This window comes from Variovorax nivicola (assembly GCF_051216475.1).
Taxonomy (GTDB): domain Bacteria; phylum Pseudomonadota; class Gammaproteobacteria; order Burkholderiales; family Burkholderiaceae_C; genus Variovorax.
In genome coordinates, this window is the sequence record NZ_JBPJZK010000003.1 from 279,566 (window position 1) to 334,958 (window position 55,393).

Consider the following 55,393-nt stretch of genomic DNA (forward strand, 5'->3'; position numbering starts at 1 on the left):
TTTTTATTAAAGCCGACCTTCGATCATCAGTCTCTATGCCCGACTGCAACGGGGCGCAGCACGGCCTAAATCGAAAAGGACTTACAAAATGAGCTGTCTCGGTGTTCATTTCGCTCTTACCCAAGACGATGCGATGGCCCTGGAGGCCATCGAAAACGACGATGATCGTCTCGCACATGTGACAGAACAGATAGAGGAGCGCTACTTCAAAGAAGCCGAGGCCTACGTTGCAGAGTCCGACAAGTCGTGGGATGCAATGCATCGGGCCCTCTCGGATGGAATGCTGTCATGGTCGGGCGGAGCCTATCCGCTCAACCACGTCGTCTTGGGCGGCAGATGCCTCTACTCCAAAGACGACTACATCATGAGCTTGAAGACGCCAGCTCAAGTCCAAGATATTGCGGCAGCCCTGGTGCTTGTTGGCGAGACCGAATTCAGGCAGCTCTATAACAATATCAATGCCAAAGATTACGACGGCGACATTTCCGACGAAGACTTCGAGTACACGTGGACTTGGTTCGTTGGTGTAAAGGATCTGTACGCCAAGGCGTCCGCTGAAGGTCGTTTCGTGCTTTTCACTGCTGACCAGTGAAGCCGAATTCGGCCAGGACCAGTCATTCGCGACAACGAGCCAAAGTCGACGAGCAACCAAACATTTTCAACATTCGGAAGCAACCAATGAAGCGGCTTCATGAACAAGAGATTTCCGCGGTGCTCAAGACCGATGCTCCTACCCGCTACGCGCACTTCGTCGGCCAGGTGGCCGATTGGGAGGTTGTATGGGGTCTTCGCGGCCCTGATGGATGGGTTTCAGTTGCCGATACGGAGGGCCCCATGTTTCCGGTGTGGCCGCATGAGCCATATGCACGCATGCTGGCCGTGGACTTGTGGGCGAATGCAACTCCGACGCCGATCGAAGTTCACGAGTGGATCGAGAAGTGGCTGCCCGGTTTTGCCCAAGACCGCATGAAGATTGCTGTCTTCCCCACTCCCGAGGGCAAGATAGTCATCGTTGATCCGCTTCGGTTGCGAAGTGATATTGAGGCGGAGCTTGATCGCATCGAATGACTACGTGCAGCCGCTTCGGGCTCATTTGAGCCATTTAGGGAATGGCCAGGATGCCGTGCCAAACTAAATGTTCATCACCAAACCTCAGAGGAAAGGGTAATTCAATGCACCCTGTGATCCGTCTTCTCGCAACCCTCATCGTGTTATTGAGCAGCGTGGCACACGCAGGACAGGGGCGCGAGTACGTCAACTCCTATTTCGAACTCTGGCTCAAGGCCCACAACTTCACGAAATTCGAGAAGAAGCCGAATGGGCTTTTCTTCCCCGCGCAAGGGGTACTTCTCGACGGTGAGATCCATGAGGCAAAGGAGTTTGCCTCCAGCAAGTTGTACTCGGTCGAATCCCGGGTTTCCATCACGTTCAAGGATGGGCGCCGGCTCGACGATTTTGTCGTGGGCATTGGGAGCACCGCCGAGGAGGCGTTCAAAGACTCGCTGCAGAACTTCTGTCTTACGACATTGCACCCGATCTACGCGGAGCTCTTCGATCATGCCGACTCCCATGTCAGAAAGGATGCATGGGAGATCAATGGCACTCGGCGCCGGATTTTCTTGTCCGAGTGGGGGCAGCGGGGCGTGTCGATCAATGAGGCCACCCAGAAGCAGATTGAGCAGTTGATCGCTGCGGAGTTGCGGAACAGCTCCCCGACAAAGGAACTGCAATGGGCGAAGCTGGTTGTCCTGATCGTCAAGGGGAAGGTGGAGCAGGTGGTGTTCACGGTCAACGGCATGCAGGACGAGCGCATTACGCGACGGCTCTCCGCCTTCAAGTGGCCAGCCTCCGGCGAATTTACGATGGCGAAATTGTTCTTTGTGATCGGCGGGGCTTAACTACCAGAGTAGCGGTCAAAGGCCGGCACCGATGAAGCATTGACGACAGCGCAGCGCCACGCTTATAGTCGCCCCCGCAGTTGCCTCCACGGCACTGTCGTAGGCGTTACCGTCATCCAACGCGTCCTTTGTCGAGAGGATCCCAGCAGGGAGTGTCTCGACGCACTAAAGGAGCCTTTGGCATGACATCACTTCCCTCATCCTGACCCCTTTGCCACGCTTGTCGCACTGATCCTCGGTCGACTGGCGCTGGACTCGTTCATCTTTTCCTTTCACAAGCCGCATCGCCGATCCTTTCGAGGACGAGGCGAATGCACTGTCACGTCACCTGCGTACGACCCCAACGCACCAAGGAGTAGCGAATCATGAAAATGACCGGCAACACAATTCTCATCACCGGCGGAACCAGCGGCATCGGCCGTGCGCTCGCCGAAGCTTTTTACGACCGCGGCAATCGCGTCATCGTCTCGGGGCGACGGCAGGCCCTGCTCGATGAAATCACGGCAAGCCGGCCGGGCATGGTCGGGATGCCGCTCGACCTTGATGACCCGGCCTCGTTGCCTCGTCTTGCCGAAGACGTTCGTGCGCGCTTTCCCGAACTCAATGTGCTTGTCGCCAACGCCGGCATCTCGCGAGCGGAGAACATGGCCGCGGACGGCTGGGATGTTTCTGCCGCCCAGGCAATCGTGGAGACGAACATCATGGGCGTGCTGCGCGTGACGGCGGCATTCTTGCCCGTGCTGAAAAGGAAGCCAGACGCGGCAATCATGGCGACCAGCTCCAACCTTGCCTTCGTGCCCCGGGCCGATTTTCCGACCTATTGCGCCAGCAAGGCATTCGTGCACTCCTGGCTTCAATCGGTGCGCCATCAGCTGCGCAATGTTCCGGTCGAAGTGCTTGAACTGGCACCGCCCTATGTGCAGACGGAACTCACAGGTGACAGCCAAGCATCCGACCCGCGCGCCATGCCGCTTGCCGCGTACGTGGCGGAGGTCATGCAGCTGCTGGAGTCGCAAGACCACCCCCGGGGCGAGGTGCTGGTCGAGCGCGACAGAGCCAGGCGCTGGGCCGAGCGGGATGGCCGCTACGACGCTACCTTTGCCGCCATGAACCCGACTGCGGCCTAGTTGGAAGGGGAGGCCGCGCCAGTGGCGCGGCTTCGCCTCAAAAGCGCGCGCTCTCCTGAAACAACGCCGCTGCCTCTCGCGCCAACTCCGCCGCGAGCCAGAGCACGTTGTTCAGATGCTCCGAGTCTTCCTGCTCGCCCCATCGGCCGTCCCCATGCAGGCACCACAGCAGCGATCGCAACTGCTCCAGCTTGTTTTCCAGAAGATCCGACGGGCCCGGTCCAGTCGCGGTAGTAGCGGTTGCGTCGGGAGATGCCGGCGTGTGAGGCCGGGCCATAATTCGTTTAGCCATTTGGTGTGCGTCCTTCCAAGGTTGTGCACGTCACTTGGTTAGACGGCTGGGGTGTTTCCGCACCCTGGCCGTCGCCTTTTGTGCCTCACGTTTGCATCGATGCGCGGGTGCGTCGATGGCCCGCCGTGAGGCGATGCGGTTTGCTTATGTGGCTTGCTGTTGGTGCTGTCTTCCTTGCCCGCATAGCGGGGTGTTTGGTTGCGAGGGCATTTACTTTAGAGAAGAGCGGCGCGGTGCGGAAAAGCAAATGCGCTAGGAAGTCTCGATTTGCGGGAATAACTTTTCTTCAGCCCACAATGGCAGCTTGAGTACAACGAAGTCGTGGCGTCGGGCTTCTTTTCCACTGAACGAGCAAGGGAGCTTCTATGGATTTCGAATCGCTGCTGGGGCGGCAGCTGAAGGATGACGAGGTTGTCGAAGTGTTGGAGGTGCAGGACATGCAAGTCGTCTACGACTTCGACCGGACACACGAGAATCTTGAGGATGTTTATTGGGCTGCAGCACAAGCGTCCGGTTTTCAGTTCCGCTTCGACCAAGACCAGAAGCTGGACGTTGTGTTTCTCTATATCGCGGCCAGCGAGGGTTTCAGGCCTATCGCGCGTGACGAAGTGGGCATCCCCTTGTATGAGAGCTTCGATGAGGCGAAGCAGGGCTTCATGCGGGAGGGAATTTCTTTCAGAGAAAGCTCTGGGGAGAAATGGTGGATCAAAGGCGATTTTGGGTCCAACACACGGCACTACGAGTTTCAGGACGACGCGCTGTTTCGTGTCACGCTGAGCATGAAAGCGGCATAGGCTGTGCCGACGGCAATGTCTCGATTGGCGTCCGTCAGGGCGCGCATCGCAACTACCGTTTCCGGCCACAAGCCGGTATCGATGTCGATTGCTTCACTAACTTTCTTCGTATCTATCCGATCGGTGTCCGTCTACTGTCCGCGCCACCATTCTTCAAATAGACGTGACTTCGCTAGAGCGACAGGATGCCCAGGCAAGCCAGATTCATACTTTGTTATGAACGCAGGCAAGAACTCTCGCAGCCTCTCCTGGCCATTCACCGCACCAGACTAGTACTTCAGTCAGCTCGATCACGCATCGCTTTTGCGCAAAACCAACCGCCAGGACTGCATGTCGGCCCGAGCCCGTAACAACGCTTGAAATTGTCATCGGTTCGGGCCCACACTCCGAACGCCTGTCACTCTGGATAGATCGCGATGTCCTTTTCGTTCGGTGCCGTTGTCGTCACTTATTTCCCCACCGACGGGCAACTGACGAACCTCCATTCGCTTGCAGAGGCGTGCCCGCGCCTTTGCGTGGTCGACAACACGCCAGAAGTGGGCGACTGGCATCGCACGCTTGTCGACGCGGGGATCGCCGTGCTGCACAACGGCAACCGTGGCGGCATCGCGGGTGCCTTCAACTGCGGCATCGTCGAGCTCGAAGCGCGGGGCGTTGAACTCTTCTTTCTGCTCGATCAGGATTCGGAGCTGCCGGCCGGCTACTTCGATGCCATGTGCCAGGCCGCGGTAGCGGCGCAGGGCAGGAAACACGATCGCGACACGGGCGATGACGGCGTGAGTGAAGAAGACGCTGCCTTCCTGATCGGCCCGCTCGTCCACGACACGAACCTGGACGCACTGATTCCGCAATTCGGCCTGGAGGGCAAGCGTGTCTATCAATTCGACCTGCGAAAGCCCTTCACCGAGCCGCTGGTTCGCTGCGCCTTCCTGATCTCTTCTGGCTCTTTGATTTCGCGCGCGGCCTGGGCCAGGATCGGTCGCTTCGACGAGCGCTACGTGATCGACCACGTCGACACCGACTATTGCATGCGCGCACTGCACCGCGACGTACCGATTTATCTGAATCCGCACGTCGTGCTTCGGCACCAGATCGGCGATATCCAGACCAGGTCGCTGTTCGGTTGGAAGATCTACGTCATCAACTATTCGGCCGTGCGGCGCTATTACCAGACGCGCAATGCCCTCGACCTCTCGCGGGCGCATGTGCGCGCCTTTCCCGCGATTTTGTTCATCAACGTCTACACGCTGAAGCAGATCCTGCCCATGTTGATGTTCGAGCGCGATCGTTTGAGAAAGTGCATTGCACTGATAGTCGGCTTCTTCGATGGCTTGCTTGGTCGGCTTGGTGGCATCCGCGAGGCGCGTCCCCGGATGAGCAAGTACCTGAGTCGCAGCGGTTGAACTCACGATGACCTCGACCCTTCAAGCGCCGCGCGCCCGCCGTGCCGCGCTCGCTTTTATATTCGTGACCGTGCTGATCGACTTCCTGGCGTTCGGGTTGATTCTTCCTGGTCTGCCGCATCTGGTGGAGCGCCTGGCTGGTGGCAGTACCGCAACAGCGGCGTACTGGATCGCGGTGTTCGGTACGGCGTTTGCAGCTATCCAGTTCATCTGCTCGCCGATTCAGGGCGCATTGTCCGATCGCTTCGGGCGGCGACCGGTGATTCTTCTGTCGTGCCTGGGGTTGGCCGTGGACTTTGTGTTCATGGCCCTGGCCAGCAGCTTGCCGTGGCTGTTCATCGGCCGGGTGGTGTCTGGTGTGTTCTCGGCCAGCCTTACTGCAGCCAACGCTTACATCGCCGATGTGACGCCGCCAGAGGAGCGCGCCAAGAGCTACGGCATAGTGGGCGCGGCGTTCGGCGTGGGCCTGGTGCTCGGGCCGGTGCTCGGTGGGCAACTGAGCCACATCGATTCACGCTTGCCGTTCTGGTTCGCGGCCGGCCTGACCATGCTCAACTTCTGCTACGGATGGTTCGTGTTGCCGGAGTCGCTGCCTTCGGAACGGCGCAGCCGGAAGTTTGACTGGTCGCATGCCAATCCGATCGGATCGCTGGTGCTGCTGAAGCGCTACCCGCAGGTGTTCGGGCTGGCGGCGGTGATTTTCCTTGTGAACCTCGCGCAGTATGTTTATCCCAGCGTGTTCGTGTTGTTCGCCGACTACCAATACCGCTGGAAGGAAGACGCCGTCGGTTGGGTGCTCGGACTGGTGGGCGTGCTCAGCGTGTTGGTCAACGTGCTGTTGATCGGGCCGGGCGTGAAGCGCTTCGGCGAGCACCGCACCCTGTTGTTCGGGCTGGGGTGCGGCGTGCTCGGCTTCGTCATCTACGGCTTCGCCGATGTCGGCTGGGTCCTTGTGGCTGCGCTGCCGTTCGGCACGTTGTTGACGGTCGCCGGACCGGCGGCACAGACGCTGCTCACCAAACAGGTCGATGCTAGTGAGCAGGGTCGCGTGCAGGGCGCGTTGACGAGCCTGGTGTCGGTGGCAGGCATCGTCGGACCAGCGACGTTCGCCGGCAGCTTCGGCTATTTCATCGGTGCGGACGCACCGGTGCATTTGCCAGGCGCACCGTTTTTCATTGCCGCGGTGTTCCTGGGTATCGGCGCGCTGATCGCGTGGCGTTACGCACGGCCGACGGTGGCGGTGGACGCAACAGCAGCGGCGGTAGTCGAGCCGACCTAGCACGGCCTTCTCGACCATGCCTCGGCAAGGTCATGGGCAACGGAAGCTATATTGTTCATTCAGCAACAAGAGAGAAGTCACCATGGCAAAAGCCTATTGGGTCAGTGCGTACCGTGCCGTCAAGGACGCCGACAAACTTGCAGCCTATGCGAAGCTGGCCGGCCCGGCGATCACCGCCGGCGGTGGGCGCTTTCTGGCGCGTGGCCTGCCCGCCAAGGTCTACGAGTTCGGTTTGTCCGAACGCACTGTGTTGATCGAGTTCGACAGCATCGAGCAAGCTACATCCGCGCATGACAGTCCCGATTACCAAGCCGCGCTTGCTGCGTTGGGCGACGGCGCTGAACGGGATCTACGGATCATCGAAGGGGTCTGAGCAACCGCGGGCCAGGGCCCGGCGCCGACTCAAGCAGCCGAATCCCTCGCAGGCAGCAACGCCTCCAAGACGAAACGTGTCGGGCCGCTGGCGCCCCGGTCGCTGACCGCGAGACCCAGCTGCCGCCATAGAGCCGGGCTGAGCGGGCGGACGGCGATGCGAGGATCACGCGCGGGCTCGTGCGATTCCTCCGGCAGCAAGGCCGCTCCGTAGCCGGCGGCGACCAGCGTCCTGATCGCATCGTTGTAGTTGAGCTCGATGCGCGGCCGGCAATGGACGCCAGCCGCAGAGAACCATTCCGCTGTCAGCCGGTAAAGACGTGTGGACGAGTCGTTCATGATCAGCGGTCGCTGGGCGAGCCACTGCGGGGTAAGCCGCTTGGGTGCTTTCCAGTCCGCCGGCAGAAAGGCGACGACAGACTCGCGCCGCAGAGGCGTGACATGCACACCGCGCACAGGCGCCTGCGGCAGCGCCACTACCGCCAAGTCAAGGCTGCCTGCGGCGAGCCGGGCCATGCTGTCGTTGGAGGTCAGCACCTGCACGTTCACGTCGATGCCGGGATGGTTCCGGGCAAGGCGTTCGAGTGCGGGCGGCAGCAGGTGCGCAATGGCGCCTGTCGAGGCTCCCACCCGTACGCGGCCCGTTTGGCCGGCGAGCTGACGTCGAACGTCCTCCACTGCGTCGTCCGCGTCCGCCAGCAGCCTGCGGGCACGCGCGATGAAGCGCTCACCCAAGGCGGTTGCTTGCGCGGGCCCCCGCCCGCGAACGAGCAACTGGCCACCCAGGCGCGACTCCAGTTCCGCGATCTGAACGGTGACGGTGGGTGCCGCTAGGTGAAGGGCGCGCGCAGCATTGGCCAGGGACCCGAGGTCGGCGATGGCGACAAGGGTGCGCAGATGGTCAAGGCTCAGTTCCCGCATATCGCTAATTTAACTTTTCTTAATCTGGGGTTCCGTATATTTAGCTGGAGCCATCGAGGTCGTATCCCTACGATTGCGCCCTATGGACCTCAATATTTTCATCGACGGCGACCAGGGCACTACTGGACTTGACCTGCAGAACCGCCTGCGGGGTGGGGAATTTCGCATCCGCACACTGCCGACAAGCCTGCGCAAGGATGCGGCTGCCCGACGGGCCGCTCTCAACGAGAGCGACATCGCAATCCTTTGCCTGCCCGATGCAGCGGCGCGCGACGCGGTGGCGATGATCGATAACCCTGCCGTGCGTGTCATCGACGCCAGCTCTGCGCACCGCACCAGCCCGGGTTGGGTCTACGGCCTGCCGGAACTCGATGCTCGGCAAGGCGAACGTATCGCCTCGGCACTGCGGGTCACGAATCCGGGCTGCTATCCCACCGCCGCGGTCGCCCTGCTGCGACCACTGACCGATGCGGGCCTGTTGCCCGCCGACTATCCGCTTGTCATCCACGCCGTCTCAGGCTATTCGGGTCAGGGCAGGGCGGGGGCGGAAGCGCATGAGGCCGGAGCTGGGGGTGCAGGAGCGCATTCGCTGAAGGTCTATGGTCTTGCACTCGAGCACAAGCACGTGGCGGAAATCGAGGCCTATGGCGGCTTGGCGGAGCGGCCCATCTTCGTGCCGGCCTATGGCAGCTACCGGCAGGGCATCGTGCTCACCATCGGACTGCACGCGCGAATGCTTCCCTCTGATGTTTCGGGCGTGCGCATCCACGAATGCCTTGCGGAGCGATATCGCGATGCGGCGCACGTGCGCGTAATGCCGATGTCGTATGCCGTGCCGATGACCGAACTGGACCCGCAAGTCCACAACGGCTCGAACGACATGAGCCTGGCCGTGGCATTCAATGAACGCACAGGTCAGATCGTCTTGAGCGCGGTTCTCGACAATCTGGGTAAAGGTGCCGCAGGCGCGGCCGTGCAGAACCTGCGCCTGATGACGAGGGCCTCGCAGCCCTCGTTGTGAAGCCACATTGCAGGAGCCGGTCTGCGTCAATCAATGGGACGACACCCATGCTTGCTCTCGCGGCAATGGCGGCATTGCGAAGCTCGACTTCAGGCGAACAATCTCATCGCTCGGACTGAGTCCGAAAAAGCGCTTGAACTCGCGACTGAACTGCGACGCGCTTTCATATCCCACCTCGATGCTCGCGGCGGACGCCGTCTTCTCGTTTCGCAGCATCAGCAGGCGTGCTTGATGAAGGCGTACCGACTTGAGGTACTGCATCGGGGAACTTTGGGTGACGGTACGAAAGTGCGCGTGAAACGTAGGGATGCTCATGCCCGCCTCGTGGGCCAGGTGGTCGACGGTAAGGCGATCGCTGTACGTGCTGTGGATGCGCCGCACAGCCTTGGCGATCTTTCCGAACTGGCCCCGACCAGCGAGCGCCGCGCGCATCGATGCTCCTTGCTCTCCGATGAGCACCCTGAAATAGATCTCGCGCACGATTGCCGGCCCGAGCAATACAGCTTCCACCGGTGAACTCATCGCTTCGAGAAATCGAAGGACGGTCTGCGCCAACGCGTCGTCCATCGGTGTCGAGAACATGCCTACTGGTGCGGTCCTTGAACTCCCGGTGAGTTCGTCGACCTGCAACGCAAGGCCGGCGAGGACGGCGAGATCGAGGCTGAAGTAGATCGCAAGCAAAGGCTCGTCGGCGGTGGCGTCGGTCTCCATGGTGAACGGGACCGGCACGGACACCGCGAGGTAGTGCTGGGCGTCGTAGAGGTAGACCTGATTTGCCCAGAGGCCACGCTTGCGACCCTGGCAGACGATGACGATCCCGGGTTCATAGAGCACGGGAGTCGATGCCAGCGGGCGATCGGAGCGAAGAAAACGCACGTCCGGCAGCGCCGTCAGTGTGTAGCCCTCTCGAGGCGCGAGCCGCTTCAAGAGCGCCACCATGCTGGCCTGGCGCGCCTCGTGGGTGCCGGGAGCGTGATCGGTGGACGGTGCGCGTGACTTACTCATTCAGCGTACTGTGCATCAATTCAGGCAAAAGGCGGCCAGAAGGCATGCATCCTTCATAGGAATAGGCAAGCCAAACATAGCATCGGGACTGGCTCGCGGCGCCCCCAATTCCGAGAATCGATGCATGAAAAACACCAGGACATTCTTCATCACAGGCGTCAGCAGCGGCTTCGGTCGCGCCATCGCCAACGCCGCGCTACAGGCCGGCCATCGCGTCGTCGGGACCGTTCGAACCAAGCAGGCGGCAGCGGAATTCAGAGCGCAAGTTCGCGCAGAGGCGCATGTGAAGCTGCTCGACGTGACGCAGTTCGACGCTGTCGCACCACTGGCGGCCGCCGTCGAAGCGGAGCTTGGGCCGGTGGACGTCGTGATCAACAACGCCGGGTATGGCCATGAGGGCATCCTGGAGGAGTCGTCGCTCGACGAGATGCGCCGCCAATTCGACGTCAACGTCTTTGGCGCGGTTGCCGTCATCAAGGCGTTCCTGCCGTTCATGCGCCAGCGCCGGCGCGGCCACATCGTCAACATCACGTCGATGGGCGGCTACATCACGATGCCCGGCATCAGCTACTACTGCGGCAGCAAGTTCGCCCTCGAAGGGATTTCCGAGACGCTGGCAAAAGAGGTGAAGGGCCTCGGCATCGCAGTCACGGCTGTCGCCCCAGGCTCCTTCAGGACAGACTGGGCCGGCCGCTCGATGGTTCGCAGTGCGCGTTCCATCAATGACTACGACACCTTGTTCGACCCGATCCGGCAATCGCGCGTGGACAAGAGCGGCAAGCAACTGGGCGATCCGGCCAAGGCTGCTGCGGCGATCCTCACTTTGGTGGACATGCCGGAGCCGCCGGAGCACTTGCTGATCGGCAGCGACGCGCTGGGGTTGGTGCGAGCAAAGCTCGACGCCATGCAGGCGAGCCTGACGAGCCATGAAGCGCTGACTCGCTCGACCGACATTGCTTGATGTTGCGTCTTCCGCTGATGGTGGTCGCTGTCGAAGTCCACTACCATCCGCACCACATTCGTCAAGCAGCGGCCGCCTTGCACAAGCCAATCCTCAGAACCTCCAACCCCAAGCACGGAGATCCGAATGAGAAAGCTCAAGATCATGGAGCACATATCGCTGGACGGCGTGATCCAGACCTCCAGCGATGACGATTTCCCCTACGCTGACTGGACCGTGCCCTATCGAACTCCCGCGGGCCGGGATGAAGTCTTCGCCGCGCACGGCGGGCGCTTCGATCTGCTGCTTGGCCGTCGCACCTACGATTTGTGGTCAGGCTTCTGGCCGAAGGCACCGAGCAGCCCGATGTCGGATGCCTTGAATGCGGCTACCAAATATGTCGTTACCCATCGCCCGGAAAGTCTTGAGTGGGGCCCGTTCGAAGGCCTTGGACTAGATGTCGTCGAGGGCATTCGCCGCGTCAAGTCGCAGGCTGGGCCGGACCTGGTCCTCTGGGGTAGCTCCACGCTGACATCGACGCTGTTCGAACATGGGCTTGCAGATGAGGCCATGCTGATCGTCTATCCGGTCCTGCTGGGCACCGGGAAGCGCCTCTTTGCGGAGGGAACGCCGCCACGCTCTTTCGAGCTCGCCAGTACGAAGGCAATGCCGTCCGGCATCATCCTCACTGCCTACAAGTTCGCGGGGCCTTTGAAGACCGGATAGCTGAACGGCGTGGCATTCCCGCTGCGGCTGAAATATCTGCAAACTCCACCCGAGGATGAACTATGAAACGGCGCCGGTTTGCCTCATTTCTTGGCGGGGCTGCGCTTGCATCGCTCCCTGGGTTGCCAGCGTTCGCGGATGCGTCCGATGCCTGTGGCGCTCCAACAGCGCGAGGCGATGGGTGGGCGATCTCCGCCAACAGTGACGACAAGCTCATCGATCGCGGCCCCCTATGCAGGATGGCCGATCAGCTCGCGGCCTCGTCCAACATACATTCCGTGCTGGTCGCCCGCAGCGGAAAGCTGGTGTTCGAGCGGTACTTCAGTGGCTCCGACCAGGTACCCGGCCTCTTCTTTGGCAGTCGGGTGAAAGATGTCACCTTTCACGCCGATACCCTGCATGACGTGAAGTCGGTTTCAAAAAGCGTCGCGTCGCTTGCAGTGGGAATCGCCATTGATCAGGGGCTGATCCGCAGCGTCAACGAACCGATCTTCAGCTTCTTTCCCGAATTGGCGGATTTGCGTTCCCCTGAAAAGGATCGCATCCAGCTGGTACATGCGCTCACCATGTCGATGGGTCTGAAGTGGGTGGAGGCGACCCCCGCCACCGGGGAGGACAACGACGAGTCGCGCATGCACAGGGCTGCCGAGCCGTCTCGCTACGTTCTGGGACTGGAGTCGACTGCGCCACCGGGCCAGGAGTTCTTCTACAACACCGGCGCGCTCACCCTCGTCTCCGCCATTGTCCGCAAGGCTACCGGACGCCCCCTGGACGAATTTGCCCGGACAGAGTTGTTCAAACCTCTGGGCATTACCGACTTCGAGTGGAGTCGAGTGAAGGGGGATACGGATGCGGGAGGGGGATTGCGCATGCGGCCGCGCGACATGGCGAAGATCGGCCAGCTTGTCCTCTCTGGCGGTCGCTGGAACGACCGCCAGATCGTTTCCAGGGATTGGATCGAGACCTCGACAACATCGAAGCTCAAGGCGACGGACGATCAGTTCTACGGGTATCTCTGGTGGCTCGGCCGCGCCCGAGCCAATGCGCGCGTCGTCAACTGGATTGGCGCACTGGGTCGGGGCGGCCAGTCGATTCGCATCGTTCCGGAGCGCGATCTCGTTGTCGTGGTGACCGCAGGTTATTACCAGGACTACAACCCGCCAGCGTTCAAGCTGCAGTTCAGCGTTTTCAGGGACGTCCTCCAAGCGATTCCGCCAATGGGCTGAATTGCGCATGCGGACGACGGCCCCGCGTAGACTCCGCGGCTTTTTCTTTCTGCAGAGGAGCGACCCACGATGGCTATCTTGGACGCCGACCCCTACTTCCACGGCACGCGGGCGGACCTTCAGGTGGGCGATCTGCTCACGGCCGGCTTTCGGTCAAACTACGACGGCCGCGTCGTCATGAACCACATCTACTTCACCGCTTGGCCCAAGGGCGCCGGGCTGGCTGCCGAAATGGCGAGGGGCGACGGCCGTGGCCGCGTCTACATCGTCGAACCCACGGGCGCCTACGAGGACGATCCCAACGTCACCGACAAGAAGTTCCCGGGCAATCCCACACGCTCGTACCGAAGCCGACAGCCTCTGCGAATCGTCGGCGAACTGGAGACCTGGGAGCCCTTCGATCCGGAGTACATCCGGCAGCTCAGGGAGCGCGTACGCGTTGGCATGGGAGAGATCATCAACTGAATCCCGCGTGCCGCGAGTCGATACGGTTCGCTCAGCTGGATTGTTGTGGGCACTTCTTTCCACACCTCTCACCACGCATACCCCGCCTGCACCCGAGCCGCCACCCTGCTATTGTTCCCACTGCTCGTAGCAGTCGAAACCCCCACCCCCAGATTCAGGTTGTCATTGACCTGATAGCCAAACGCGAAGCCCACAGCCGACGCACCCGCATAGTTGCCCACGGCCGCACCCATCCATTTCTTGCCCACCGGCAGCGTAGGCATCGACGGCATGGCCAGCGCAGCAGCCACGCCCTGCGCAGCAAATGCATTGGCCTGGCTGGTTGCGTTGCTCACCGCCTGCTGCAGCTGATTGACGTTGACTGCATCGGTGCCCAGCACCCCCGGCGCGACATTCGTGATGCCGCGCAACTGACCGGTGGCGGCGTTACCCACCGACACGGTGTTGTCGCGCTCCGCCACGGAGCCCTGGCCCAGTGCAACCGCGTTGCTGCCCGAGGCCAATGTGTTGGCGCCCAGCGCGACGGCGTTGTTGCCGGTGGCGATGGCGTTGTTGCCAACTGCGGTGGTGGGGTCGGCCAGCGCCTTGGCGCCGGCGCCGATGGCGACCGAGCCCGTGTTGCTGGCTTGCGCCCCGTTGCCGATGGCCACGGTGTTCTCGCCATTGGCCTGCGCGTTGGTGCCCATCGAGGTGCTGCCCGCACCGCTGGAACTGGCGCCGGGGCCACAGGCCACGGCACCGCCCGCGCCCACCGCGCACACGCCGCTGGCCAGGGCCTGGTTCATCAATGTCTGCAGCGCCGTCACCTGCTGCACGGTGAAGTTGTTGGCCGTGGTGATGGCAGTCTGTTGCGCCTGCTGCACCTGGCCGACGTTGGCTGCATCGGTGGTCGCCTGGCCCGCGCTCACGTTGCTGATCGTGGTGCCGGCGCCGCCGTTGGCGTTGAGCTGCAGCGATGTGCCGCCCGCGCCGTACTGCGCCGAGTTCTGCGCGAGAGACTGCGCAGTCGAGGCGGTCTGCTGCACGGTGTAGAGCTGGCTGCCGTTGACGGCATCGGTGCTCGTGGCATTCACTGCACCGGCACTGACGTTGACCAGTGCGCGTGTCTGGCCGGCGGACCCGAAGGAGACTGTGTTGGCCGCGGTGGCGACCGAGTTCGCGCCGATGGCGACGCTGTTGGTCGCGCCGCTCGATACCTGGCTGCCGGAACCGAGGGCCACGCTGCCCGTGGCCAATGCCGCCGCTCCAGAAGACCCGCCGTTCGCGCCGCCGATCGCGGTGCTGCCGTTGCCCGACGCCACGGCGCCCTGGCTTGTGCCCGAGGCGCTGCCGATGGCGATCGCGGAATTGCCCGAAGCCTGCGCGCCGCTGCCGCCTGTCGGGGCGGGGTTGCCGCAACAACCGTCGCCGCCCATGCCTCCCGCGCCGAGCGCGATTGCACCGCCCGCCGAGGCCTGGGCGCCGCTTCCTCCTGCGCCGCCCGTTCCTCCCGCTTCGCCCAGCGCCCCGGTACCACCGCCGCCGATGGCGGTCGCGCCGCTTGCGGTTGCGCTGGCGCCCGACCCACCCGTGCCGCCGGTTCCGCCAGAGGCTCCTGTGCCGCCATCACCGCCTGCACCGATCGAGGTGGCCCCGTCTCCCGAGACCACGGCCGCGCCGCCTCCGGCGCCTCCCGATCCGCCGGACTGCCCGGCGCCTCCGTTGCCCACGCCGCCGGCAACATAGCCTGCCGCATGCGCGCTTCCCACGGCAAGCAAGGCGACCGCCGGCAAATACCGAAGCGCGTGTTGGAGTCGAGTGAGCATGATGATTCTTCCCTTGTGAAAACCAGATAAGACAAACGCGGGCGAGTGTGTCTTTTCGTTTTCAGAAGGGCCATACCCGAGAACTGGTAAATCCGGCCCTGGCAGCGCCTGGCATCGAGGCCGGTTCAGCGCTTCGCTTTGCCCAGAAAGGTGCGGGTTGGCGGCTCGCGTGCCCAATTCATGGGAGGTGAAAAGTATTCATTCGATGGGAAACTCGTCGCCTCCCGGTTTTCAAGGTGCCGCGCATGCCCAGGCTGTCCGACTACGTCCGTCAGAACTTTCCCATCGAGCTGCAGTTGGGCAAGGTTCGCCATGCCATCCAGTTTGCAGACGGCCTCGGCCCCAGATTGATGAATCAGGAGCTGACGGTCGAAAGATGCCGGGAAATCGTCGACCAGGTGGTGCTGAAGCCCGCTGCCGGCAATCACCGCCATGTGCGCTTCGTCGGATTCGACCAGGCACGGGTCGACGAACTGGGGACTTGCCTCGACACCGCACTCCTGATGCTCCAGGAAGCCAGGCGCCATGTCGGCCTGTACACATGGCCGGGCAAGACGAGCTACGAAACCATATTCGGTTCGCGGGCGTGGCACGGCAGCAGCGCGACCCGCAAGGCAGGCATTGCCGGCGGCAACGCAAGCGCCGAGTCCGGGTTCGCGTCGCGCGCGAGCTATGTGCGAACCAAGATAGACCAGATGGTGGTCGACCTGCGCGATCCACGCTGGATGGTGTACGACAGCAAGGAAAAAGGCGACGCCGCCTTGTTGAAGGGCGGCAGGGGCGGCTACCTCATGGCGATCGGGCCGGCATTTCCCAAGGGGGCGGTCGGGCACTTCCATGCCGGTGTGCTGATCCACGAAGTGGGGCACAACCTCGGACTCGCCGACATCTGCGGAGTGTGTCAGGAGCATCATGACCTGCTCAATGCCGCGCACTACGCGCCCCGTGCGGATGCCAATATCCCGCAATGCAAAGGCAACAACGCTCATGGAGAGCTGGCAGCTTCGGGAGGGGGCCACTTCATCGGGTCGAAGCAGGTGAAGCGCCTTGCGGATGGACACAAGAACGCCACCATCTACAACACCGACTCCTACCGCTGGTACTGCTACGCCTTCTTCAAGAATGAGGTGGACGCGGGCATTGCGAAGCACAAGGCGTTGTCGCGGGCGGCGCCGACGGTCTGACGGTCAGGCTCGCGTCATACTCTCGGCCGGATCATCCCCACGCGGGATGTTGCGCCAACCGAGCCGGGAGTAGAAGAAATGATGACTGCATGCTGGCGTGCGCCGCTTGCCGCACTGGCGCTTGCCTTCTCGCTGCTGATGAGCGCGTGCTCCAGCCTGCCGCCCCGTGTGCCGGACCAGCCCGTCAGCGCCATCGCCGATTTCTCGGCCACGCCATTGAGCGCGATCACGCAGAAGGTTTTGCCCACGGACGCCCGCTCGGGCTTTCAGTTGCTGCCCTATGGCCCCACATCCTTCGCCACCCGCATGGCAATGGCGAAGCTCGCCACGCGCAGCCTCGATGTGCAGTACTACCTGCTGGCCGCAGACAACACCGGCCGCGCCCTGATGCGCGAACTGCGCGACGCCGCGCTGCGCGGTGTGCGCGTGCGGCTACTGGTCGATGACCTCTACACCACCGGCGAAGACGATCTGCTGCTGGCGCTCGCCAGCTACCCGAACGTGCAGGTACGCCTGTTCAATCCGTTTCCTGGCGGACGCGGCAGCGACGTGACGCGCTTCATCAGTTCCGGGCTTGAATTCGGCCGCATCAACCGGCGCATGCACAACAAGCTGTTCGTGGCCGACAACGCTGCGGCGGTGGCGGGCGGGCGCAACATGGCAGACGAATACGTGATGAATGCCGCGGGCAGCAACTTCGTCGACATGGACGTCTTCGCGGCAGGCCCGGTGGTGCGCGAACTGTCGAACGAGTTCGACCACTACTGGAACAGCGAAGTCGTCTACCCCGTGGGCCAGATCGCCCGCAGCACGCTGACACCCGCGCAACTGCAGCAGAACTTCGAAGCGCTCACAGCCACGGCAAAGCCGCCCGAGGCATTCCGAATCCCGCTGGACGGCAAGATCCTCAACGCCAGCGCAAACGAGCCTTCCGTCGTGCCGCTCGACATGGTGCCGATGCTGAACCTGCCTTTCGAGCTGGCCGAGCACCAGTTGAGCCCGCTGCTGTGGGCCAATGCGCGCGTGCTGTTCGATCCGCTCACCAAGACCGAGGGCCTGAACGAGCGCGAGAACTCCATCAAGGGCACGGTGACCGAAGGCGTGATTAAGTGGTTCGAGACTTCGCGCTCCAGCATCAAGATGGTGTCGCCGTATTTCGTTCCGTCCGATGCGGCCGTGGCCAACCTGGCGCGAGCGCAGGCCGAGGGCATCAGCGTGTCGCTGGTCACCAACTCGCTTGCGTCCACCGACGAGCCATGGGTGTACGTGGGCTACTGGCCGCACATCCACGAACTGCTCAAGTCCGGCGTGACCATCTACGAGCTGAGCCCCACGCTGAGCGTGAAGCGCGGCAAATACGGCATCTTCGGCCACCGCACGGGCGCGTTGCACATGAAGAACGGCATCGTCGACCAGAAGCAGGTGTTCCTCGGCTCGATGAACCTCGACCCCCGCTCGGCCCGGCTCAACACCGAACTGGGCGTGATCATTGACAGCCCGGAGATGGCGCGACAGCTGCTGAGCTTCGCGGATGCGGGCAGCTCCTATCGCTTGCGGCTCGACGCCACTGGCCGGAACGTCGAGTGGGTAGAAGAAGACGAGGACGGCAAGGAGACGGCCTACGACGTGCCGCCCGAAACCTCGGCGTGGCAGCGCTTCAAGCTGCGGTTGATCGCGCCGTTCATTCCGCAGAGCCAGCTGTAGCGGCTCCGCGTTCGCCGGCTCGCGCTCACACGTTGCTGGTGGCGCGCACTTCCTCGATGGTGGTGTGCCCGGCCAGCACCTTCTCGATGCCGTCCTGCCGCAGCGTGCGCATGCCTTCCTGCAGGGCCGCCTGCTGAAGCTCTTCCGCGCGCGAGCCGGTCTGCACCAGGCGACGCAGCGTCTTCGACATCGTCATCAGTTCGTGGATGCCCACGCGTCCCTTGAAGCCGGTGTCGCCGCAATGCTTGCAGCCAGTGCTGGTGTAGGTGTGCAGGTGCCCGTCGCGGCCGTAGCGCTGCACCCAGTCGTTGCGCACTGCCTGGCGCTGGGCCGCATCGTGCTGCTGCGCGCCGAAGGCGTGCATGTAGTCGTCCAGCAGTTCGTCGACGGTCTCGGGGCTTGCGGGCTTGCTGCTGGTGCATTGCCTGCACAGGCGGCGCACCAGTCGCTGCGCCAGCACGGCCAGCAGCGAGTCCGCGAAGTTGAAAGGGTCCATGCCCATGTCGAGCAGGCGCGTCACGGTTTCGGGCGCGCTGTTGGTGTGCAGGGTCGACAGCACGAGGTGGCCGGTCAGCGAGGCCTCGATGGCGGTCTTCGCGGTTTCCTCGTCGCGGATTTCGCCGACCATGATCACATCCGGGTCGGCGCGCACGAAGGCGCGCAGCGCCTTGGCAAAGGTCCAGTCGATGCGCGGATTGATCTGCACCTGCCGCAGCCCGGTCTGCGTGATTTCGACCGGGTCTTCCGCCGTCCAGATCTTGCGTTCGGGCGTGTTGATGTGCATCAGCGCCGAGTGCAGCGTCGTCGTCTTGCCTGAGCCCGTGGGGCCCACGCACAGCACCATGCCGTAGGGGCGCTCGACGGCCTTCGTCAGCTGCACAAGGTTGTTCGGCGACAGGCCCAGCGCGCTCATGGGAATGGGCTTGGCCGATGCCAGGATGCGCATCACCACGTCTTCGAGGCCGTTGTTGGTGGGAATGGTCGCCACGCGCAGTTCGATGCGGTGCTGCGGCGAGTACTTCGCGAAGTTGATCTTTCCGTCCTGCGGGTTGCGCTTTTCGCTGATGTCCAGGTCGCACATGATCTTCACGCGCGCGACGATGGCGTTGCGATAGCTCGGCGGCAGCTCCAGGTAGGTGTAGAGCAGGCCGTCGCGGCGAAAGCGGATGCGGGTCTTTTCCTGGCCGGGGTAGCTCTCGATGTGGATGTCCGACGCGCCCTCGCGATGCGCCTCGAGGATCATGCTGTTGATCATGCGCACAAGGGAGTTGTCCGACTGCTCGATAGGCGCGTCGGAAGTGGGTGCGGCGGGGCCTTCTTTCTCGAGCGTCTGCAGCAGCTCGCTGGTGCCGGCCATGTCGAAATCGAGAGGCCGGCTGGGATCGAGGTTGGACGAAAAAGCGTTGGGCGCGGCGGCCGTCGGCTCGCCGATCTTTTCATATGCCGTGTGCAGCACACCGTCGAGGTCGAGGCATTGCCCGACGACCGGCGTGACCTTGATCTGCGCGATGAACTCCACTTCGTCGAGGGCCGAATGCCGGCTGGTCGGGTCGTCGATCGCCACGACGAGCCGCCCCTCGTGCAGCATCAGCGGCATGACCTGCAGGCGCCGCGACACGGAATAGGGAAGCTTGCGCAGTGCGTCCGCAGCTGCCGGGAACACATGCAGGTTGACGAGGGGGTAGCCCATCTTGCGCACCAGCGCGGTCTGCAGCTGGCTCCGACTGACCACACCCATGCGCACCAGCGTCTCGCCCAGCGGCACGGTGGGCTCCAGCTGTTGCTGCGCGAGCCCCGCGCGAAGCTGCTCGTCGGTGATCATGCCCAGTGAAGTCAGCGCTTCGCCGATGCGTGCGATCGGCGTGCGGCTCTGGGCTTCGAGCGCGCTTTGCAACTGCTCGGGCATGACGACTTCGGTGGGGGGCATGGGGCGATCTCCTGTCTGGGTTTCGAACGTCGAATCGTAGAGCGTGATTCACACACTTTCCATTAATTCGACCCTTGAGTACGCAAGTTCTCTTTCTCCAGCCGGCGCAGTCGCACGGTCAGTTCCTTCACGAGCTGAAGCTCACCGCGCCGCTGCGCTACTTCCAGCCCTTTGGCAAACGCAGACTGCGCCTGTGCAGCATCGCCGAGGGTCAGCGCGATGAGTCCCTGCAAGCGATGGGCCGCGGTGAAATCGGGATCGAAGGCCAGCGCCTTCGCCACATGCATCAGCGCGGTCTGCTGATCGTCGCGCCGGTGGTATGCGAGCGCCAGGCTCATGCGCAACAGCGCGCCGTCGCGGCCGGCGGCCAGCATGCGCTCCAGTGCTTCGGGTGATGGGCCGGGAACAGGCGCGGTCGGAGTGTTCATGGATGCGTACCTCGGTGGCTCTTGGCTGTTGTCAAAGCATAGTCTTTGACATTTGCGGTTGCAGTCCGCGCCCGGAATCTCCTTTCGTCCTACGTGGGCCGCACACCATCTGCCTAAACATGGCCGCGATGCGTCAATTGATTCTTGCAACGACCCTGGGGCTGAGCGCGCTCGGCACCGCAGTGCGCGCCGAGCCCATCAAGGTGCCCGTCGACAGCGACGAGAAGGGCTCCATGTACGTCGCGCCCAACGTCAACCCGACCGAGACATCGGCCACCGTCAAGGGCGGCACGGTCGGCGTGCTGCGGCCCGATGGCAGCGGCACCTACATCGGCACCGACACCTCCATGCCGCGGCCTACTTACTCGCTGGGCGGAAGCACCGGCGGCAATCTGTCGCTCTCGGGCGGTGTGCAGTCGGACGGCAAGAACAACAACGGTGTGAAGGCCGGCGTCACCATCAAATATTGAGGGCATATCGAGCGTGCCGGCCGGCCATGACCTGGCAGGTCATGGCCGGCCGATGCGGTCCGACGTAGAAACGCGGCATGCGTTATCTCGTATCTGCCAGCCTCGTCATTGCGGGCCTCATTCACCTGTTGCCACTTGCTGGCGTCTTGAGCGCGGCCCGGCTGTCGGCCCTGTACGGCATCACCGTGACCGAGCCGAACCTGGAAATTCTGATGCGCCACCGCGCGGTGCTCTTCGGGCTGCTCGGCCTGTTCCTCTGTTACGCGGCATTCCGTCCGCCATACCAGGTCGTGGCGCTGGCGGCCGGCCTTTGCAGTGTCGTGTCGTTCCTGCTGCTGGCGTGGGCGGTGGGCGGGTACAACGCGCAGTTGTCGAAGGTCTTCGCGGTCGACGTGGCGGCACTGCTGGTGCTTGTCGTTGGAGCAGGCGCACTTTTGCGTAGCAGGTTGGCTGATTGAACCCGCGTGAGCCACGCAGCACCGCGTGTGATGGGCCTCAGACCAGCGTGCCGTAGACGATGAACCCGTCGTGCGTCGCGACCTTGTCGTAGAGCGTGCGGCCGGCCGTGTTGGTCACGTGCGTCTGCCAGTACACGCGATGCACACCCGCATCCTTCGCGCGCTCGTACACGCCCTGGATGAGCTGGCGGCCAACGCCACGCCCGCGTTCCGATGGCAGCGTGAACAGGTCCTGCAGATAGCAATTCGGCTCCAGGCGCGTGGTGCTGCGGTGAAAGAGGTAGTGGGTGAGCCCGACCAACTGGCCGTCGCGTTCGGCGACCAGCGCGTGCACCGGCTCGTAGGCATCGAAGAAGCGCTGCCAGGTGGCCTGCGTGATCTCGTCGGCGAGGGCGGTCGCGCCCTCGCGGCCGTAGAAGGCGTTGTAGCCGTCCCAGAGCGGCTTCCATGCCGCGTAGTCTTGCGGCGTCGGCGGGCGAATCAGGAGGGAGGAGGAGGTCATGGCGTCGATGGTCTGCACGTTGAAAGACATGCGATTGCAACATGACCGGACTCAGGGCGCGAAGAACTCCTTCAGCGCTTCTTCGGGCAACTGTCCATGCAGGCCGATGGCGACAACGCCAGGGCGCGTGTCATCGGCGGGTAGCGCGGCCTTGCGCAAGCTGCCATGGCGGCCGGCGAACTGCACTTCTGACCATTCACCGTCGCCAGTGCGCAGCAAGCCCTTGAGCCGCAGCACACCCGGCGGCACATCGCGCAGCCAGGCGCGCAGCGTGGCGGCATGAATCACGGCGCCAGGCTGCGCGCTCCACGTCTGAAACAACGATCCGTGGTCGGGGTTGCCATGGCCGTGGTGATCGTGACAGTCATGGCCGCAGACATGCGAGGCCGCATCCCCATGCGGCAACCCCGACAGCAGCGCCAGCGGCACCGCCGATTCAGTTGTCTCGATGCACGGCGTTCCCGGTGCTGTCGCACCGACCCACGCTCTTGCCGCAGCGAGCGCCTCGGCGGATGCAAGGTCGGCCTTGTTCACCACCACGAGGTCGGCCGACTTCAGCTGCCGCACCAGCGTGTCTGCCAGCAGCGGGTCGGCCGACTGCTGCGCCACCGCACTCGCGTCCACCAGCACGATCACGCCTTCGAGACTCAGCTCCGGCGCGGCCATGCCGATCTGCGCGATGCGCCAGGGGTCCGACACGCCGCTGGCCTCGATCACCACCGCGTCGAACGGCGTCTTTGCCTCGATCACGTCCACCAGCGCCCGCCCCAGGTCGTCGCCGATCTGGCAGCACACGCAGCCGTTGGTCAGCGCGGTGGTGTCGCCGTGCGTGGCGGCGATCAGTGCGGCGTCGATGTTGAGGGCGCCGAAGTCGTTCACCAGCACCGCCATGCGCAGGCCGTTCGCCTCGCGCAGCCAGCGGTTGAGCAGCGTGGTCTTGCCCGCGCCCAGGAAGCCGCCGATGACGGTGAGCGGCAGGCGCTTCTTCTTCGGCGTCATGTGGCCTTCAGCCTCTTTGCGCCTCGAACACGCGGCCCGACAGCACCGTGCCCCACACGCGCGCGTCTTTCAGCGCCATCGGGTCCATCTCCAGCGGATCGTCTTCCAGCACGCAGAAGTCGGCGCGCTTGCCGCATTCGATGCTGCCGATCTCGCCGTCGAGCTTCAGCGTCCACGCTGCGCCAAGCGTGATGGCGCGCAATGCCTGCGGCACGCTGATGCGCTCGGCCTCACCCAGCAGCCGGCCCTTGGGCGTGATGCGGTTCACGGCGCACCATGCGGTGAAGAGCGGCCCGAGCGGCGTGACGGGCGCATCGGAGTGAATGGCCAGCGGCACGCCAGCCGCCAGCGCGCTGCCGCAGGCGTCGAGCCGGTTCGCGCGGTCGGGGCCCATGGTCATTTCGTAGTGCTGGTCGCCCCAGTACCAGATGTGGTTGGCGAAGAGGTTGGCGCACAGGCCCAGTGATGCCATGCGGCGGAACAATGGCGCATCGATCATCTGGCCGTGCTGCAGCGTGTGGCGGTGGTCGGGGCGTGGGGCTCGCGCGAGCACGCGGCCGATGGCGTCGATGGCCACTTCGCTGGCCTCGTCGCCGTTGGTGTGCGTGTGGATGGTGAGCTCGGCTCGGTGGTAGGTCTCGAAGTCGGCCTCGTACTGCGCGGGCGCGGTCACCCAGATGCCATTGGGCGCGCCGTTGAAATGCCCCGGCCAGCGCAGCCGCGCCGAGAAGCCCTGGATGGAGCCGTCGAGCATCATCTTCACCAGGCCGTAGCGCAGGCGGTCGGTGTTGCGCGGCATCAGGCTCTTCACGTGTTCTGCGCCCTGCGCAGCGCCATGCGTGCCGTGGAAGGCCTGGAACGCGGGAAGGATGCGCACGCCGAAGCCGTCGTCCTGCGTCACCGCCTCCAGTACGCCGCAGTCTTCGGGCGTGAGCTTGTTGACGAGGTCGGTCGCGGTGGTCACGCCCTGCAGGCAGGCCAGCCGAGCGAAAGAGCGCACGCCGGCTTCGGTCATCGGCGCGAGCAGGCCGGCGTTGCCGATCTTGCGCAGCACAAGGAACATGGCGGCCGGTTCCTGCAGCTCGCCGGTGGGCTCGCCTTCGCTGGCGCCGTCCGCGAACTTGACCACGCCTTCGACCTCGTTGTCGCGCGTGATCTCGGCGATGTTCAACATCGCGCTGTTGACGTTCATCAGGTGGCCGTTGGCGTGGCCGATGACGATGGGGCGCGTGCTGCTCGCGCGGTCAACGTGCTGCACCGTCATGCGCTCGCCGCCGAAGTAGATGGGGTCGAACCCCCAGGCGATGAGCGGCTCGGTGTCGGGCACGCCGTCGGCCGTCATCTTCGCGGCCACTTCGGTCAGGCGAGCGACCACCTCGTCCATCGAGCGCAGGCCGCTCCACACTTTGCCTTCCGGGTCGCGGCGGTCGAACCAGCCGAGGTACGTCCAGTCCCACATGCTGCCTTCCTTCAGGTGGCAGTGGCCTTCGACGAGGCCGGGCATCAGCACCTTGCTGGCAAAGCGCTCGTCGAGCGTGAAGGGGCCCCAGCCCTGAATGTCCGCCAGCGCGCCGACGGCCAGCACGCGGCCGTCGCGCACCGCCACGTGGGTGGCGTGCGGCTGCATGGGGTTCATGGTGATGATCTTGCGGGCGGGGTAGACGGTTGTTGTTGCTTGGCTCATGGCGCTCATGGCGATATGGGAATCGAAAGAGGAGGGCGCGGCAAGCCGTCGACGACATCGACGCGCCTGCAGCGTACCCAATGATCGGGCGCGACTTCGCGCAGCGGCGGCAGCTCGGCCGCGCAGGCCGGCTCCGCCACGGGGCAGCGGCCGGCAAAGCGGCAGCCCTGAGGCGGGTTGATGGGGCTCGGCGGATCGCCGCTGAGCTTGATGCGGTTCGCTGCCCGCCGCCGCCCGCCGCTTACCGTGGGCACGGCCGACATCAGCGCCACGCTGTACGGATGCAGCGGTCGCGCGAAGAAACCGCGGCGCGGCGCACGCTCGACGATCTGGCCGAGGTACATCACCGCGATGTCGTCGCAGATGTGCTCCACCACCGCCATGTCGTGCGAGATGAAGAGATAGGTCAGGCCCAGCTCGCGCTGCAGACGGGCCAGCAGGTTCAGTATCTGCGCGCGAATGGCAATGTCGAGTGCCGAAACTGGCTCGTCGCACACCACCAGCTCCGGGTTGGTGGCCAGCGCCCGCGCGATGTTGATGCGCTGGCGCTGCCCGCCCGAGAACTGGTGCGGAAACAGGTGCTGCTGCTCGGGCCGAAGCCCCACCGCCTCGAACAGTTCTGCCACACGGCGCGTGCGTTCTTCCGGTGTTCCGACCCGCATCAGGTCAAGCGGCGCGCGAACCGCGGCGCCAGCCCGCTCGCGCGGATTGAGCGAGGAGAACGGGTCCTGAAAAATGATCTGCATGCGCGTGCGCGCCTGCCGCAATGCTTCGCCCTGCAGCGCGCCCAGGTCGGTGTCGCCGAGCCGCATGCGGCCCGAGGTAACGGGCGACAGCCGCATCACCGCCAGCGCGGTCGTGGTCTTGCCCGAGCCCGATTCGCCGACAACCGCGAGCGTGCTGCCGCGCCGCACCTCGAAGGAGACGCCGTCCACCGCCTTCACCACCTCGGGCGTGCGGCCCCAGCCGGTCTTGCCGCGTGGAAAGTGCACCTTCAGGTCGTCGACCGAAAGCAGCGTGTCGGTCTTGCCGATGAATGTCATGCGGCCTCTCTTTCGCGTTGGTCGAGTGCTTCGGCATGCAGCCAGCAGGCGGCGCCGTGCGGCACGCCTGCGGCCACATTGCCATGCAGCGCGAACATCGGCGGCACTTCGGCGGCGCAGCGCGCCATCGCGCGCGGGCAGCGTTCGCGAAAGGCGCAGCCGGTGCCCAGCTCCCAGATCGAAGGCACCACGCCCGCGATTTCGGCCAGGTCTTCACGCGCATCGTCGTCGTACGCCGCGCTGCTGCCGAGCTCGGGCAGGCAATCGATCAGCCCACGCGTGTAGGGGTGGCCGGGCTCCGACAGCACCTGCTCGGTCGTGCCCTGTTCGATGACGCGGCCCGCGTACATCACCATCACGCGGTCGGCCATCTCGGCGACTGCACCCATGTCGTGCGTGATGAGCATGATGGCCGTGCCCTTCTCGCGTTGCAGCTCGCGCAGCAGGTCGAAGATTTGCGCCTGCACCGTCACGTCGAGCGCGGTGGTGGGTTCGTCGGCAATGAGGATGTCGGGGCGGCAGGCCAGCGCCATCGCGATCATCACGCGCTGGCGCATGCCGCCCGAGAGCTGGTGCGGATATTCGTCCACGCGCCGTTCGGGTGCCGGAATACCCACCTGCTGCAGCATCTCGATGGCGCGCTGCCTCGCTGCGCGTGCGTTCATGCCCGCATGCAGCTGCAGCGATTCGCCGATCTGGTCGCCCACGGTGAACACCGGGTTCAGCGATGTCATCGGCTCCTGGAAGATCATCGAGATGCGGTTGCCGCGCACCTCGCGCATGCGTGCATCGGTGGCCTGCACCAGGTCTTCGCCCTGGAACAGCACCCGGCCGTCGCGGATGCGGCCCGGCGGCGAGGGTATGAGCCGCAGCAGCGCCAGCGCGGTCATGCTCTTGCCGCAGCCCGATTCGCCGACCACGCACAGCGTTTCGCCGGCGCGGATCTCGAAGTCGACCCCGTTGAGCACCAGCGCCTGGCCTCGCCTTGTCTTGAACTCGACGTGCAGGTCTTGCACGCGCAGCAGTGCGTCGTCGTTCGTCATCAGCGCTCCCTCAGCTTGGGGTTGAGGGCGTCGTTCAGGCCGTCGCCGATCAGGCTCACGGCAAGCACGGTGATGAAGATCGCAACACCGGGAAAGGCCACGGCCCACCAGCACGAGAGCACGTACTGCCGGCTGGAGCCGATCATCAGCCCCCAGCTCATCTGGTTCGGGTCGCCCAGTCCGAGAAAGGACAGACCCGCCTCGAACAGAATCGCCGCGCCGATGGCCAGCGTGGCCGACACCACCAGCGGCGGCAGTGCGTTGGGAAGAATCACCTTCCAGATGATGCGTGCGTCGCGTGCGCCAATGGCGCGCTCTGCCCGCACGAACTCAAGCCCGCGAAATTTCATGAACTCGGCGCGCGTGAGCCGCGCGGTGCCGGTCCAGCTCACGATGCCGATGGCCAGCGTCACCGTTACCAGCGTGGGTGAGAACAGCGTTACCACCACCATCGCGAACAGCAGCGCGGGCAGCACCTGGAAGAACTCGGTCAGCTTCATCAGCGCGGCATCGATCTTGCCGCCGTAGTAGCCCGCGAAGGCGCCGAGCGTGATGCCGATCAGCACCGACAGCAGCGCGGCTACCGCGCCCACCAGCAGCGTGGCGCGCCCGCCGTAGATCAGCGCGGTGAGCACATCGCGGCCCAGGTAGTCGCTGCCGAGCCAGGCGTCTTCGCTGAAAGGCGGCGTGAGCGGTGCGGCCTTGATCTCGAACGGGTCGGCCGGATGGACCCATGGCCCGGCAATGGCCACCAGCAGCACGATCAGCAACATCGCCATGCCGGCGATGGCAGCCGGGTTGCGCAAAAACATGCGCATCGCCTCCACGCCCGGGTGCTCGACGCGCACGGCGGGCTTTGGCTGGGCCTTGGAAGATGCGGCAGCAGCAACGGTAGGCATCGTGATCACCTTGCTCATGAGGCCTTGATCCGTGGATCGATGAAGCGGTAGCACAGGTCGGTGAGCTGGTTCATCACCACCACCACGATGGAAGAGAACAGCAGCACGCCAAGAATGGTCGGGTAGTCGCGCCGCAGCACCGACTCGAAGGCCAGCCGGCCGAGGCCCGGCCAGTTGAACACTGTCTCCACCAGAATGGCGCCGGCCAGCACGTTGCCGAACTGCAGCCCCAGCACCGTGACCACCGGCAGCAGCGCGTTGCGCAGCGCATGCTTGTAGAGCACCACGCGGTCGGCCAGCCCTTTTGCGCGTGCGGTGCGGATGAAGTCGGAGCCCAGCACGTCGAGCATCGACGAGCGCGCAAGTCGGCTGTACTGCGCCAGGTACACCAGGCTCAGCGTGAGCGTGGGCAGCACCAGATGCTGTGCCACGTCGAGCATGTCTGCAAGGCCGCCAGTGCCCGTCGAGTCGATGGAGCGCATGCCCGCGACAGGAAGAATCGGAAACACCGATGCCAGCAAGATCACCAGCATGATCCCAAGCCAGAACACCGGCGCCGCGAAGCCCACCAGCGACAGCACGGTGATGAACTGCGAGAGCAGCCCGTTCGGCCTGCGCGAAGACAGCACGCCCAGGGCAGTGCCCACGAAGAAGGCCAGCAGCACCGAGCTGAGCACCAGCAGCAGCGTGGCCGGAACGCGCTCGGCGATCATGCTCGTCACCGGCAGGTTGAAGAAGTACGAGTAGCCCAGGTCGCCCTGCGCCACCTTGCCCAGGTACACACCCAGCTGCACCGGCAGCGACTTGTCGAGCCCGTACTGCGTGCGCAGTTGCGCCATCAGTTCGGGCGACATGCCGCCGCTGGCGCCGGCAATGGTTTCCACCGGGTCGCCCGGCGCGGCGTGCACCAGCACGAAATTGAGCACCACCACCGCGAGCACCAGGCCCAGGGCCTGGAGCAGTCGCGAGGCGGTGTAGCGAAGCGTGCCCATGTTTTGCCCGCCTTACTTGAGGTACACCTCGTCGAGCGGCGACAGCGGACCCCAGATGGTGGTCGGCACATTGCCCACCTTCTTGCTGGTGATGGTGTGATACGGCACCTGGTTGATGAACTCGATGGGCAGTTCGTCGGTCACGATCTTCTGGAAGGTCGCGTAGTAGGCCTTGCGCTGCGTTGGGTCGATCAGGCCGCCGGCGGTGTTGAGCAGTTCGTCGACCTTCGGGTTGGCGTACGACTGCGTGTTGGTCCACACAATGGGCTTGATGTTGGTCGACAGGTAGGTGCGGTGCACGCCGATGATCGGGTCGCCCCAGTTGAACACCGCGTCCATCGACATGTCGAAGTCGTGCGAGGCCAGGCGCTTGGCCCAGGCCGGGAAGTCGGCCGAGGCGCGCACTTCCACCGTGATGCCCACTTTCTTGAGCTGGCCGCGGATGTACTCGGCCACGTTCTTCTGCTGGTCGTCGCCGCCGGGCAGGTAGTCGATGGTGAGCTTGAAGCGCTCGCCGCCCGCGCCTGCCTTGTAGCCCGCGGCGTCGAGCATTTCGCCGGCCTTCTTCAGGTCGAGCGGGTAGCGCACGAGGTCGGGCACGGCAAAGGGGCTGCTGGCCACCAGCGGGCCGTCGGACACGGTGGCAAAGCCGCCCATCAGCGCCTTGGTGATGAAGTTCTTGTCGATGGACGTGGCGATGGCCTTGCGCACCTGCACGTCCGACAGCGGCTTCTTCGCGGTGTTGAAGGCCAGCCAGTTGAGCGGGCCGATGCCGTCATAGCCCTTGGGCGTGAGCGACACCCTGGGGTCGTTCGCGAAGCGCTTCAGGTCGGTGGGCAGCGTGGCGAAGGGCAGCATCTGGATGTCGCCGCGCTCCAGCCCGAGCACCAGGCTCGCCATGTCGGGCGTGACGTTGACGATGATTTTGTCGAGGTAGGGCTTGCCAGGCAGGAAGAACTTGTCGAAGCGCTCCAGCACGATGCGTTGCGCGGGCTTGAACTCGGTCACGCGGAAGGGGCCCGAGCCGACTACGTCAGTAGTGTTGCGCGGGTGGTTCTTCAGGTCTTGCCCGTCGCCGTAGATGTGCTTGGGAAGAATGGGGCACAGCGCGGGCGACATTGCCAGCACGATGGCCGGGTGCGGCACGCTCATGCGGATGATGGCCGTGTACGCATCGGGCGTTTCCACCTTCTCGACCGGGCCGAGCATGGTGGTGAACGGGTGGTTGGCCTTGATGGCCATGATGGAGAAGGCCACGTCGGCCGAGGTGACGGGTTTGCCGTCGTGGAACACAGCATCTTTGCGCAGCTTGAGCGTGAGCGACTTGCCGTCGTCGGCCAGCTTCCACGACTCTGCAAGGTAGGGCTGCGGGTTCCACTTGTCGTCAAAGCGCAGCGGGCTCGCAAAGATCTGCGTCGAGGGCAGGGCGGTGGCAATGCCCGACTGCACCGCGCCGTTCAGGTGCCGCGGCGTCTGCGTGCTGCCGATGACCAGCGTGCCGCCGCGCTTGGGCTCGTCGGCCGCGGAGGCGGGCAGCGGGAGCAGGGTGCTCGCGGCCAGGAGCGCGGCAGACAACAGCGTGGTGCGGCGCGTGAAAAGGGAAAGCGGAGAAAGCGGGGGTTGCATGACAAGACCTCGGAGAGTTCGACACAGGCAATCGGATTCGGCCGACGCCAATGCGAAGACCTTGTGTCGAAGATAGGCGCTTGGTACTCACCGGCGAAGAGCCAACGCGGCACGACTCACAGGGCCAGAAGGGGCGGGTTTGCCCCGTTGTGCGGCAGGGCGTGCGCCACTTCGGTGAATGCGCGCAGGCGGTGCGCCTACTTCTCGTCGCGCAGCCAGTACCACTTGTAGAGCATGCGCTGCCCGATGCGCCGGAACGGCGCGAACGCACGTGACTCGACCACCCCCAGCACGTTGGGAAAGGGCAGCGGCGAGCGGTAGATGGGCAGCTCGAACACGTCCTTGCCCGAATCCTTGCCGGCCACGCGCTCTGCCAGCCGCTTGCCCGCCCAGGTCGAGAACGACACGCCGTTGCCGCCGTAGCCCACCGCGTACCAGATCTTCTTGCCGGCGTCGGGCTGCGTGATGCGCGGCATCATGTCGTGGCTCATGTCGACCCAGCCCCACCACGAGTAGTCGATGCGGATGCCCGCCAGCGGCGGGAACTTGCGCGCGATGGCGTCGGTGAGCAGCTTCAGGTGCACCGGGCCTTCGGCGTCGGCGCCGCTCACCGCGCTGCGGCTGCCTATCTGCAGCCGGTTGCCCTTGAGCAGCCGGTAGTAGAAGCGCAGCGTGCGCGTGTCGGTCAGGAAAGTCTGCGACTTGAAGTTGGTGGCCTGCAGCTCGGCATCGGTGAGCGGACGCGTGACCACCGAGTTCGACAGGATCGGCATGATCCGGTTCTTCAGCAGCGGGTTGAGCGCCTGCCCCGTGTAGCCGCCAGTGCACACCGCCACGCGGCGCGCGCGCACCACACCGGCCGGCGTCTGCAGGTGGTGCACACCGTCAATGGTCTGCCAGCCCTGCACGGGGCTGGAGGTGTGCACCGTCACGCCCAGCGCGCGGGCGCGCCGCATCAGGCCGAAGGTGAACTTCAGCGGATGGATGCCCACGCCTTCGGCCTCGTACATTGCGCCGACGGTCTCGCGCTCGTCGCAGTAGTCGTGGCGCACTTCCTCGGCGCTCATCATGCGGGTGGCGTAGCCGAACTTCTCGCGCATGAGCCGCGCCTCGGCGTCGAGGCCGACGAGCTTTTCTGGCCGGTGCGCGAGGTAGAGGTGGCCGCCGTCGTAGGCGTCGCAGTCGATCTGCGTGGTGAGGTGGCGAAAGTTCTCGAAGCCGCTGCGGATCTCGGCGTCGAGGCGCTTGGCGGTGTCGAGACCCCAGCGTTCGATCCACTGCGAGCGCTTGAGCCGGCCGCTCGCGTTCTGGCCCTGGCCGCCGCTGCGGCTGGAGCAGCCCCATGCGGCCTGGTTGGCTTCGAGCACGGTGGCGCGAATGCCGTGCTCCTGCGCGAGGTAGAGCGCGGTCGACATGCCGGTGGCGCCCGAGCCGATGATGGCCACGTCGACATCGATGTCGCGCACCAGCGGGCCGTCGTCTTCCGGCGGCTCACCCGCGCTGGCCACCCACCAGGTGGGCGCGTAGGCGCGGCCGGCGCCGGGGTCGGGGGCGCGCAGCGGGTCGTACTGCGGGTCGTAGGGGCGAAAGGGGGCCTGCGGCGGTTGTTGCTCGAACGCGGCGGCGTCGATGGCCGCGCTGGCGGTGGCCGTGGCGGAGGCGAACTGCACGGTGCCTGTCATGGTCATGAAGGGCTCCAGGAGAAGGGGAAGAAGAGGGCCGGAAAGAAGTGGGCCGAGGCGTGCTTGCCTACTTCGCGGCGGGCAGGTTCGGGCGTGCCTTGCGGAACACGTTCTTCAGGTGGATCTTTCCGCCCTTGAAGGTGAAGACGTCGATGCCGTCGGTCTCGATGCGGCTGCCGTCGGCGGCGGTGCCGGTGAAGGTCCACTGCGAGGTGCCGAAGTCGCCATGCACGAAGTGCTGGCCGTTGATCCATTGCGCGTCGGGCACGGCCTGCCATGCTGCGGCAAAGGCCTTGCGCACCGCCTCGGTGCCAACGTGGCGGGTGCCGCAGGCGTCGGGGCCGGCGGCGGTCTGGAAGATGCAGTCGGCCGTCATGAAGCTCATGAGGGCGTCGATGTCGTGGCGGTTCCAGGCGTCGCTGAAGGCGGCAAGGGTGTCGGTGGTCACTGAAGTGGAAGGCATTGCGGTCACGCGGGAACTCCGGAAATTGATGCGGCAAGAGTAGGCAGCCGCTTGCCGGCGCGATAGGGCCAGTTGGGAGGATTCGACCGAGCCAGAGCACCACAGACCGCAATGCCTGCCCTAAACTGCGGCGCACCATGCCCCCGAACCCGCGAGCCACCCAGTGGGCGCAGCTCTTCGCGCTGCCCGATCAACCGGCGCTGCCGCTGCAGGCTCGTTTGCGCGCCGCCGTGGTGCAGGCCATTCTTGAAGAGCACTTGGCGCCCGGCGCGCCGCTGCCTTCGTCGCGTGAGCTTGCTGCGTTGTTGGGGCTGAGCCGCAACACCGTTACCTCGGCCTACCTGCAACTGATCGACGAAGGCTTTCTGGAAGCGCGTCCGCGCAGCGGGGTGTTCGTGGCGCACGATGCCCGCCCGCTGTCAGCCGTGCATGCGGAGCCGCTGGTCGGGCGCAGCGGGCAGGCGAGCCAGCCGCCCGACTGGTCGGGTCGCGTGCTGCGCTCGTTGGTCGACAAGCCCACGCTGTCGAAGCCCGACCGGTGGCGTGACTATCCGTACCCTTTTGTCTACGGTAACTACGACCCGCAGTTGTTTCCCACAGAAGACTTCCGCGAATGCTGCGCGCGCAGCCTTGCACGCTCGCAGCTGCCGCACTGGACGCCCGATTTCGAAACCGACGACGTGCCCGACCTGATCGAGCAGATCCGCACGCGGCTGTTGCCCAAGCGCGGCGTGTTTGCGCTGAAGGAAGAGATCCTCGTGACCATGGGCGCGCAGCATGCCTACTACCTGCTGGCCGAGGCGCTGTTCGACGAACAGACGCGCGTGGGGCTGGAAGAGCCGGGGCATCCGCATGCGCGCAACAGCTTCTCGCTGCGGCAGCCGAAGTGGGTGGAGGTGGATGTCGATGAAGACGGACTGGTGGTCGATGCGCTGCCGGCGGCAGACTACCTGTTCGTTACGCCCTCACATCAAAGCCCCACGACCGCGACGCTGAGTCTCGAACGCCGGCAATGGTTGCTGCGCAAGGCCGAGCTGCAGGACTTCGTGATCATCGAAGACGACTACGAGGCGGAGAACCTGTACGAAGGCACGCCCATGCCCGCGCTCAAGAGCCTGGACAAGACGGGGCGGGTGATCTACGTGGGGTCGGTATCCAAGAGCCTGTCGCCCGCCTTGCGGCTGGGTTTCATTGTGGCGCCGCGTGCGTTGATAAAGGAGCTGCGCGTGATCAGGCATGCGATGGTGCGGCACCCGAGCGCATTCCTGCAGCATGCGTATGCGCTGTTTCTTTCGTTGGGGCACCACGAGTCGCATGCGCGGCGGGTGAACCACGCGATGCAGGAGCGGCTGGCAATTGCGGCGCAGGCGCTGCGCGACCATCTGCCTGATTTCGAATTCAGGCTGCCTTCAGGCGGGGCTTCGATCTGGGTGCAGGCGCCGACGTGGGTGGATGCCACGGAGCTGTCGCTGATGGCGCGCAGCCACGGGGTGTTGATCGAGGCAGGCGATGTGTTCTTTGCGCGGCCTCCTTACCCGTGTCCCTTCTTCCGGCTGCGCCTGTCGTCCATTGCGGCTTCGCAGATTCCAGCGGGCATACGGGCCTTGGGGATGGCCGTGGAAGAACTGGCCCTGGCGCGCGGCGAGAGGCGCCCGGCGGGTGGCCGGACCCACTGACTGACTGAGGAGCCGGGGGAGGCAACGCCCCGTCTGAGTGCTATGTGCACCAGAACAAGGGTATTCACCCATCGGCTGGCTCCATGCCCGCCCCGGTGCTGGTACTTCCTGGCTGGATGCGATGCGTGCAAAGTCGCTGCGAGATTCACCTACTGGAGAAACCCGATGACCATGTCCCGCCGTCTCCCCCTGCAACTCGCCGTGCTGGCCACCATGCTGGCAGCCTTGTGCGGAACCGCCTCCGCACAGCAAGCCAAGGAACTCACCTTCGCCCACCAGGACATGCTGGTTCCGCTGCGCCTCGTCATGGAGTCCGGCGAGGTCGAGAAGGCCACGGGCTACAAGATCAACTGGCGCATGTTCGCGGGCGGCGGTGACGTGATTCGTGCGATGGCTTCAGGCGACGTGCAGATGGGTGAAACCGGCTCCAGCCCGCTGACGGCCGCGGCCAGCCAGGGGCAAGATATCAAGCTGTTCTGGATCTCCGCCGACATCGCGAATGCAGAAGCGCTCATCGCACGCAACGCGTCGGGCATCAACAGCATGAAGGACCTGGCCGGCAAGAAAGTGGCCACGCCCTTCGTGTCGACCGCGCACTACCAGCTCATGGCCGGCATGAAGATGGACGGCGTCGACCCCAAGAGCGTGAACGTGATGAACATGCGCCCGCCAGAAATCGCGGCTGCATGGGAGCGCGGCGACATCGACGCCACCTTCATCTGGGACCCGGTGCTCTCGAAGATCAAGGCCAGTGGCAAGACCATCGCCACCTCGGGCAGCATCGGCAAGCGCGGCGCACCCACCTTCGAGGGCATCGTCGTCAACGCGAAATGGGCAGCCGCCAACGAGCCCTTCATGATCGCCTTCGTGAAGGCGCTCAACCGTGCGAACGAGGAATACAAGGCAACGGGCAAGAGCTGGACACCCGACTCGCCGCAGACCAAGGCCATGGCCAAGTGGACCAAGGCCGACCCGAAGGACGTTGGTGCGGCCATGGCGCTGTACACCTTCCCGACGATGGCCGAGCAGGTTTCGCCTACGTGGCTTGGTGGTGGTGCGGCCAAGGCGATGGCGAACACGGCGGCTTTCTTGAAGGAGCAGGGGCGGGTGCAGGAGGTGAAGCCTGACTACGGCGCTTTCGTCACTACTACCTACGTTGAGAAGGCGATGGGCAAGTAAAGGGGTGCGCTCACGCCGACGGCGTGCTCTGCTCCGCGAATGTCCCCCGGCCTTCGGCCTCCTCCTTTATTTCGCTGCGCAGAGCACACCATCGACGTGATCGTTCAGAGCACTGGTTGATCGGCCAGCACAACGGCAGCGCCCATGTGCGAATGGCACCGGGTGCTCCCCGCAGCGAAATAAAGGAGGAGCCGAAGGCGGGGGACATTCGCGGAGGGGAGTACCCGGTGTCATTCGCACGTACCCCGAACAAACGAACGGAAAACGGAGATCTGAAATGCCCACGCTAGACATCCGAGACCTGACGGTCAACTACGCCGTCAAAGGCGGCACGCTTCAGGCCCTGGCCCCCGTCAACTTGACGATGCGCGACGGCGACTTCGTAGTCGCGCTAGGCGCCTCAGGCTGCGGCAAGACCACGCTGCTCAACACCATCGCGGGCTTCCTGCCGCCATCCACCGGCGATATCCTGCTAGACGGTAAACCGGTAGTCGGCCCCGGTGCTGACCGCGGCGTGGTGTTCCAGAAGCATGCGCTGATGCCCTGGCTCAACGTGCGCGACAACGTAGCACTGGGCCTGCGGTTGGCTGGTGTGGGCAAGGCCGAACGCGACCGCATCGCCGAAGAAAAACTGGGCCTCGTAGGCCTGCAGAAATACGTCGACCGCGCCGTGTACGAACTCTCCGGCGGCATGCAGCAGCGTGTGGGTATTGCGCGCGCACTCGCCAGCGACCCGGCCGTGCTGTTGATGGACGAGCCCATGGGTGCGCTCGACGCTTTCACGCGCGAACAGGTGCAAGAGATTCTTCTCCAAGCCTGGTCCAAGTCGAACAAGATGGTGTTCTTCATCACCCACTCGGTGGAAGAGGCGCTGTTCCTCGCCACCCGACTCATCGTGATGAGCCCGAGCCCCGGGCGCATATCGCACGTGTATGACGACGTGCCTTTCTCTCGCCAGTACCTGTCGCACGGCGATTCGCGCAAGGTGAAGTCGGAGCCTGAATTCATCCGCATGCGTGAAGAAGTGCTGTCGATCATTCATCATCGCGAGGTTGCCCATGCCTGAGGTGTCGATTGCCGCATCCCCCGTCACCATGACGCCACTGCCTTCCAAACCCGCCGCATCGCCTGCACCCGCAGCAGGCGCCAAGCTCAAGACCAGCGCCTTCAAAGTGCCGGGCGAAGGCTCGAGCGTGACCATCAGCATCGTCACCGTCGTGGCGCTGGTGGCGCTGTGGTTCATCGTCACCAACATGGGCTGGGTCAAGCCGCTCTTCCTGCCCACGCCGCAGGCGGTGTTCCAGCAGTTCTACGAATACCTCACCGGCCAGGCCAACGACAAGCCGCTGTGGCAACACTTCCTGGCGAGCATGTTCCGGGTGTTCTCGGCCTTCTTCCTGGCCTGTGCCACGGCCATTCCCGTGGGCATCGCGATGGGCATGAGCCGCTTCTGGCGCGGCATCTTCGATCCGCCGCTGGAGTTCTACCGGCCGCTGCCGCCGCTGGCGTACCTGCCGCTCATCATCATCTGGTTTGGCATCGACGAGTTGCCGAAGGTGCTGCTGATTTTTTTGAGCTGCTTCGCGCCGCTGGCGCTGGCCGCGCGCTCGGGCATGCGCAGTGCTTCACAAGAGCAGATCAATGCGGCGTACTCGATGGGCGCGAGCTACATGCAGGTGATCCGCCACGTGATATTGCCCTCGGCGCTGCCCGACATCCTGGTGGGCATGCGCATCGCCATCGGCTTCGGCTGGACCACGCTGGTGGCCGCCGAGATGGTGGCGGCCAATATGGGACTGGGTCAGATGGTGCTGAACGCGTCGAACTTTCTGCGCACCGACATCGTCATCATGGGCATCATCGTCATTGGGGTAGTGGCTTATCTGTTCGACCTGCTGATGCGGTGGCTCGAGCGACGCCTTGTGCCCTGGAAAGGGCGCATGTAGTACCCGGCGCCGCCATGCGCACGGGCGGCTGTGGCGGCAGTGCCGGGCCCTCGGCCAGCGCGCCCATCGACTGCTCCAGAAAGTCGAGCATCGCGCGCATCGCGGCGCTGTTGTGGCGGCGCTGCGAGTACGCGGCATACAGCCAGTGGTCGCGCGGCATGTGCTCGCGCAGCACTGGCACCAGCGCTCCGCGTTCCAGGTGCGACTGCGCGAGCGGCTCCGGCACATAGACCACGCCCACGCCGCGCAGCGCCAGCTCGATCAGCGCCACGGCGTCGTTGGCTTCCAGCCGGCTGTGCACGGGCACGTCGTACGGCTTGCCGTCAGTCTCGAAGGGCAGGTGGGTGGTCGGTTTCGCCGAATAGCTCAGCACCTCGTGCCGGTTCAGGTCTTCGGGCGTCTGCGGCATGCCGCGCTGGGCCCAGTAGGCCGGTGTGGCGCAGACCACCATGTCGAACTGCACCAGCCGGCGCACGATCAGGTTCATGTCGTCGATGCGCCCGCCCGTCAAGTGAATGTCGATGCCTTCCTCGATCAGGTCGAGGTCGTCGTTGGTGAACACCAGGCTCACGTACACGTCGGGGTAGAGCTTGATGAAGCCGGCAATCACATCCGAGAGCCAGCCGGCGATCAGCCCGTGCGGTGCGCTCATGCGCAACCGCCCGCGCGGATGTGAGCCGTGGGCCTGCAGGTCGTTCAGGGTGTTCTCGGCCATCGTCACCAGTTGCGTGCTGCGGTCGAGCAGCACCTGGCCGGCATCGGTGAGGCTAAGGGAGCGGGTGGAGCGGTTCAGCAGGCGCACGCCGCTGCGGGTTTCGAGCTCTGCCACGTAGCGACTCACCGTGGCTTTCGACATGCCCAGCGAGATCGCTGCGCGGGAGAAGCTGCGCCGGAACGCGACTTCACGGAATGTTTTGATGAGATCGAGGCCGTCCATGGTGGGGCATTGTTCCAGCATCGGGGATGAGGCCGTGGGGTGTAGGGGCATACCGTGGCCCGTGGCTATACTGCGCCGGTCACGTCAAAAAGAGGCGTGATCGGGATTGGCCTCCCGCTGAAATCACTGCGACGAAAGCCGCAGCCACCCCGCAGGGTCTGCGGCTTCGTCGTTCGTGCCTCCAGTTTTGGCGGCTCGATGGGCGGGCGCGAGCCCGGCCGGTTTCACGCAAGTGGTTTCCCGGTAGGCCAACCCGTCGAGCCGCCGCCTCCGATTGGCCTCGGGTGCGTCGGTTTCAGCAAACCGAAACCCTTGGAGGCCATTCATGGCTGTATCTGCTCGCGCGTCTGCGCACGTCTCTTCGTTTCCCGAATCTTCTGAAACCGCCAGCGTTGAATCGCTTGTGCTGCAGGCTTGTGATGACGTCGACAGCCTGCACGCTGTGCATCGTGCATATGCATGTCTGGAGAAGCTCATCGTTCCACAGGGCATGAACGATACGGAGGAGGTCTATCCGACGCGCATCGAGCTCAGTGCCTTGATGCAGTTGATCAACGAGGAATTACAGCGGCGTATCGAAGCGGCCGAGGTCTCGATTCAGTCGTGGCGGGTTGCAGCGGGCGAGGGCGGTGCGCAATGAAATGCCTGCGCTGAATCATTGGTCGTGTTAGGGCGCAGGTGTCTGCTTTGGGGCCCAGAGCCGCCGGTGAGCAAGGTGCGAAGCAGACGCTCGATGCCCAAGTTAAGCGACGTCAGAGCCGTAGGCGAAGGGCACCATCAGGCCGGAAAATGGTGAAGCCATAACCCTTGTTGACACCGCCTAACCGATCAGTTAGATCTCATATGGCGTCGATCATTTCAGCAATCGCGTCTTTTCCGGTGTAGCCCGTAACGAAGCTCCAGCCGGCGAACGCTGACCACATGAACTGTGAGAGTGGCTTCAATTGATCTTCGTGATCAGACCAGTAACGGCTGCGTTGTAGCACCTGGGTGAAATTGCGCATGAAGCTGAACACCTTCGCATCGGAAACTTCGATCGCAGTAAGTGCGTAGTCGAGTTCATTGCGAAACATGTCGAGTTCGCGCACGAGAGAAGCGACGTACTGCTCGTTTAGTCCGTTTAGGACGGCATGCCAGCGATCTTGATCGCGTGAAACCTTGGTCTTGAAGAACTCCTTAAACTTCTCCAATTCCATGAGTTCGTCAATGAGATCCGAGGCGGCGGGCTCGCGGCATGCCCATAAAAAGTGAGTTATACACTGGCGTTTAAGGTCGTCATAGCGGCGAAGCAAATGGGCCTTAACTCGCCTCTTCTTCTGCCACGCTGGGAGCCTGACTACTAAGACGTAAACAAATAGGCTGACGACAATACCTACAGCGATATCGAAGACGACTTGGTTGCCCGTTGAGAAGGGCTTGAAGAGTTGCTCAAACGAAGTTCCCTTGACGAACTCCGGCCGTGGGTCTGTGCTTGACTTGAGCATAAGTAACAAACTGACCACGCCGAGTAGCCAGAGCGCCAAGTCGAGTACGTTTCGATAAAGGAATGATCGCATCGGTGCAGTTTTGTGAGGCCTAACATTTGGCATGAGATGCGACTGAAAGCACGAAGCGTGCGCCAGCCAACAACCATATGGCATAGCGTGTTGGCTATGTCTTGAGCACCTTGCATCGCAATGATGGCAGCTTAGTGGTGAATGGATGAATGTCCGCGGTTGGCCGGAAGTGGCTGACCTATGCTACTTCGGAGCCACTGCTCACAAGAGACTCCAAGAGGAAGAGCGCCTCTTCGAAGTTGAGAGCCCTCGAGCGATGCGCGGTGCTTCGCGCGCTCCGGCCAGTAGAACTGTGCGTAAGCCTTGCACAGCTTTCCGTATGGTGGATCATGTTGCTGTCCACTGCGAACTCACGCCTGAAGTATTCGGTCGAGATATCCTCAGAATCGAGGGCGAAGTCTGCCGGTGAGGCTCCTTTTATCAGCCAGGTCGATACGCTACTAGGGCAGCCAGCTTGAATCTCCTCCTGCAGGGATCGGATGGTTTCAGGCGACAACTTCTCGCAGATCTTCAAGACGACGCCAGCGAGATCGCCAGCAGCGGTAGCTTGTTCCTCATCGATGATCTCGATAGATTTCGCGTCGATCGCAGCCCGGTGACAAGCGTGGAGAACCTCTGCAGTCCAACGTCCGCTATGCGTGTTGGATGCGTTAGCGAAGAGGTACACGTCGGGAAATCGAACTCGATAAGACATGGCGCAATATAAGACGCTTCTGCCCAAATTCTGCAGCATGGCTAAGGCCCGCTATTGGCCGACTGTAGTCGGTCACTGCCTCCGGAGCCTTGGGGCCCAAGCCGTCGTGCAGTCATTGAAGGCTCTCACTTGAACTTGCCGCAACAGCATGCGGCTTTACACGCACGCTTCGCCGCAACTCAGATGGCCTGCCGCTTTTTCTATGCGGACCTCGGCGCTTCGTTTCGCGCCAGCCAAAGCCCACTCGCAACGATCAACGCCCCACCACCCAGCGTCCACGCATCAGGCGCGGCCTGCCAGAACAACCAGTCCAGCACAAGCGCCCAGGCGAGGGCGCTGTACTCGAAGGGGGCGATGGCGGCGGCCTGGCCGTGGCGGAAGGCCTCGGCGATGGCCAGCTGGCCCAGAAAGCCGCTGATGGCCAAACCCGCGAGCACCCACGCGTGCTGGGCCTGTATGGGCACCCATTGCGGCGCCGATAACAGGCTACCGCCCACTGCCATGCCGGCCGTGGTCCAGAAGACCAGCGCGGCGCTCGATTCGGTGCGGCTGATGAGCCGGCCCAGCATGTTCGACAGCGCATAGCAGACTGCGGCCACCAGAATCGCCACAGCGCCCACCGAGAGGAAAGCCCCCTGCTCGGGCCGCAGTGCGATGACGACACCGATGAAGCCCAGCCCGATGGCGATCCAGTGCCGCGGCTGGACCGATTCGCCCAGCATCGGCACGGCGATGAGCACCATCAGCAGCGGAGCGATGAAAGTGAGTGTGTAGGCCTCTGCCAGGCCCAGGGTCTTCAGGCCATGGACGAAGAGCACGAGCATCGTCATGTTCAGCGCGGTGCGCAGCAGGTGCAGGCGCCAACGCAGCCGGCGGCTGAAAACGCCGGCTGCCTCGCGCCGCCAGACGATGTACAGGCACACCAGGGGCAGGGCGGTGAGACCGCGCAGTGCCATCACCTGCACCGGCGGGTAGTGCCCGGCCAGGTTCTTGAGCAGCGCGTCCATGCAGGCGAAGAAGGCGCAAGCCAACAGCATCGCGGCGATGCCGCGCAGGGTTCCGGTCGATTGCATGGTCGGGTTGTCTCGCGGCAGTGGCCAGGGGAAGGGACTTGTTCTTGACCGCCCAGCATAGGTGCTGCGAACGTCTGGTCCTGGCCGATAGTACCCATCCGCAGGTATTGCCAGAACGTCGGAAGCCAGTGCTTGCGGTTCTTCCAGACTTGGCGGCGAACTCACGCTGTGCTTTCTGGAGAAAATGGACCCACCCGAAACCGGGCATGAGGGGATCAAGATGTCAGCCGACGACTGGTGGAAGTGCGGAATCGTCTATCAGGTCTACCCGCGTTCGTTCCAGGACAGCAACGGCGACGGCATCGGAGACCTGGGCGGAATCCGCGCCCGGCTGGATCATCTGGTCTCGCTCGGCGTCGATGCCGTCTGGATCTCGCCGATCTATCCCTCGCCGATGGCCGACTTCGGGTACGACATCTCCGATTTTTGCGACATCGATCCGCGCTTCGGCACGCTGCACGGCTTCGATGCGCTGGTGCAGGAGGCCCACGCGAGAGGGCTCAAGCTCATCCTGGACTTCGTGCCCAACCACACGTCGGACCGTCATCCGTGGTTTGTGCGCAGCCGCAGCGCACGCAGCGATCCGCGACGCGACTGGTACATCTGGCGCGACCCGGCGCCTGGCGGCGGGCCGCCCAACAACTGGCTCAGCAATTTCGGCGGCCCGGCCTGGGCCTTTGATTCGGCCACCGGCCAGTACTACTGCCATTCGTTCCTGAAGGAGCAGCCAGACCTCAACTGGCGCAACCCCGAAGTGCGAGCCGCGATGTACGAGGTGCTGCGCTTCTGGCTTCGGCGCGGCGTCGACGGATTCCGCGTCGACGTGCTCTCTCAGATCATCAAGGACGAGCAGTTCCGCGACAACCCGCCGAACCCGGACTTCGCCGAGGGCCAGGACCCATTTTTTCGCTGGCTGATGCTCTACAACACCGACCTGCCGGAGGTGCAGCCGATTGTGGCCGAGATGCGTCGCGTGGTCGACGCGTTCAGCGACACACGCTCGTCGCGCGTGCTGATCGGCGAGCTCTACCTGCCGCTCACACGCCTGGTCGCCTACTACGGACTCAACGGCCAAGGTGTGCTCGAAGGCGTGCAACTGCCCTTCAACTTTCAGCTGATCGCAACCGAGTGGCAGGCGGCGCGCATCGACCGCTTCGTGCGCGACTACGAAGCCGCCTTGCCCGCCGGCGCCCAGCCGAACTGGGTGCTGGGCAACCACGACAGATCCCGCATTGCGAGCCGCGTCGGGCCACAGATGGCGCGGCTCGCGGCCATGCTGCTGCTCACGCTGCGCGGCACGCCGACGCTCTACTACGGCGACGAGATCGGCATGACGGACGTTCCCATTCCCGCCGATGAAGTGCAGGACCCGTTCGAGAAGAACAAGCCCGGCATGGGCCTGGGTCGCGACCCGGAGCGAACACCCATGCAGTGGAGCGCCGCAGAGCATGCGGGCTTCACGACCGGTACGCCGTGGCTGCGCCTGGCAGCCGACTGGCCCACGAACAATGTGGAAGCGCAATCACACGACGCAGGGTCGATGCTGGCGCTCTACCGGCGCCTCATCGCGTTGCGCCGCGCGCAGCCTGCGCTGAACCGAGGCAACTATGAAGCGCTTGAAACCGAAGGCGAGGTGCTCGCCTATGCGCGCAACGGCGAAGGGCAGCGGCTGGTGGTGCTCTTGAACTTCGGCGCCACCCCGGCGCCGATTTCGCCAGCGTTGATGCCGCGCCAGCCGGTCGTGCTGGCATCGACCGATCCTGCGCGCACCGAGTTCATCAAGGGGCCCCTGGTGCTGGCGCCTTGCGAAGGCGTCGTTATCGGCGCCGTGAACGACAAAGGTCCGAGGACACGATGAGCAATCAAGACTTGCCGGTCTGGATCTCGACGTAGCTGCGCGCATGCCAGCGCACCCGAACGGGCCACTTCGCATCGGCGATGGTTTCCGAGTTCACGTCCTTGCCGCTGCCGTAGTTGATCTGCCGGTCGGGGCGCCTGTTGATGCTGATCAGCAGCACGATGCGACTGCCTGCCGCGAGCCTGCAAGCGGTCACGCGTTCGGCGGTGAACGCAAGCAGCTGACGCTCGCCGGCCCGAAGAAGCCGGCGACGCACGCGATGGCCGGCGTAGCTGGCGCGGAAGTCATAGGGATCGAACAGCAGTTGGTATTCGCCGCTTTCCGTCTGCTCGTACAGCGAGATGTTGAAGTCCACGTCCTGCCGCGAGGGCGTGATGTCGAACACGCCGCGCAGGCTGCCGACGATCTCGGTGTCCTCCGGGAGCGGATCACTGACAAAGCTGATGCTGTTGCGCGCCGGCAGTTGATTCGCGCGCAGCGCGTCCGGCCACGGGATGCGCACGTCGCGCCGATCGGCGAGATCGACCGAGAGCCGCGCGCTGCCACCGCCTTCGGACGGCGACGGCAACAGGCGGTGCGGCTCGTCGCGCTCGCGGGTGTCGAGGTAAAGGCGCAGCCGGGTGTGCTGGGGCGCGTCCAGCGTCGGCACATGGCGCCACTGGTCCGCGCCCATCACCTGGTAGTTGACGCGATCCATCAGCAGAGAAGGCTTGTTCGCGCCCTTCAGGATGTGGTCGAGCCATTGGTAGCGCAGCTCGGGCAGGTCGACGCGTGCGACGGGGTCAAGCGTGTAGCCGCGCAGCGTCGGCGCCGTGCCGCGCCGGATCGAGGCCGCGTCGTAGGGGCCGAGCAGCAGCGTCGTGTCGGCCTGCGGCCGGTTGCGACGATGCTCCTGGTGGAAGTAGAGCGCGCCGGCATCGGCACCGTAGTAGCCGGCGAAGCTGAGCACCGGGATGTCGATTCGCGCAAACTGCTCCGCCGACGGCAAGAACTTCTGCCAGTAGCGATCGTGGCTCGGGTGCGTCAGCCAGGTTCGGACCAACCTGCTGCGCTTGCCCAGCAGGACGCGGTCTATGTCCCAGTAGGGGCGATTGCCACGGTACCAGCGCGCGTCGAGTGCCTGCCATATCGCGTCCGGGCCTGCGTCTGCGTCGATGCCGGCCCGCAGGGGCTCGGCAGCCGCGTGCTCCTGCGCCCAGCGGACCATGGCGTTGCGGAAGATTTGCCCGGCCATCGGGAAGTCGATGCCCGGCGCCATCGGCGCGATCGTAGCGATAGCCTTGAGTGCCGCCGGCCTTCTGCGGGCGGCGGCCCAGGCGGCGTAGCCGGAGTAGCCGTCGCCGAGCATGGCGACGCGACCGTCGCTCCACGCCTGCCGGGCAATCCAGTCGATGACGGCGACGGCGTCTTCACCGTCGCGAACGAACGGCCACACGGCGCCCTTGCCGTCGGGTGTGCGTCCGCGCACGTACGCCGTGACGCCGACGTAGCCTTTGGCGGCGCTGAGATGCGCGTCGTCCTCGGCGGGATCGAGCGTGAAGCGCAGCAGCGTCGGCAGGGCTGCGTTCGCGCGGCCGGGCCGAATCAGGCTGGCATGGATGACACCCCCGCGCACGGGAATCCTGACGTCAGTCTCTGCCACGTAACGGTTGCGGTTTTCCGCCGCGAACAACTCGGGCAGCAGCGCACTGAAGCTGCGACGCGACTGGTACGAAAGCCAGGTTCGCACGAGCGCCAGCGCATCGGCCTCCGGGAGGCTGCCCTTCGCGCGCCAGAGGTCGAAAGCCTGACGCAGCGGCTCTCTGTACACCGCCAGCGGGGTTTCGAGCCGCGCCATGATGGCCTGGGCCTGCGCGTTGTCGAGCGGCGACACCAGCTCCCGGAACGAGCGCGCGTAGGCTTCGGCGAAGCCTATGCGCTGGTCCGCTTCGAGCAAGCGTGCGTGCGCATAGATGCCGTCGAGGATCGCACGCTCGATCAGGCCGTCGAACGGCTTGCCCTGGCGGCGGCTGCGTAGGGACGCGCTGCTGTCGTAGGCTGCACGGTAGGCGCCGCTGACGATCTGCAGGGCTGTCACGTTGGCCAGGAAGACATCGGTGTCCGCCTCCTGGTACACCGGCAAGATGCGCTCGGCCAGATCCCGCATCAGGTCCGCCGCGGTGGCATCGTCAGGATCGCGCGGTGGCCGGAACCCAAAATCCGCCGCCCAGGACCAGGTTGACCAGGCGGGCAGCGCAAAAATCAGTCGCATGAGGGCGCGACGCGCACGACTGACGGTTGACACGGGGCGTCTCATGGTCGCTGCTCCTCGGGCACGGCGTTCGGCGCTTTGACCAGGTGCACCACCTGCGTGAACAGCCGGTCGTGCGCCTCTCCGGCCGAGCCTATGTGAACAATGCCCGTGTGCGTGAGCTTGCCCAGCACGTCGATGATGAGTTCGAGCGTGTCGTCGTCGAACGCGCCGAAGGCTTCGTCCATCACCAGCCAGGGCGGTGCCTGCAGCACCACGCGGGCGAAGCCCAGCCGCAGCTGCTCGTCCATGCTGAGCTCGCTCTCCCAGCGCCCCGTCTTGTTCAGCAATGGTTCCAAACGCTGGAGGCCCACACTCGCCAGCGCGGCCACCATGGCTTCTCTCGGATAGGTCGACGGCTCCATCGCATACGACAGCACTTCGGCCAGCGTGCCGCGGGGAATGTAAGGCGTGCCGCGCGGCATGTAGTGAATCGTCTCGCCGGCGGGCCGGCGCACGGTGCCGCAGCCCCAGGGCCAGAGGCCCGCGAGCGCCCGGAACAGCAAGGTCTTCTCGGTGCCCGGTGTGCCGAGAATCAAGACGCGCTGACCGCGGTGCAAGACGAGACCCGGTGCGTCCAGCCGATCGTGGCCGCTCCAGGAGCGAACCTCGAGCGCTTCGATCGCGAGCGTCCCGGCTTCGCTCTCCTCATAGGCGATGCGGCTGCCGCCTGCCTGTGCCTCCAGATCGGAGGCCAGCATCCGACGCAGGTCGGCGACACGCAGCAGCGTGGCGCGCCAGTCGGCAATGATGCTGAAGTTGTCGACGAACCAGCGCAGCGACGACTGCGCCTGCGTGAAGGCCGCGGCAGCCATCATCAAGCCACCGAACGAAACCTTCCCCGAGAAGTAGAGGGGGGCGGCCACCAGTGTCGGCGCGATGATGGTGACCCAGCCGAAGCCCGCGGTGACCCAGGTCAGGTTGGTCAGCCCGAGCACCACGCGCGACGTGGCGCGCAAGACGTCGCCGAAATGCATGGCGACGCGACGCTTCTCGTCGGCCTCGCCACCAGCCAGGGAGATGCCGTCGAGATGCTCGTTGATGCGCGTCAGCGAGAAGCGCAATTCGCCTTCACGCGCGTAGCGCTCGGCGTTGCGCGAGATCAGGCCGTTGCCGACCCAGTAGGTGACCAGCGAGCCGGCGATCGCATAGGCAATTGCCGCCCACAACATGAAGCCCGGCAACACGTGGTCCTTGCCGTCGAAGAAGAGGCTGAAGTCCTTGGAGAGGACCCACAGCACGCTCGCGAAGCTGCCGAACAGCATCGCTGCCTGCAACAGACCCACGCCGAGGGTGACCGACAGATCGCACAGCTTCAGCGTGTCGTCGTGCATGCGCTGATCCGGATGGGCCCCCATCGGGCCGCTGGCCTGGAGCCAGAACGCCCGGCGCGGCTGCAGCCACAGCCCCACGATGTCATTGACCACGGCCTCGCGCAGCTTCAGCTGCAAGGTTTCGCCAAGCCACCTCTGCGCGACATTCAAGACCAGCAGCACGCCCGCAATGATCGCGAAGACGCCTACCTGCACGACGAATTCGCTCAGGTCGCGACGCGAGATCGCATCGTAGAACGGCTTGTTCCAGCTATTGAGCTCGATCTGTCCATACGCCGTGAGCGCGACGACCACGACGATCGCGCCCATCAGTACGACAAGCGTTTTCGCGACCGGGGACACCCGCAAGGCGCCGAGCAACTCGCTGACCTGACGGAAGAAACCGACCTTTGCAGCCGGCTCGACACGGTTCCCTGGCCTTGCGTTCATCGCCACTGCGGCGCCTGACAAGCGGCGGCCGCGATGCGGCGCGCCGAGACACACGAAATGAATGCGGCGTGGCTCCAGGCCAGTTGCTTCGCCGAGGTCTGCGCGCCGCTGTGCTGGTCGAACTGTTCCGACAGATCACCACCGGCCGGCGTGTATGCGCGTACGGTGGCGAGGTAGGCGTCGCCGCGCTCCATCCATTGGCTCCAACGGCGTGCATCGCCGCCCATCGCCGCAGCGCGGAAACAGAACTCGGCGGCGCCGAGCGTCGAGAAGTAGTACGCGCCGCCCGAGTAGTACACGTCGCCGGCGTACCGACCCATCGCCGCGCCACGGCCTGCAGCACGGCCGTGGTTGATCGGATAGGCCGCATCGAACAGCGCGTCGAGTCGCGCCAGCGTGGCCTGCATGCGCGGATCGGTCGGTCCATGCGCAGCCTCGGTGCCGAGGCTATGGATCGCCGACAGGATCACCGCGATGTCCAGCGCCTTCGGACTGGGCTGGCCGTCCGCCAGCACGCGCGAACGGTAGTAGCCGCGCGCCGAGTCGCGATCGTCGGGCAGTTCATCTACCCAGTAGTCGTCGAGCAGGCGGAGCACAGCCTGCGACTCCTCCCGGCAGCGCTGCGCCTGCGCCGTGTCGCCCAGGCCCTCCAGCCATGCCGCGCCTTCGGCCAGAGCGGCCCCTGCAACGCGCAGCGTGTAGTAGTGATGGCCGCTTTCCTCCTCCCAGATGTCGTACGACGGCTCGCGCCAGTGACGCAGCGTGAAGTCGATGTCGAAGCGAATCAGCGGCGTGACCTCCGCCAGCAGGGCCGCGTCGAGGTGCCCGCCGGCCGCCCAGCGCAGCAGCGCCAGCGCGCGCAATGGCGGCCCGTCGTGCTGGGGGCGCGCCCACCGGAGGATGTCGAGCGTACCGTCGGGGTTCACCCTCGTTTCGGCGACGACGGCATCGCCGTGGACGCTCGCGAGGTCATGGTCCTCGCGCAGAAACTGCAGGAGTTCGGGGGCCACGCGCGCTCTGCGGCCCTGCACCGCGGCAACCGCGCGGCCGTCGAGTCCGTTCACGGCAAGGCTGAAGCGGGTGAAATCGCGCAGATGCTGCAGGGCTTCGTCGCCGATGCGTCGGTCGACGTAGAGCAGGCGCAATGCATCGATGACGACAGCAGAGTCCCGGAACCAATGAAAGAAGTAGTCCGGGTCTGGGTCGTAATTACCAAGCACGGGCGAGGCGACGATGGCTCCGGCGACCGGCCTTATGGTCTGGCCGAAGCCTTCGCGGTGCTTGACGATCGACACCGGCGAGATACTTGACAGCATCGCGCTCGCCGAATGGGACAACTGCCCTTCGAGCCAGGACTCGAAAGCCGGGTCTTGCTGGCTCGCCACGCTGAAGGTCACGGTGCAGGCGACCCGAGATGCGGGCTGCTGAAGTCCAGGCGGCGCAGCCCGGTCTGCACTTCGGGCACGCTCATGAACAGTTTCCACAGAAGGCCCGTGCGATGGTTCTCCATCATCACGACGATTGGGCCCTGGTCGATGGCGAGAAAAGTCTCCGCGAACCAATCGCGCCGTTCGCAGAACGCATCGACGAAGCCGTAGTCCTTCCACAATCGCGTGCCATGCACCGTGAGGAGATGCCGCAGAACCCGCATCACCTCGGTGGGCGCATACGGCAGGCTGGCCAGCGCGGCCGTCGGCGAAATGGTGCCGTTGTCGATGTCAGGGGCGTGCGCGAGGTAGCCGTCGGGGTCGTCGCTGGCGGTCAGGCCCCAGCACGATTCGCCGTAGCCCGGGTGGCCCTGAGGATTGGCGACGCAGTGCGCACGGTTGATCTGCAGGTGGCGGCAGTTGAGATCCCAGTAGTCGGCGTAGCGATCCTTCAGGCCGCGCGGATCGAGGCCGCAGAACGAGTAATGCGTGAAGAACAGCGGGCCGCCGTACGGCATGCCCAGCGGTATCTCGATGCCGTAGTACGACCGGCCGTTGAGGAAGCCGGACCCCGCCGCGAAGCCGCGGTGGTACACCCGCGGATCGATCGCATGGCGCGGCGCGGCCGCGGCCAGCAGGTAGGTGATGAGGCACTCGTTCCAGCCGCGCACTTCATGGTTCATCGCCCAGCCGTGGTTCGGGCTCCAGTGCCAGTACAGAACGTCCCGTCCGCCCTGGGTGAACCAGTTCCATTCGACGTCGTGCCACAGCGTGTCGATGTCGCTGCGCAACCGGCGCGCCGCGGCCGTGTCCTCGCTGAAATACTGGCGCGCACAGAGCAGGCCCATGCAGAGGAACGAGGTCTCGACCAGATCGCCCGCGTCGTCCTTGGGGCTCATCGGGATCGTCTCGCCACTCGCTGCATCCATGAAGTGGGGGAAGGCGCCGTGGTAGCGCCTGGCGCGAAAGAGGGCGTCCCGCATGCGCCCCAGGCGCTCCAGCGCCGCGTTTCGCGTGACCCAGCCGCGCTCCACCGCGACGATCATGGCCATGATGCCGAAGCCCGTGCCGCCGATCGCGACCCTGTCGTCGGCCAGGTCTTCGCCCGTGGCGCTGACGAGCGTGCGGCGGTCGAGCGCCAAGCCGCTGTCGGCATCCGCACCGTCCCAGAAATATCGGAAGGTCTGCCGCTGCACGGCGTCGATCAAGGCCTCATCGGGCAGGGCTGCCAGTGCCCTCGGGTTCCTGTCATCCATCAACACGAACGGCTCCTTTCGTTGTTGTCCCGGGTGTCACTTTTGGTTTCACCGAATCATCGGCGGCGCCACGTGGCAGAGGGCTCTCCGCCCGCAGCATGCCATCATTAAGGCCCTTGGGTTCTATTCGAAATCCCTGATGAGCCGCATCGACACCCTCTTGGCCCGGATGACACTAGCCGAAAAGCTGGGTCAACTGACGATGACTGCCTCCGGCTACACGGTCACCGGGCCGGTGCTCGCGGGGGACTCCACGCAGTCGATCATCGACGGCACCGTCGGCAATCTTCTGAACATGGTCGGCGCCGGCCCCACGCACGAGATGCAGCGACTGGCCGTCGAGAAGTCACGGCTCGGCATTCCGCTGCTGATTGGCCTGGACATCATTCATGGCCATCGCACGCTCTTTCCGATCCCGCTTGCGGAGGCCGGCACCTTCGACGAAGACCTCTGGGAGCGCACGGCGCGGGAAGCCGCGCGCGAAGGCGCTGCCGACGGCCTGGCGATGACTTTCGCGCCGATGCTCGATGTATCGCGCGATCCCCGCTGGGGCCGCACCGCGGAAGGACCCGGCGAAGACCCCTGGCTCAACGCGCGCATCGCGCAGGCCAAGGTGCGCGGCTTTCAGGGGGCCGATCTGTCGTCGGCCGAATCGCTGGCCGCCTGTGCGAAGCATTTCGTCGCGTACGGCGCAGTCACCGCGGGGCGGGAGTACGCCGCCGTGGACATCTCCGAGCGCACCTTGCACGAGGTGCACCTGCCGGGCTTCGCAGCAGCGGTGCGTGCCGGCGTCGCAACGCTGATGCCCGCCTTCACCGATCTCAATGGTGTGCCGATGACGGCGCACATCCCCTTGCTGCGCGACTGGCTGCGCGGCGAGATGGGCTGGGACGGCGTCATCGTCAGCGACTACAACGCGATCGCGGAAATGATCAAGCACGGCGTCGCGGCCGATCTCGTCGACGCCGCGGTACTGGCGCTGAAGGCCGGCGTCGACATCGACATGATGGCCGACGCGTATCGCAAGGGCCTGCCGATTGCGCTCGAGCAGGGACGGGTGACGATCGAAGAGATCGACGCGAGCGTGCGCCGCGTGTTGCGGCTCAAGGAGCAGCTCGGTCTGTTCGACGACCCCTACCGCCGCGGCGCGACACCGGAACTCGCGACGGTTGTCGCCGAGCGGCACGCTGTGGCGCGCGACGCCGCGCGCAAGGCCATCGTCATGCTGAAGAACGAGCGGGACGCCCTGCCTTTGCCTGCTGCGGCGAAGGCGCTGTGCGTTATCGGCCCGCTGGCCGACGCAAGCACCGAGATGAAAGGCCCGTGGTGGGGTGCCGGCGAACACGAGCCGGCCGCGAGCGTGCTTGCCGGCTTGCGCGCCGCGCTGCCGCAGACCGACATACGCCACGCGTCGGGCGTCGCCATCGAGAGTGATGACGACAGCGGCATCGAAGCTGCCGTCGCGCTGTGCGACGGCGTCGACGCCGTCCTGCTGTGCCTGGGCGAGCGTGCCACGATGAGCGGCGAGGCCGCGAGCCGCGCCACGCCCGCGCTTCCCGGCCAGCAACAGGCTCTGGCCGAAGCGGTGACGGCACGTGCACACGCGCTCGGCATCCCCGTCGTCGCAATCTTGTTCTCGGGCCGCCCGCTCGTCGTCCCCTGGCTGGCCGAACACGCCGATGCGCTGCTGGCTGCGTGGTTTCTCGGCGTCGAAGCCGGCCATGCGATCGCCGACGTGGTCACGGGCCGGGTAACGCCTGGCGGTCGCACACCGATGAGCTGGCCGCGCGCCGTCGGGCAGCTGCCGATCTACTTCGGCCAGCGTCCCACCGGCCGGCCGATGAATCCCGCCGACTACTTCACGAGCAGGTACCAGGACGTCGAAAATACGCCGCTGTATGCCTTCGGCCACGGCTTGACCTACGGCCAATTTGTCTACGACGAGCTTCAGGTCGAGCCGCGGCGCGTGCGCGAGCAGGACACGCTGAAGATCAACGTCAGACTGCGTAACGTTGGCGCGCGCGAGGCTGAAGAGACCGTCTTCCTGTTCGTTCGCGGCAAGCTAGGCCGTGTCACCCGGCCGCTGCTGGAACTCAAGGGCTACGCGAAGCTGCGATTGATGCCGGGCGTTGCCGGCTCGGTGAGCCTGGAGCTGCCGGTGGCCGAGTTGCGCTACCTCGGGCCGGACCTGCAGCCTTTGTTCGAGGCGGGCGAAGTCGAGATCCTCGTCGGGCCGAGTGCCGAGCAATCAGGGTTGCTGCGGCAGACCATCGAGTTGTGTTGAAGCCCTAGGGGGTAGGGGCATACCGTTGCCCGTGGCTATACTGCGCCGGTCGCGTCAAAAAGAGGCGTGATCGGGCTTGGACTCCCGTTGAAATCACTGCGACGCAAGCCGCAGTCACCCCGCAGGGTCTGCGGCTTCGTCGTTCGTGCTTCCAGTTTTGGCGGCTCGATGGGCGGGCGCGAGCCCGGCCGGTTTCACGCAAGTGGTTTCCCGGTAGTCCAACCCGCCGAGCCGCCGCCCCCGCTTGGACTCGGGTGCGTCGGTTTCAGCAAACCGAAACCCTTGGAGGCCATTCATGGCTGCATCTGCTCGCGCATCTGCGCGCGTCTCTTCACTTCCCGAATCTTCTGAAACTGCCAGCGCTGAATCGCTTGTGCTGCAGGCTTGTGATGACATCGACAGCTTTCACGCTGTGTATCGCGCTTATGCGTGTCTCGAAAAACTCATCGTTCCGCAACGTGTGAACGACAGCGAAGAGGTCTATCCGACGCGCGCCGAACTCGGCGCTCTGGTGCGGCTGGTCAATGAAGAACTGCAGCGGCGTATCGAGGCGGCCGAGGCCACGATTCAGTCGTGGCGTGTTGCCGCAGGCGAGGGCGGTGCGCAATGAAAAGCTCGCCATGAACCGTCGGCTTTGGGCCTCTTTGCTCCGGCCTTGCGCGAAGCTACAGTTGGCCAGCAGCGTTCGTTGGATTTGGCGGCCCGTCAGCGGAGGAGCTGCTGCAAAATTGCCGATCTCATGACTTTTATCTGGCCCCGTCTAACCAAGGTCTTGTCTGCATGGAGCATCGCCACACTGTGCGCGTGCGGTGCCTTCGTGCTGCACGCGAGGAGTCTTCCTGCGGACGATCTGTTGATGGCCAGCACGCTCGGCTTCCAAGTCATGACGAGCCTTTTAATGGTCGCGCTGCCGAGCTCGCTTTGTCTCTTCGTTTTCTTGGGAGTGGGCGCGATAGTCAAAGGATGGCTTGCTGGGCGCGGCGCGGGCATCTCCAAGGGGAGTTGCCGCTGACGGCAAGAACCAGTCGTTTGCCGCTCCTGCAGAATGCGACCGGTGGATGTTTTCAGTACTCGCGCAAAGCGCACATCGACAAGCCAGTCCAAATCATCATGAATGAACAAGAATGGATTGAAATCGTTCAAGCACTCGGAGCGTCAGATGTTGACATTGCCGTGGATGCGGCTGAGCGCTTGGATGTACGAGCAAGCGTTGATGACGTGCCTCGCTTGCTGACCCTGCTGCGACATGAAGATTTCTTTATCCGCGAGGCCGCCGCCTGGCCGTTGTGTCACCTAGCAGGGCCTCTAGTTTTGAAGGAGCTTTTCACTGCCTACCAATTGGGCTTTGAGCAAGGCCATGACAACGATGGCTTCACTGCCGCCCTGCTTGACATGGATCTGGCCAACGCCAAGAAACCCCTCGGCGCGTTGCTCGAAATCGGCGATGAAATCGAGAAATCTCACGCGGCTTGGCTGCTCCAGTTTTGCTAGCGGTTTCGCCGCCCAAAGCGGAAGTAGGGTCTCCCCAGATGCGGACGTTCAAGGAGTTCATCGGCTGCGGGTGCTAGTTGTTGCCCTATCGCACAGCAGGGCCCTCCGGTAAACGCGCCAACGCCTCGGTAAGCAATGCGTCTGGATCCCCGGGCACAAAAATTCGATTGAATGCGTTGGCGAGGTCCTCGCTGGCTATCAGAATGACACCATGCCGGAGCGCTTGGTCTTGATTGGCAATCTGCTCGCGAGGGATCCTGCAAACTAGCGCGGCTGATACAGGGTTGAGATGGCGGTTTTCCGTCAGGGCGCGAACCATTGAGGTTCGACGGTCGACCAGTTTGCCGATCTTCGACGCAAAGTCCGCAACCCTCGTTGTGCATTCGACTATGACCACCCTCCCGCCTAGTGTAGCTGCCACGATGTCCGGTGAGTCCGTCTCCAAAGGAATCACAGGAGTGAATCCGAGTAAGAACAAGAGAGCCGCAACACCTCGCTCGAACTTCGCAGACTCTGGTGCGTCGAACACGGCCGACCGGACCATTCGAAGGTCCTTGTCAAAGTGCTGCATGGTTAGTAGTCGAATGTTCCGCGCCTTATCCGGATCACTGAACCACTGGCGCCGAACGTTCGTACCACCAATCATCAACATGGCAAGTACGGAGTCGGCGTCTGTCACCTCGATCTCGGCCACTCCCACACGTAGTCCGTTTTTGGGGCGGCGCCAGCGGACTTGATTCGCGACTTGCCTCCTTGCTACCAAGCCCTGGCTAGGGGCGACACGGATTGCCACGTCCATTCGGGAGGTGTCAAAAGTCGAATGCGCGTGGAGCGTCAACTTGAATCTGTTTTGTCTAAGAGAAGACATCTCAATGATCAAGTCGCATGGGGGCGATAACCGCAATTGAATCTGCGATGCAGCACCCGCCTCCGGTGCTTGCAGGCCAAGCCATCCACAAAGATCAACCAATCCATCGAATGGAAGTTCGTGCATCCTGAGCGCATTGTCGACCTCCGCCAAATCGGTGCTTAAAGGTATCGCGGTATGGTCAGAGACCATCGAGAGATGAAGCGTGGAGTACCAACGATCCCGAAAGCTCATCTCGGAGGAATAGTCCGCGACCCGCAGCCTTAGCTGATGGTCGTGAATGTCGATGCGGCCACCAATGGCGTCACGAAGCACCCCTAGAACCTCGGTTTTTCTTCTAACAAGTCGTTGTACTTGCCCAGCAACGAGGCGCGGCGTGTCGATCTGAAAGTTCGATTCGACGTTCGGTCGCACCGGGCTAAGATAGATCGATGCTTGCCAGAGGGTTATGCCAGACGATCCTCTCTCAGCGACGTATCGAATGTCGACCCAATATCCATTGCAGAGCCACGCTTCCGCGGCGATCAGGAACGCATCAACCATTTCTCTAATTCCTCAAGAGTACAACTCGCCCTCCCAATTGCGAACAGGATGCTTTGCCAGTGTCCGCTTGTGGCCGACTGTAGCCGGTTGCGACCGGCGGAGCTTTGGGCCCATGCCGGAAGTAGCCGCGACTCGACGAAACGCCGCTAAGCGGGCATTAGTTCGGACTGAGGC

Annotated in this window: 50 protein-coding genes; 26 read left to right on the top strand and 24 right to left on the bottom strand. The window is 64.3% G+C overall.

The window, feature by feature from the left end; translation table 11 throughout:
* The first annotated feature begins 88 nt into the window (after positions 1-88).
* The 4 genes from ACSFBF_RS13975 (at position 89) to ACSFBF_RS13990 (ending at position 3,025) form a co-directional block, all read left to right on the top strand.
* Positions 89-592, top strand: a complete 504-nt coding sequence (locus tag ACSFBF_RS13975; RefSeq protein ID WP_435467869.1) for a YfbM family protein — start codon at positions 89-91, stop codon at positions 590-592.
* A gap of 86 nt (positions 593-678) precedes the next feature.
* Positions 679-1,068, top strand: a complete 390-nt coding sequence (locus tag ACSFBF_RS13980; RefSeq protein ID WP_435467871.1) for a DUF2750 domain-containing protein — start codon at positions 679-681, stop codon at positions 1,066-1,068.
* A gap of 104 nt (positions 1,069-1,172) precedes the next feature.
* Complete coding sequence (locus ACSFBF_RS13985) at positions 1,173-1,898, top strand: DUF6348 family protein (protein ID WP_435467873.1); 726 nt, start codon at positions 1,173-1,175, stop codon at positions 1,896-1,898.
* A gap of 365 nt (positions 1,899-2,263) precedes the next feature.
* Positions 2,264-3,025: an SDR family oxidoreductase gene (locus tag ACSFBF_RS13990; RefSeq protein WP_435467875.1), complete on the top strand. Its 762-nt coding sequence runs from the start codon at positions 2,264-2,266 to the stop codon at positions 3,023-3,025.
* Positions 3,026-3,062: 37 nt separating this feature from the next.
* Here the strand turns inward: ACSFBF_RS13990 and ACSFBF_RS13995 are convergent, their stop codons facing one another.
* Positions 3,063-3,317, bottom strand: a complete 255-nt coding sequence (locus ACSFBF_RS13995) for a hypothetical protein (RefSeq protein WP_435467877.1) — start codon at positions 3,315-3,317, stop codon at positions 3,063-3,065.
* Between the two features lie 365 nt (positions 3,318-3,682).
* Between ACSFBF_RS13995 and ACSFBF_RS14000 the strand changes: the two genes are divergently transcribed.
* From ACSFBF_RS14000 to ACSFBF_RS14015, 4 genes are all read left to right on the top strand, one after another.
* Positions 3,683-4,111 (top strand): hypothetical protein, encoded by a 429-nt coding sequence (locus ACSFBF_RS14000; RefSeq protein ID WP_435467879.1) that lies wholly within the window; start codon positions 3,683-3,685, stop codon positions 4,109-4,111.
* Positions 4,112-4,527: 416 nt separating this feature from the next.
* Entirely contained in the window at positions 4,528-5,514 is a 987-nt protein-coding gene (locus tag ACSFBF_RS14005; RefSeq protein WP_435467881.1) for a glycosyltransferase family 2 protein, read from the top strand.
* Positions 5,515-5,521: 7 nt separating this feature from the next.
* The gene (locus ACSFBF_RS14010; protein WP_435467883.1) at positions 5,522-6,793 is read left to right on the top strand and encodes a TCR/Tet family MFS transporter; all 1,272 of its coding nucleotides are present in this window, start codon (positions 5,522-5,524) and stop codon (positions 6,791-6,793) included.
* An 82-nt stretch (positions 6,794-6,875) separates the two neighbouring features.
* The gene (locus tag ACSFBF_RS14015; RefSeq protein WP_435467885.1) at positions 6,876-7,166 is read left to right on the top strand and encodes a DUF1330 domain-containing protein; all 291 of its coding nucleotides are present in this window, start codon (positions 6,876-6,878) and stop codon (positions 7,164-7,166) included.
* A 29-nt stretch (positions 7,167-7,195) separates the two neighbouring features.
* Here the strand turns inward: ACSFBF_RS14015 and ACSFBF_RS14020 are convergent, their stop codons facing one another.
* The gene (locus ACSFBF_RS14020; protein WP_435467887.1) at positions 7,196-8,086 is read right to left on the bottom strand and encodes a LysR family transcriptional regulator; all 891 of its coding nucleotides are present in this window, start codon (positions 8,084-8,086) and stop codon (positions 7,196-7,198) included.
* An 82-nt stretch (positions 8,087-8,168) separates the two neighbouring features.
* On the opposite strand from ACSFBF_RS14020, the gene argC reads away from it, so the two are divergent.
* The gene (gene argC / locus ACSFBF_RS14025) at positions 8,169-9,107 is read left to right on the top strand and encodes an N-acetyl-gamma-glutamyl-phosphate reductase (RefSeq protein WP_435467889.1); all 939 of its coding nucleotides are present in this window, start codon (positions 8,169-8,171) and stop codon (positions 9,105-9,107) included.
* Positions 9,108-9,137: 30 nt separating this feature from the next.
* Here argC and ACSFBF_RS14030 read toward each other — a convergent pair whose 3' ends face one another.
* A complete protein-coding gene (locus tag ACSFBF_RS14030) occupies positions 9,138-10,112 on the bottom strand; it encodes an AraC family transcriptional regulator (RefSeq protein WP_435467891.1) in 975 nt (324 codons plus the stop codon).
* A 124-nt stretch (positions 10,113-10,236) separates the two neighbouring features.
* On the opposite strand from ACSFBF_RS14030, the gene ACSFBF_RS14035 reads away from it, so the two are divergent.
* The 4 genes from ACSFBF_RS14035 to arr all read left to right on the top strand — a co-directional run bounded on the left by ACSFBF_RS14035 (position 10,237) and on the right by arr (position 13,469).
* On the top strand, positions 10,237-11,073 hold the full coding sequence (locus ACSFBF_RS14035) for an oxidoreductase (protein WP_435467893.1): 837 nt from the start codon (positions 10,237-10,239) through the stop codon (positions 11,071-11,073).
* A 126-nt stretch (positions 11,074-11,199) separates the two neighbouring features.
* Entirely contained in the window at positions 11,200-11,778 is a 579-nt protein-coding gene (locus ACSFBF_RS14040; protein ID WP_435467895.1) for a dihydrofolate reductase family protein, read from the top strand.
* Positions 11,779-12,017: 239 nt separating this feature from the next.
* Positions 12,018-13,004, top strand: a complete 987-nt coding sequence (locus ACSFBF_RS14045; protein ID WP_435467897.1) for a serine hydrolase domain-containing protein — start codon at positions 12,018-12,020, stop codon at positions 13,002-13,004.
* Between the two features lie 69 nt (positions 13,005-13,073).
* Entirely contained in the window at positions 13,074-13,469 is a 396-nt protein-coding gene (gene arr, locus ACSFBF_RS14050) for an NAD(+)--rifampin ADP-ribosyltransferase (RefSeq protein WP_435467899.1), read from the top strand.
* 68 nt (positions 13,470-13,537) lie between these two features.
* Here arr and ACSFBF_RS14055 read toward each other — a convergent pair whose 3' ends face one another.
* A complete protein-coding gene (locus tag ACSFBF_RS14055; protein WP_435467900.1) occupies positions 13,538-15,274 on the bottom strand; it encodes a YadA family autotransporter adhesin in 1,737 nt (578 codons plus the stop codon).
* Between the two features lie 245 nt (positions 15,275-15,519).
* Here ACSFBF_RS14055 and ACSFBF_RS14060 point away from each other — a divergent pair, with 245 nt between their 5' ends.
* Entirely contained in the window at positions 15,520-16,458 is a 939-nt protein-coding gene (locus ACSFBF_RS14060; protein ID WP_435467902.1) for a hypothetical protein, read from the top strand.
* A 78-nt stretch (positions 16,459-16,536) separates the two neighbouring features.
* On the top strand, positions 16,537-18,162 hold the full coding sequence (locus ACSFBF_RS14065) for a phospholipase D family protein (protein ID WP_435467904.1): 1,626 nt from the start codon (positions 16,537-16,539) through the stop codon (positions 18,160-18,162).
* A 25-nt stretch (positions 18,163-18,187) separates the two neighbouring features.
* On the opposite strand, the gene ACSFBF_RS14070 is transcribed toward ACSFBF_RS14065, so the two are convergent.
* Together ACSFBF_RS14070 and ACSFBF_RS14075 are read right to left on the bottom strand one after the other, a co-directional pair.
* Positions 18,188-20,089 carry a GspE/PulE family protein gene (locus ACSFBF_RS14070; RefSeq protein ID WP_435467906.1) on the bottom strand — a complete coding sequence of 634 codons (1,902 nt, stop codon included), beginning with the start codon at positions 20,087-20,089 and terminating at the stop codon, positions 18,188-18,190.
* Between the two features lie 62 nt (positions 20,090-20,151).
* On the bottom strand, positions 20,152-20,517 hold the full coding sequence (locus ACSFBF_RS14075) for a hypothetical protein (RefSeq protein WP_435467908.1): 366 nt from the start codon (positions 20,515-20,517) through the stop codon (positions 20,152-20,154).
* Between the two features lie 128 nt (positions 20,518-20,645).
* Here ACSFBF_RS14075 and ACSFBF_RS14080 point away from each other — a divergent pair, with 128 nt between their 5' ends.
* Together ACSFBF_RS14080 and ACSFBF_RS14085 are read left to right on the top strand one after the other, a co-directional pair.
* Positions 20,646-20,987: a hypothetical protein gene (locus tag ACSFBF_RS14080; protein ID WP_435467910.1), complete on the top strand. Its 342-nt coding sequence runs from the start codon at positions 20,646-20,648 to the stop codon at positions 20,985-20,987.
* Between the two features lie 77 nt (positions 20,988-21,064).
* On the top strand, positions 21,065-21,445 hold the full coding sequence (locus tag ACSFBF_RS14085) for a phosphopantetheine adenylyltransferase (RefSeq protein ID WP_435467912.1): 381 nt from the start codon (positions 21,065-21,067) through the stop codon (positions 21,443-21,445).
* A 37-nt stretch (positions 21,446-21,482) separates the two neighbouring features.
* On the opposite strand, the gene ACSFBF_RS14090 is transcribed toward ACSFBF_RS14085, so the two are convergent.
* The 10 genes from ACSFBF_RS14090 to ACSFBF_RS14135 form a co-directional block, all read right to left on the bottom strand.
* Positions 21,483-21,947 carry a GNAT family N-acetyltransferase gene (locus tag ACSFBF_RS14090; protein WP_435468786.1) on the bottom strand — a complete coding sequence of 155 codons (465 nt, stop codon included), beginning with the start codon at positions 21,945-21,947 and terminating at the stop codon, positions 21,483-21,485.
* Between the two features lie 51 nt (positions 21,948-21,998).
* Positions 21,999-22,946, bottom strand: coding sequence for a CobW family GTP-binding protein (locus ACSFBF_RS14095; RefSeq protein WP_435467914.1), 948 nt, complete (start codon positions 22,944-22,946; stop codon positions 21,999-22,001).
* 7 nt (positions 22,947-22,953) lie between these two features.
* Entirely contained in the window at positions 22,954-24,630 is a 1,677-nt protein-coding gene (locus tag ACSFBF_RS14100) for an amidohydrolase (RefSeq protein WP_435467916.1), read from the bottom strand.
* Between the two features lie 5 nt (positions 24,631-24,635).
* Positions 24,636-25,673, bottom strand: a complete 1,038-nt coding sequence (locus tag ACSFBF_RS14105) for an ABC transporter ATP-binding protein (RefSeq protein ID WP_435467918.1) — start codon at positions 25,671-25,673, stop codon at positions 24,636-24,638.
* The gene (locus ACSFBF_RS14110; protein WP_435467920.1) at positions 25,670-26,716 is read right to left on the bottom strand and encodes an ABC transporter ATP-binding protein; all 1,047 of its coding nucleotides are present in this window, start codon (positions 26,714-26,716) and stop codon (positions 25,670-25,672) included. The genes ACSFBF_RS14105 and ACSFBF_RS14110 overlap by 4 nt, the downstream gene beginning before the upstream one ends.
* Positions 26,716-27,633 (bottom strand): ABC transporter permease, encoded by a 918-nt coding sequence (locus ACSFBF_RS14115; RefSeq protein WP_435467922.1) that lies wholly within the window; start codon positions 27,631-27,633, stop codon positions 26,716-26,718. Before ACSFBF_RS14115 ends, ACSFBF_RS14110 begins: the two co-directional genes overlap by 1 nt.
* On the bottom strand, positions 27,630-28,607 hold the full coding sequence (locus ACSFBF_RS14120; protein ID WP_435467924.1) for an ABC transporter permease: 978 nt from the start codon (positions 28,605-28,607) through the stop codon (positions 27,630-27,632). The genes ACSFBF_RS14115 and ACSFBF_RS14120 overlap by 4 nt, the downstream gene beginning before the upstream one ends.
* A 12-nt stretch (positions 28,608-28,619) precedes the next feature.
* A complete protein-coding gene (locus ACSFBF_RS14125) occupies positions 28,620-30,233 on the bottom strand; it encodes an ABC transporter substrate-binding protein (RefSeq protein WP_435467926.1) in 1,614 nt (537 codons plus the stop codon).
* A gap of 197 nt (positions 30,234-30,430) precedes the next feature.
* Positions 30,431-31,921, bottom strand: a complete 1,491-nt coding sequence (locus ACSFBF_RS14130; protein ID WP_435467928.1) for an NAD(P)/FAD-dependent oxidoreductase — start codon at positions 31,919-31,921, stop codon at positions 30,431-30,433.
* A 61-nt stretch (positions 31,922-31,982) separates the two neighbouring features.
* The gene (locus tag ACSFBF_RS14135) at positions 31,983-32,378 is read right to left on the bottom strand and encodes a nuclear transport factor 2 family protein (RefSeq protein WP_093058459.1); all 396 of its coding nucleotides are present in this window, start codon (positions 32,376-32,378) and stop codon (positions 31,983-31,985) included.
* A gap of 137 nt (positions 32,379-32,515) precedes the next feature.
* Here ACSFBF_RS14135 and pdxR point away from each other — a divergent pair, with 137 nt between their 5' ends.
* The 4 genes from pdxR to ACSFBF_RS14155 all read left to right on the top strand — a co-directional run bounded on the left by pdxR (position 32,516) and on the right by ACSFBF_RS14155 (position 37,179).
* Positions 32,516-34,054, top strand: coding sequence for a MocR-like pyridoxine biosynthesis transcription factor PdxR (gene pdxR / locus ACSFBF_RS14140; RefSeq protein ID WP_435467930.1), 1,539 nt, complete (start codon positions 32,516-32,518; stop codon positions 34,052-34,054).
* 165 nt (positions 34,055-34,219) lie between these two features.
* Complete coding sequence (gene tauA, locus ACSFBF_RS14145) at positions 34,220-35,233, top strand: taurine ABC transporter substrate-binding protein (RefSeq protein WP_435467932.1); 1,014 nt, start codon at positions 34,220-34,222, stop codon at positions 35,231-35,233.
* Between the two features lie 277 nt (positions 35,234-35,510).
* Positions 35,511-36,299 carry a taurine ABC transporter ATP-binding protein gene (locus tag ACSFBF_RS14150; protein WP_435467934.1) on the top strand — a complete coding sequence of 263 codons (789 nt, stop codon included), beginning with the start codon at positions 35,511-35,513 and terminating at the stop codon, positions 36,297-36,299.
* On the top strand, positions 36,292-37,179 hold the full coding sequence (locus tag ACSFBF_RS14155; RefSeq protein WP_435467936.1) for an ABC transporter permease subunit: 888 nt from the start codon (positions 36,292-36,294) through the stop codon (positions 37,177-37,179). The genes ACSFBF_RS14150 and ACSFBF_RS14155 overlap by 8 nt, the downstream gene beginning before the upstream one ends.
* On the opposite strand, the gene ACSFBF_RS14160 is transcribed toward ACSFBF_RS14155, so the two are convergent.
* On the bottom strand, positions 37,097-38,116 hold the full coding sequence (locus ACSFBF_RS14160; RefSeq protein WP_435467938.1) for a LysR family transcriptional regulator: 1,020 nt from the start codon (positions 38,114-38,116) through the stop codon (positions 37,097-37,099). The genes ACSFBF_RS14155 and ACSFBF_RS14160 overlap by 83 nt on opposite strands.
* Positions 38,117-38,441: 325 nt before the next feature.
* Between ACSFBF_RS14160 and ACSFBF_RS14165 the strand changes: the two genes are divergently transcribed.
* Entirely contained in the window at positions 38,442-38,756 is a 315-nt protein-coding gene (locus tag ACSFBF_RS14165; RefSeq protein WP_435467940.1) for a hypothetical protein, read from the top strand.
* A gap of 199 nt (positions 38,757-38,955) precedes the next feature.
* On the opposite strand, the gene ACSFBF_RS14170 is transcribed toward ACSFBF_RS14165, so the two are convergent.
* Both ACSFBF_RS14170 and ACSFBF_RS14175 read right to left on the bottom strand, forming a co-directional pair.
* Positions 38,956-39,672: a hypothetical protein gene (locus ACSFBF_RS14170; RefSeq protein WP_435467942.1), complete on the bottom strand. Its 717-nt coding sequence runs from the start codon at positions 39,670-39,672 to the stop codon at positions 38,956-38,958.
* A gap of 894 nt (positions 39,673-40,566) precedes the next feature.
* Complete coding sequence (locus ACSFBF_RS14175; protein WP_435467944.1) at positions 40,567-41,439, bottom strand: DMT family transporter; 873 nt, start codon at positions 41,437-41,439, stop codon at positions 40,567-40,569.
* Positions 41,440-41,659: 220 nt separating this feature from the next.
* Here ACSFBF_RS14175 and ACSFBF_RS14180 point away from each other — a divergent pair, with 220 nt between their 5' ends.
* The gene (locus tag ACSFBF_RS14180) at positions 41,660-43,297 is read left to right on the top strand and encodes an alpha-amylase family glycosyl hydrolase (protein WP_435467947.1); all 1,638 of its coding nucleotides are present in this window, start codon (positions 41,660-41,662) and stop codon (positions 43,295-43,297) included.
* Positions 43,298-43,301: 4 nt separating this feature from the next.
* Here the strand turns inward: ACSFBF_RS14180 and ACSFBF_RS14185 are convergent, their stop codons facing one another.
* The 4 genes from ACSFBF_RS14185 to ACSFBF_RS14200 are packed head-to-tail and all read right to left on the bottom strand — an operon-like array spanning position 43,302 to position 50,033.
* Positions 43,302-45,581 (bottom strand): CocE/NonD family hydrolase, encoded by a 2,280-nt coding sequence (locus ACSFBF_RS14185; RefSeq protein WP_435467949.1) that lies wholly within the window; start codon positions 45,579-45,581, stop codon positions 43,302-43,304.
* An 8-nt stretch (positions 45,582-45,589) separates the two neighbouring features.
* On the bottom strand, positions 45,590-47,350 hold the full coding sequence (locus ACSFBF_RS14190) for an ABC transporter ATP-binding protein/permease (protein ID WP_435468788.1): 1,761 nt from the start codon (positions 47,348-47,350) through the stop codon (positions 45,590-45,592).
* The gene (locus ACSFBF_RS14195) at positions 47,347-48,747 is read right to left on the bottom strand and encodes a glycoside hydrolase family 15 protein (RefSeq protein WP_435467951.1); all 1,401 of its coding nucleotides are present in this window, start codon (positions 48,745-48,747) and stop codon (positions 47,347-47,349) included. The genes ACSFBF_RS14190 and ACSFBF_RS14195 overlap by 4 nt, the downstream gene beginning before the upstream one ends.
* Positions 48,744-50,033 carry a glucoamylase family protein gene (locus ACSFBF_RS14200; RefSeq protein WP_435467953.1) on the bottom strand — a complete coding sequence of 430 codons (1,290 nt, stop codon included), beginning with the start codon at positions 50,031-50,033 and terminating at the stop codon, positions 48,744-48,746. The genes ACSFBF_RS14195 and ACSFBF_RS14200 overlap by 4 nt, the downstream gene beginning before the upstream one ends.
* Before the next feature lie 139 nt (positions 50,034-50,172).
* Here ACSFBF_RS14200 and ACSFBF_RS14205 point away from each other — a divergent pair, with 139 nt between their 5' ends.
* The 3 genes from ACSFBF_RS14205 to ACSFBF_RS14215 all read left to right on the top strand — a co-directional run bounded on the left by ACSFBF_RS14205 (position 50,173) and on the right by ACSFBF_RS14215 (position 53,808).
* Complete coding sequence (locus ACSFBF_RS14205; protein WP_435467955.1) at positions 50,173-52,317, top strand: glycoside hydrolase family 3 N-terminal domain-containing protein; 2,145 nt, start codon at positions 50,173-50,175, stop codon at positions 52,315-52,317.
* A 295-nt stretch (positions 52,318-52,612) separates the two neighbouring features.
* The gene (locus tag ACSFBF_RS14210) at positions 52,613-52,927 is read left to right on the top strand and encodes a hypothetical protein (protein ID WP_435467957.1); all 315 of its coding nucleotides are present in this window, start codon (positions 52,613-52,615) and stop codon (positions 52,925-52,927) included.
* Between the two features lie 500 nt (positions 52,928-53,427).
* Positions 53,428-53,808 (top strand): hypothetical protein, encoded by a 381-nt coding sequence (locus ACSFBF_RS14215; protein WP_435467959.1) that lies wholly within the window; start codon positions 53,428-53,430, stop codon positions 53,806-53,808.
* An 85-nt stretch (positions 53,809-53,893) separates the two neighbouring features.
* On the opposite strand, the gene ACSFBF_RS14220 is transcribed toward ACSFBF_RS14215, so the two are convergent.
* Positions 53,894-55,219 (bottom strand): hypothetical protein, encoded by a 1,326-nt coding sequence (locus tag ACSFBF_RS14220; RefSeq protein ID WP_435467961.1) that lies wholly within the window; start codon positions 55,217-55,219, stop codon positions 53,894-53,896.
* Positions 55,220-55,393: the final 174 nt, after the last annotated feature.

Coding starts and splice junctions, on each gene's coding strand:
- ACSFBF_RS14160 (WP_435467938.1), bottom strand. CDS start 38,116: ATGGACGGCCTCGATCTCATCAAAACATTCCGTGAAGTCGCGTTCCGG.
- tauA (WP_435467932.1), top strand. CDS start 34,220: ATGACCATGTCCCGCCGTCTCCCCCTGCAACTCGCCGTGCTGGCCACC.
- ACSFBF_RS14095 (WP_435467914.1), bottom strand. CDS start 22,946: ATGACGCCGAAGAAGAAGCGCCTGCCGCTCACCGTCATCGGCGGCTTC.
- ACSFBF_RS14210 (WP_435467957.1), top strand. CDS start 52,613: ATGGCTGCATCTGCTCGCGCATCTGCGCGCGTCTCTTCACTTCCCGAA.
- ACSFBF_RS14060 (WP_435467902.1), top strand. CDS start 15,520: ATGCCCAGGCTGTCCGACTACGTCCGTCAGAACTTTCCCATCGAGCTG.
- ACSFBF_RS14200 (WP_435467953.1), bottom strand. CDS start 50,033: ATGGATGACAGGAACCCGAGGGCACTGGCAGCCCTGCCCGATGAGGCC.
- ACSFBF_RS14085 (WP_435467912.1), top strand. CDS start 21,065: ATGCGTTATCTCGTATCTGCCAGCCTCGTCATTGCGGGCCTCATTCAC.
- ACSFBF_RS14030 (WP_435467891.1), bottom strand. CDS start 10,112: ATGAGTAAGTCACGCGCACCGTCCACCGATCACGCTCCCGGCACCCAC.
- ACSFBF_RS14155 (WP_435467936.1), top strand. CDS start 36,292: ATGCCTGAGGTGTCGATTGCCGCATCCCCCGTCACCATGACGCCACTG.
- arr (WP_435467899.1), top strand. CDS start 13,074: ATGGCTATCTTGGACGCCGACCCCTACTTCCACGGCACGCGGGCGGAC.
- ACSFBF_RS14075 (WP_435467908.1), bottom strand. CDS start 20,517: ATGAACACTCCGACCGCGCCTGTTCCCGGCCCATCACCCGAAGCACTG.
- ACSFBF_RS13995 (WP_435467877.1), bottom strand. CDS start 3,317: ATGGCTAAACGAATTATGGCCCGGCCTCACACGCCGGCATCTCCCGAC.
- ACSFBF_RS14015 (WP_435467885.1), top strand. CDS start 6,876: ATGGCAAAAGCCTATTGGGTCAGTGCGTACCGTGCCGTCAAGGACGCC.
- ACSFBF_RS14045 (WP_435467897.1), top strand. CDS start 12,018: ATGGCCGATCAGCTCGCGGCCTCGTCCAACATACATTCCGTGCTGGTC.
- ACSFBF_RS14110 (WP_435467920.1), bottom strand. CDS start 26,716: ATGACGAACGACGACGCACTGCTGCGCGTGCAAGACCTGCACGTCGAG.
- ACSFBF_RS13980 (WP_435467871.1), top strand. CDS start 679: ATGAAGCGGCTTCATGAACAAGAGATTTCCGCGGTGCTCAAGACCGAT.
- ACSFBF_RS14170 (WP_435467942.1), bottom strand. CDS start 39,672: ATGCGATCATTCCTTTATCGAAACGTACTCGACTTGGCGCTCTGGCTA.
- ACSFBF_RS14040 (WP_435467895.1), top strand. CDS start 11,200: ATGAGAAAGCTCAAGATCATGGAGCACATATCGCTGGACGGCGTGATC.
- ACSFBF_RS14165 (WP_435467940.1), top strand. CDS start 38,442: ATGGCTGTATCTGCTCGCGCGTCTGCGCACGTCTCTTCGTTTCCCGAA.
- ACSFBF_RS14125 (WP_435467926.1), bottom strand. CDS start 30,233: ATGCAACCCCCGCTTTCTCCGCTTTCCCTTTTCACGCGCCGCACCACG.
- ACSFBF_RS13985 (WP_435467873.1), top strand. CDS start 1,173: ATGCACCCTGTGATCCGTCTTCTCGCAACCCTCATCGTGTTATTGAGC.
- ACSFBF_RS14070 (WP_435467906.1), bottom strand. CDS start 20,089: ATGCCCCCCACCGAAGTCGTCATGCCCGAGCAGTTGCAAAGCGCGCTC.
- ACSFBF_RS14115 (WP_435467922.1), bottom strand. CDS start 27,633: ATGAGCAAGGTGATCACGATGCCTACCGTTGCTGCTGCCGCATCTTCC.
- ACSFBF_RS14120 (WP_435467924.1), bottom strand. CDS start 28,607: ATGGGCACGCTTCGCTACACCGCCTCGCGACTGCTCCAGGCCCTGGGC.
- ACSFBF_RS14020 (WP_435467887.1), bottom strand. CDS start 8,086: ATGCGGGAACTGAGCCTTGACCATCTGCGCACCCTTGTCGCCATCGCC.
- pdxR (WP_435467930.1), top strand. CDS start 32,516: ATGCCCCCGAACCCGCGAGCCACCCAGTGGGCGCAGCTCTTCGCGCTG.
- ACSFBF_RS13990 (WP_435467875.1), top strand. CDS start 2,264: ATGAAAATGACCGGCAACACAATTCTCATCACCGGCGGAACCAGCGGC.
- ACSFBF_RS14080 (WP_435467910.1), top strand. CDS start 20,646: ATGCGTCAATTGATTCTTGCAACGACCCTGGGGCTGAGCGCGCTCGGC.
- ACSFBF_RS14105 (WP_435467918.1), bottom strand. CDS start 25,673: ATGACATTCATCGGCAAGACCGACACGCTGCTTTCGGTCGACGACCTG.
- ACSFBF_RS14065 (WP_435467904.1), top strand. CDS start 16,537: ATGATGACTGCATGCTGGCGTGCGCCGCTTGCCGCACTGGCGCTTGCC.
- argC (WP_435467889.1), top strand. CDS start 8,169: ATGGACCTCAATATTTTCATCGACGGCGACCAGGGCACTACTGGACTT.
- ACSFBF_RS14130 (WP_435467928.1), bottom strand. CDS start 31,921: ATGACCATGACAGGCACCGTGCAGTTCGCCTCCGCCACGGCCACCGCC.
- ACSFBF_RS14090 (WP_435468786.1), bottom strand. CDS start 21,947: ATGACCTCCTCCTCCCTCCTGATTCGCCCGCCGACGCCGCAAGACTAC.
- ACSFBF_RS14215 (WP_435467959.1), top strand. CDS start 53,428: ATGAATGAACAAGAATGGATTGAAATCGTTCAAGCACTCGGAGCGTCA.
- ACSFBF_RS14175 (WP_435467944.1), bottom strand. CDS start 41,439: ATGCAATCGACCGGAACCCTGCGCGGCATCGCCGCGATGCTGTTGGCT.
- ACSFBF_RS13975 (WP_435467869.1), top strand. CDS start 89: ATGAGCTGTCTCGGTGTTCATTTCGCTCTTACCCAAGACGATGCGATG.
- ACSFBF_RS14010 (WP_435467883.1), top strand. CDS start 5,522: ATGACCTCGACCCTTCAAGCGCCGCGCGCCCGCCGTGCCGCGCTCGCT.
- ACSFBF_RS14180 (WP_435467947.1), top strand. CDS start 41,660: ATGTCAGCCGACGACTGGTGGAAGTGCGGAATCGTCTATCAGGTCTAC.
- ACSFBF_RS14220 (WP_435467961.1), bottom strand. CDS start 55,219: ATGGTTGATGCGTTCCTGATCGCCGCGGAAGCGTGGCTCTGCAATGGA.
- ACSFBF_RS14205 (WP_435467955.1), top strand. CDS start 50,173: ATGAGCCGCATCGACACCCTCTTGGCCCGGATGACACTAGCCGAAAAG.
- ACSFBF_RS14005 (WP_435467881.1), top strand. CDS start 4,528: ATGTCCTTTTCGTTCGGTGCCGTTGTCGTCACTTATTTCCCCACCGAC.
- ACSFBF_RS14135 (WP_093058459.1), bottom strand. CDS start 32,378: ATGCCTTCCACTTCAGTGACCACCGACACCCTTGCCGCCTTCAGCGAC.
- ACSFBF_RS14035 (WP_435467893.1), top strand. CDS start 10,237: ATGAAAAACACCAGGACATTCTTCATCACAGGCGTCAGCAGCGGCTTC.
- ACSFBF_RS14150 (WP_435467934.1), top strand. CDS start 35,511: ATGCCCACGCTAGACATCCGAGACCTGACGGTCAACTACGCCGTCAAA.
- ACSFBF_RS14100 (WP_435467916.1), bottom strand. CDS start 24,630: ATGAGCCAAGCAACAACAACCGTCTACCCCGCCCGCAAGATCATCACC.
- ACSFBF_RS14190 (WP_435468788.1), bottom strand. CDS start 47,350: ATGAACGCAAGGCCAGGGAACCGTGTCGAGCCGGCTGCAAAGGTCGGT.
- ACSFBF_RS14000 (WP_435467879.1), top strand. CDS start 3,683: ATGGATTTCGAATCGCTGCTGGGGCGGCAGCTGAAGGATGACGAGGTT.
- ACSFBF_RS14055 (WP_435467900.1), bottom strand. CDS start 15,274: ATGCTCACTCGACTCCAACACGCGCTTCGGTATTTGCCGGCGGTCGCC.